The sequence below is a fragment of the Nocardia miyunensis NBRC 108239 genome, from assembly GCF_001613065.1.
GTDB lineage: Bacteria > Actinomycetota > Actinomycetes > Mycobacteriales > Mycobacteriaceae > Nocardia > Nocardia miyunensis.
In genome coordinates, this window is record NZ_BDBQ01000028.1 from 56,655 (window position 1) to 113,441 (window position 56,787).

Consider the following 56,787-nt stretch of genomic DNA (forward strand, 5'->3'; position numbering starts at 1 on the left):
CTCGCGCCACGTCCGACATGCCCCTTTTCCTCGGGATCGATGCAGGTCGCGCCGATTGTGTCGGTGGGTTCGACTAATGTTCGACCCGTGAGCGAGCTGACCAGTGAATCGGTGACATCGGAGGTATCCGGTAGCGGGATCAGCGCGGCCACCGGCGACGAGCGGCTGCAGTGGCAGGAGCTCGCCGAGCAGGTCCGCGAACACCAGTTCCGCTACTACGTGCGCGATGCGCCGATCATCTCCGACGGCGAGTTCGACGCGCTTTTCCAGCGTCTGCTGGCCCTCGAGGAGGCGCATCCGGATCTACGTGCCCCCGATTCTCCGACGCAGCTGGTCGGTGGCGGTTTCGCCACCGATTTCACCGCGGTCGACCACCTCGAGCGCATGCTCTCGCTGGACAACGTGTTCGACGCCGAGGAGATGCGCACCTGGATCAGCCGGGTGGAGGCCGAGACCGGCCCGGGCATCCACTACGTCTGCGAGGTGAAGATCGACGGCGTCGCGCTCAACCTCGTCTACGAGAACGGGCGGCTGGTGCGCGGTGCGACCCGGGGCGACGGCCGCACCGGTGAGGACGTCACGCTCAACGCCCGCACCATCGAGGACATCCCCACCGAGCTCACCCCCACGACGGAGTTCCCGGTCCCCGCGCTGCTCGAGGTGCGCGGCGAGGTGTACTTCCGGCTCGAGGACTTCGAGAATCTCAACGCCGCCATAGTCGCGGAAGGCAAAGCGCCGTACGCGAATCCGCGCAATACCGCCGCGGGTTCACTGCGGCAGAAGGATCCGGCGGTGACCGCTCGGCGGCGGCTGCGGATGATCTGCCACGGCTTCGGTCGCATGGAGGGTTTCAGCCCGGCCTCGCAGTACGAGGCGTATCAGGCGCTGGTGGCGTGGGGACTGCCGGTCTCCGCGCACACCGTGCGGGTGCGGGGCGCCGATGCGGTGCTCGAGCGCGTCGCGTACTGGGGTGAGCATCGGCACGATATCGAGCACGAGATCGACGGCCAGGTCGTCAAGATCGATGAGATCGCCCTGCAACGCAGACTCGGCTCGACCTCCCGTGCCCCGCGCTGGGCGATCGCCTACAAATATCCGCCGGAGGAAGCCACCACCAAACTTCGCGACATCCAGGTCAACGTCGGCCGCACCGGCCGGGTCACCCCGTTCGCGGTGATGGAACCGGTCTCCATCGCGGGCTCCACCGTCGCGATGGCCACCCTGCACAATGCCGCCGAGGTCGTCCGCAAGGGCGTGCTGATCGGCGATACCGTGACCATCCGCAAGGCCGGTGACGTCATCCCCGAGGTGCTCGGGCCGGTGGTCGATATGCGCGACGGGTCCGAGCGCGCGTTCGTGATGCCGACGCACTGCCCCGAATGCGCCACCGAGCTGGCGCCCGAGAAGGAGGGCGACGCCGATATCCGCTGTCCGAATCAGCGGCACTGTCCGGCGCAGCTGCGCGAGCGGGTGTTCCACATGGCCGGGCGCGGCGCGTTCGACATCGAATCCCTCGGCTACGAGGCCGCGGTCGATCTGCTCAAATCCGGTGTCATCGCCGACGAGGGCGACCTGTTCGACCTGTCCGAGGAAAAGCTGCTCACCACAACGCTTTTCGTCAACAAGGACGGCAGCCTCTCGGCCAACGGCCGCCGCCTGCTGCAGAACCTGGATTCGGCGAAGGACCGTCCGCTGTGGCGGGTTCTGGTGGCATTGTCCATCCGGCACGTCGGGCCGACCGCGGCGCGCGCCCTGGCGGCCGAACTCGGCAGTATGGAGCGTATCGAGCAGGCCTCGGGCGAGGAGCTGGCCGCGGTCGACGGCGTCGGCCCCACCATCGCGGCGGCGCTGATCGAATGGTTCACCGTCGACTGGCATCGCGCCATCGTCGAGAAATGGCGTGCCGCGGGCGTGCGCATGCAGGACGAGCGCGACGCCTCCATCGAACGCAATCTCGAGGGTCTGTCGATCGTGGTCACCGGTTCGCTGCAAGGCTTTTCGCGTGACGAGGCCAAGGAGGCCATCCTGGTGCGCGGTGGCAAGGCGGCCGGATCGGTCTCGAAGAAGACGGCCTTCGTCGTCATCGGCGACGCGCCCGGTTCCAAGGCGGCCAAGGCCGAGGAACTCGGCGTGCCTATCCTGGACGAGGACGGATTCCGCACGTTGCTCGAGAGCGGCCCCGAGGCGGTGACACCACAACCGGATGCGGATGAGAGCGAGGACGAGGAATGAGCCGGGGACAGTCCGCGGAAACCACGCCCGAACGCAGCAGAGCCGAACTCGCGCCGGAGATCGAGATCCGTCCGGTGCGGGAGGAGGAGTTCGCCGACGTCGGCGCGCTGACCGTCGGCATCTACGTCGGCGAAGGGCATATACACCCCGAAAGCCTCTATGTCGCAGAGCTTTTCGATACGGCCAAGCGTGCGCGTGCGGCGGAAGTGCTGGTCGCCTCGCGCGCGGGTGAGGTGCTCGGTTCGGTGACGATCGCGCGTCCGAAGACGCCTTTCGCCGATATCGCCCGGCCGGGCGAGCTGGAGTTCCGGATGCTCGCGGTCGATCCGCGGGCCCGCGGCGGCGGTATCGGAGCCGCCCTCGTCCGCGCGGTCATCGAGACCGCTCGTGTGGAGGATTTCGAGGCGGTGATTCTCACGACCATGCCCGGCATGGCCGACGCCCGCCGCATCTACGACCGAATCGGCTTCTCCCATGTGCCCGAACGGGATTGGGTGACCGATACGGGCACGGCACTGACGGTCATGCGTCTGGCGTTGTAGCCCTTCGCATTTCGGCGTCAGCCCAGGACGGTGGCGACGATGCCGGATAGATAACCCAGCCGGGCGATCTCGGAAGGGCGGAAGTCGGGTCCGCCGGGACGCCCGAGCATCAGCACCTTGCCGGTGTTGCCGAGTGGTGCGGCGGCCAGCTTGGTGTCCATATCCTTCCAGATCTGCGGCACCCAGTCGGCCTCGCCGTCGAGGGCGACCGGCTTCTCCAGGGGCATCCAGGGAGCCGATGCCGCCTGGGTCTCGGGTGCGCTCTGGCTGCCGACCAGCCGATACGCACCCTGCGGACCCATATCCAGGACCGTGCTCCAGCCGACGCGCAGCACCCGCGGCACCCCGTCGACGAGCACCTGTAATCGGTCGTCGCGCGCTCCGGCGACCTGGTCGATCAACTCGAGTTCGCGATGCGTGTCCAGCACCCCCGAATACGGGCGCAGGGAATCGACGCGAACGTCCTCGAGCGATTCGGCCGCGGTGATCAGCGTGTCGGGTAGCGCGCCGGGGGTGACCTCGACGACGATGTCGTCGACGGCGTAACCGGCCCCGCGGTCGACTACGTCGAGCGAGAGAATGTCCGCGCCTACCGAGCCCAAGGCGACAGCGAGAGATCCGAGACTTCCTGGGCGATCCGGAAGTTGCACGCGGAGCAGAAATGACACGTGCTTTCCTTCCTTCCTGTGCGACCGAAACTTTCGGACGGATACCCGGGCCTGGTCATGTTTACACCCGTGATGGCAGGTAATCGACTCGAATTATCCGTGGTGGGGGATTCCACTCGCATTGTGAGCCGAATCGACCGGTTCGTGCCACCTGAAGCAGGGCGGACGTTGAGCGGTCAACCAAATGTCCGCTAGGGGCCAGGTTTGAAAGCGTTCCGGCCCGATACCGCGGAGCGACGGAGCGCGGCGGAGGCCGGGATATCGGCTCCTGTGCGCGGGGCGTGCGGGCCGACTCGCTAGGCTATCGGTGTCAACCGGCGCGATCGTTTCGATGCCGGACCTGTTCAACGCTCGAACCTGCCGAAAGGGGTCCCGCGGTGCCCGCCATCTCCCGCGACGAGGTTGCACACCTCGCCCGGTTGTCCCGGCTCGCTCTGACCGACGAAGAGCTCGACCTGTATGCGGGCCAGTTGGATTCGATCCTGAGCCACGTGCAGGTGATCTCGCAGGTCGCCGCCGATGTTCCCGCCACCGCGGCGCCGAATCCGACCACGAATGTGACTCGTGCGGACGTTCCGGTGGACTGCCTGACTCCCGACGAGGCGCTCTCGGGCGCTCCGGCGATCGACGAGCAGCGGTTCCAGGTTCCGCAGATTCTGGGGGAGGGCGAATGAGCCAGGCCGATCTGACCCGGCTGTCCGCGGCCGAGCTGGCGGAGAAGATCCACGCCCGCGAGGTGTCCTCGGTGCAGGTCACCGAGGCGCATCTGCAGCGCATCGCCGAGGTGGACGGGGAGTTCAACGCCTTCCTGCACGTCGCGGGTGAGCAGGCGCTGCTGACCGCGGCCGAGGTGGATCGCGCGATCGCCGGTGGCGAGGTGGCCTCGGCGCTGGCCGGTGTACCGCTCGCGCTGAAGGACGTGTTCACCACCACCGATATGCCCACCACCTGCGGGTCGAAGATCCTCGAGGGCTGGGTGTCCCCGTACGACGCGACGGTGACGAGCAAGCTGCGCGCGGCGGGCATCCCGATCGTCGGCAAGACCAATATGGACGAATTCGCCATGGGTTCGTCGACGGAGAACTCCGCCTACGGCCCGACCCGCAACCCGTGGGACACCGAGCGGATTCCGGGCGGTTCGGGCGGTGGTTCGGCGGCCGCGCTCGCCTCGTACCAGGCCCCGCTGGCCATCGGCACCGACACCGGCGGATCGATTCGCCAGCCCGCCGCGGTGACCGCGACCGTGGGCACGAAGCCGACCTACGGCACGGTGTCGCGATACGGCCTGGTCGCATGTGCGTCGTCGCTGGACCAGGGGGGTCCGTGCGGTCGCACGGTCCTGGACACCGCGCTGCTGCACGAGGTCATCGCCGGATACGACCCGCGGGATTCGACATCGCGCAACGTCGCGGTGCCCGATGTGGTGACCGCGGCTCGCGAAGGGGCGCGGGGGGATCTGCGCGGTGTGAAGGTCGGTGTGGTCAAGGAGCTGCACTCGGACAGCTATCAGCCCGGGGTGCTGTCCTCTTTCGACGCCGCCGTCGCCACGCTGAAGGATCTCGGTGCGGACGTGCTGGAGGTGTCGTGCCCGAACTTCGAGCACGCGCTGCCCGCCTACTACCTGATCCTGCCCAGTGAGGTGTCCTCGAACCTGGCGCGTTTCGACGCGATGCGGTACGGACTGCGCGTCGGCGACGACGGTCAGCACAGCGCGGAACAGGTCATGGCCGCGACCCGCGAGGCCGGATTCGGCCCGGAGGTCAAGCGCCGCATCATGATCGGCACCTACGCGCTGTCGGCCGGATATTACGACGCGTTCTACGGCAAGGCCCTCAAGGTGCGCACCCTGATCGCTCAGGACTTCGACCGCGCCTACGAGCAGGTCGACGTCCTGGTCTCGCCGACCAGCCCGTTCACCCCCTGGAAGCTGGGGGAGAAGGTCAACGATCCGCTGGCCATGTACCTGTCCGACCTGTGCACCCTGCCGACCAACCTGGCCGGGCACTGTGCCATGTCGGTCCCCTCGGGCTTGAGTCCGGACGACAACCTCCCGGTCGGCCTGCAGATCATGGCCCCGGCCCTCGCCGACGATCGCCTGTACCGCGTGGCTGCGGCCTACGAGGCAGCGCGCGGCCCGATCGCCTGATCCCGCAAGGGGTTTCGGCGAGCTGGTGCGTGGTCCGATTGCGCTGTCCCGCAAGGGATTTCGTTCTCGCTGCTCGCGAGCGGCGGTAAAGTCGGTGGTTGGCGCCTGAGGCCGGATTCGGCCTCAGGCGGCTCGTCGTCGTCGAGCGGCCGCATCGCACAGAGTCGCTCGGCGATCGACAAGCTCGCGCGCCCGGACACGACCGGCGGCACATGCTGGTTCCTCCCTTCGGCGACACATCGATCGGCAGTGCACGGACGGCTGCTTGCGCGTATTGCTGACGTGGCAGTGCGCGGATGTCGAGGTCATCGAGTCGCCAGGGCGGACAGAGCTGTTCGGTGATCGCCCGCGACAGCGCGTTGTTCACGTGTGCGACCTCGGCATGCGTGATGATCTGTGCGGCAACGTAAATCGGCGTGTCCGATACTCCCTGCCGGGGGATTGTCCGGCCATGTCTCTCATTTTGTGGTGTTGCCGCTCGGGTTTTCGTCGGACCTCGGCGAATGGTTCGATGACGGGGTTGTGCTGCCGTTGGGCGCATCGCTGCCAGAAGTGCCGGCGGTCGGCAGACCGGCGGTGGATACGCCGAGTACAGCGGCCAGGGCCTCGATCAGCGCCTGGGAAGGGTGGCGACGGTGGCCCGTGTAGAGCATGGACAGGTATCCGGCCGAGACCGGATATCCCGCCCGCGTCATCATCCGCTGCAATCCACGCGGCCCCAGGCGCACGCCGTTGGCGCTTTCCCACCGTGCGATCGCCGCACCGAACCATTCGGTGAACACTCTCGGACACCCCCTGCGCGGCTGAGTATCAGCCTATCTGACATGTGTACCTGTCAGATTATGGCATGGCAGAGTGTTGCACGGAGAAAGTCGACCGGAAAGAAGGATTTTATCGATGGCAGGCGGATCCGGCCGTGGTACCGGCCGACGCTATTCCGGCATGTCCGCCGACGAGCGCACCCGCGTCCGTCGTGCCGCGATCCTCGATGCCGCGCTGGAACTGTTCGGCACCAATGGTTTTGCGGCAACCTCGGTCAAACAGATCTGTGTCGCGGCGGGGTTGACCGAACGCTATTTCTACGAGTCGTTCCGTGATCGCCAGGCTGCCCTCGCCGGGCTGTACGGCGCGTTGGTCACCGAGTTGCGCGGGGTGACCGAGACCGCGATCACCACGGCGGGCGGCGATATCGCGGTGGCCGCACGCGGGGGGCTGGGTGCGTTCATCGGTTATCTGACCGAGGATCCGCGCCGCGCGCGCATCGTGCTCATCGAGGTCGTCGGCGTCTCACCCGAGATCGAGGAACTGCGCCACGGAGTGTTGCGCGCATTCGCCGATCTGATCGTCGCGGTGTGGGCGGAGCAGCCGGGTGTCGACCTCTCCGACGAGCGGCCCCAGCTGACCGCGGTCGCCCTGGCGGGCGGGGTGAACAATCTGCTGGTCGACTGGATGATGACCGGCATGCGGCAGTCGCCACAGATGCTGACCCAGGTGTGCGCGACGTTGTTTCTCGCTGCCCTGGCGGGTCTGAACGACACGGCCTAGCCGGCCGGTCCTCGTCCACGGTCTCGCTCACTGCTGTGTAATACTGGCGGCCGAGTTTTGACATGAAAGCATGTCAGATTTATTCGTGGTGTGAGGAGGTCCGATGGGTTCGGCGAAGGAAGCGCCACGCCGCGTGATCGCGGTGACCGGTGCGGCCCGGGGGATCGGCCTGGCGATCGCCGAGCGCCTGAGCGCGACGGGAAACCGCATCGCGATCGGCGACCTGGATGCTGCCGCCGCGGTTGCCGTCGCCGCCCGATTGCCCGGTGAGGCAGCGGGATTCCCGCTCGACGTCACCGATTCCGCGTCGTTCCGAAGTTTCCTGGACGCGGTCGAAGCGCAATGGGGCCCGATCGACGTCCTGGTCAACAACGCCGGAGTGATGTGGGTCGGATCGTTCGACGAGGAACCCGAACAGGCGACACACCGCCAGCTCGAGGTCAACCTGCACGGCGTCATCCGCGGAGTGCGCCTGACCGCGCCCCGGATGCGAGCCCGAGGTCGCGGGCATGTCGTCACCGTTGCCTCGGCGGCCGCCAAACTGGCTCCCCCGGGCGAGGCCACCTACGCGGCGACCAAGCACGGCGTGTACGGATACCTGAGTGCCGTCCGCGCCGAATTGCGCGGCAGCGGAGTCGAATTGTCCGTGGTGATGCCGACGGTGGTCGACACCGCGCTCGCCGCGGGCACGTCCTCCGGCGCGGTCGCCATGCTCACCCCCGACGACATCGCGAAAACCGTGGCCGCCGTCATCGCCCGTCCTCGATTCGAGGTCACCGTCCCGCGATACGTCAATCCGCTGGTCCGTGTGGTCGGCCTGCTACCCGACGCCCTGCGCGCGGCGTTGTACCGCCGGATGGTGCCCGATCAGGTCGCCGCGCTCAGTGAGAATCGGTCCGCCCGTGCGCAATACGAGCGCACGGCGGTCACCGCCGAGGATCGACCGGGCGAACGGTGACCTCAGCCGCAGGTCCCCAGTGCGGTGCCCTGGTCGGCGCCGTAGCGGTGGCCGTGGCCCGGGGTGGGGGTGAGGGCGGAGAGCAGGTCGGCGCTGGTTTGGACGAAGGTGATGACCGGGATCCACGGCGGGTGTGGGGCGTCCGGGTGGGTGTCGGTGAGATCCGGTGTGTGCCAAAGTAATTCGTGTGACCACTGGACGACCGGATCGGAGGAGTTGGCCAGGATGCGTGCGGCGGCGTGGTGAACGCGGTCGGCGGGTGGGCCGGCCCACAGGGCGGCGCAGACGCGGTGGCGCTGGTCGGCGTCGTCGGTGAAGACCGAGCTTCCGGCGGTCGCGCCCAGGCTCTGACCGTAGATGTACAGGCGCGGTGGATGTTTCAGGTCGGACAGTCGTCGTTCCACGGCGGTGAAGAGGACCCGTTGCGACTGTTCCGCGGCTCGGCGGCCGAACAGGTAGCCGACCCAGCTCGGTGCGTCGGAATACTGCACGGCGACCATGGCGACGTCTCCGGCGAATCGCCGGGCCAGGCCGGTTACCGCGTGCTCGTCGACCCAGCCCGATCCGGTCGGGGCCATGACGACGAGATTCGAGCGATCCAGCCCGCCCGACCGTTCGAGTTCGCGGATCGCCAGGGCAACACGGGAATTCAGGTCGGGCGCCGAACCCAGGCTCGCGTAGACCCGCACCGATCGTCCCGCGTCGGCGGACATGAATTTGCGTCCTTGCGTTCCCAGTGCGGACCAGTCGACCGCCGATTCGCCGCTCCCCGAAAGGCTTTCGGAGATCGTCCGCGCACTGGCTGAATCCGTCGGCGCATCGGCTCGCGCGTCGGCGGTCCGCCGGTCATCGGCCATCGCGGGCATGAGCGCGATCTGGATCGCGAGCGCCGCGACAATCGTCAGCGCGACGTTCCGCGCCCGGGTAGCCCGTCGAACGATCCACCGCAGTGCGCGAGCGCACCCGATCAGCGCAACCGTCACCAGCAGAGCCGTAAGAGCGCATTCGAGCCAGTAACCGGCACCCACGTCCGGCAACCCCATGGCCGCACGCAACCGGTTCTGCCACCATTCGGCCCGCACCGCCGCCAGCGCCACCATCAGCGCGCACCCGGCCGCGACAGCGACTCGAACCCGGCGCTTCTGCGAACCAGAGCGGGTGTGCCGCAATATTATTCGCACTCCAGCGCTCACGCTGAGAAACAACGTCACGAGTACTCCGGTGAGCAGCCCCTGTGCGATCGGAGTCCGAGGAAGCAGCCCGGGGGCCAGTGAAACCATCGTCCCCAACGTCGCCGCAACCGCAGTGCCCGTGCGCGGCATCGGAAAACGCCCAGGCTCCGGGTCACCTTCGGACTCGCTACCGATTCGAACGTGAGCAGTAGATACGATCATCGAAACCCTCTGTATCCGTTGCGAATTCGCCACCCTGCGGGTGCCGCCGACAGGAATGGATCGCCTTTCCGAGCGCGATCGCCTTTGTCCGAGACGGGTAGTCGACCCCCGCTCCGGATGACGTTCTGTTCGCGCCGGATCGACCGGCCGCGCGGCGGGATCTGCCCCGTTGCTCGGGTACGGCCTGCGGCGACTGTTCGCACAACATCCCCTTGCCCCGTGAGCGCCGCCCACCGGCGAATCTGTCGATGTTCGGAATTTCCTTGTCGCCCACCGAATTCCGGATTGTCTTCAGGTGCCCTGGCAGCGACAGTTGTCAGTGCGGGGCAGTAGCGATTCGCTCGGCCGCAGCCGCATGGCGCGCACCTGGCGAGCCTGGTTGCGTATCCGGTGAAGGTGCCGACACGTCCGGAATTCATCGCGTCGTCTCGGCGCGATCGGGCGGGGTCGGGTTTCGTCGCCGCCTGCCACGCACTATCTCGGTGACGAGCAGTGCGACGGCGCTGAGTACCAGGGCGGCGGGTGCGCCGACGACGAGGAATTGGTGGCCGAGGTGTTCGCCTGCGAGCCGGATGCCGAGCAGATGCTCGGGGCGGGGTGTCGCGTAGTTCTGGCGACGGGAGTTCAGGTCCACGGCGGTTCCGGCGACGGTGGCCATCGTCCGGCACCCGGTCCGGCGCAGACCGTGGCGGTCTTCGCAGGCGGCCAGCATGCGCTGCTCGAGGACGGCATCGATCGCCTGTCGTGCCCACGTCCCCAGCGGCTGTCCGTGATCGTCGGCATAACGCAGCAGGTCGTACCCGAGATCGTGCGCCTGGCACGCGGTACGGAATTCCGCGGGCAACCGCACCGGCGAGGAGCAATCGCCGCCCGGATCCACCAGCAGCCCGTCGGCCAGCACCGGCCGATACCCACGCTCAGCGGCGAAATCCGCAGGCAGCACAACATTTCCCGGATGCGCCCCGGTCAACTCCGTCACAGCCGCCCGAGCCACGGAATTCTCCCCACCCACGGCCCCCACCGCCGCCCCGGCAACCGGCTGCGCGACGACGAACGCCACCATCACCCCGAGCGCACCGAGCCCGGCCAGCACGCGCCGCGATCTCATCGCGCGGCCCCGGGACCCGGCGATGAGTCCCGGAGCGGATGCCTGGACGCTCGATGGACGTGGTGGTTCGGTGTCCTTGTGGTCGCCATCGTTCAGCGTCCGCGTCGATCCCGAGTCGTCCCGCGAGTCCGGTACCCCGACTACGTCCGTGGTTCCGGAGCTGATGGTCAGTTCGGGAGCGGATGCCTGGTCGCTCGATCGTTGGGGTGACTCCGCGTCCGCGTGGTCGCCATCGTTCGGCGCGGTCGTCGATCCCGAGCTGCGTGGTGATGGTTCCTGCGATCTGCTGGCGGGCGTTGGGATGTATTCGTGTGAGGGCAGATCGTGGGCGCTGTCCTGTCGTGAGTTCGGTGACTTGTATCCGGATGCCCGTTGTCTGGGAGCTGGTACACGAACGCCGTGCGGCGACGTAGCGGGCGAAATCGTCGCAGTTCCAGTAGTCGACTCCGATGACGCTGGCGTGCAACGGGATTCGCGCCGAACGAACGTAGTTTCGTGGTCTCGGCCGGGTTCCGGGAACACAGATCCCGTGAGTGCGGGGCCGACGTTCTGCGGGGTTTCGGCAGGGGGCTCGCTCATGTCGTGAACGTATGAATTCGGCTGCGAATCGGGCCTCACGCTGGGGGCCTGTTCGTGGGCGGGCGTACCGGGGGAGTCGGGGGAGCGTCTCGTACCGGGGTAGGGGTGCGAATTCACTCGCGGGTATGACGGAATCGGGTGGACGGGGTTTCTAGGGTCATGGGTATGGCTCGGATGGTGCGGATGCTGGCGCGCACGGCGCGGGATCCGAAACGGATGCGGTTGTGGTTCGACGTATTCGTCGGGGTGGTGGCCGCGATCATGTTCTCGGTGGCCTGGCCGACGTTGCATCTGACGCATCAGGTGCCCGCGGCGGCGCAGCCGTTCATCGCGGGGCTGGCGGCGCTGCCACTGGTGCTGGTGCGGGTGAATCCAGCTCTGGGATGGGCGATTTCGGCGGGTTCGGCACTGCTGATCGCGCTGGCGATTCCACATCAGGCGGGTAGTCATCTGCCGTTCCAGGTCGTGCACATCCTGGTGTTCTTCCCGCTGCTGTTCGCGGTCGCGGTGCGCGCGCAGATGCAGATCGTGCTGGTCGCCTGGGTGTCCTCGGCGCTGCTGTTCGCCACGACGATGGCGGGGGCGGACGAGTCGGTCGCCTCCTCGGCCTTCGGCTGGCCGATCGCGATGACGGGTCTGGTCCTTTTCGGTCTGCTGGTGCGCTGGCTGGTGCTCTCCCGTCGCGCACTGGTCGAGCAGGAGGAGGTCAGCGAGCTCGAGCGGGCCCGCCGGACCGTGCTCGAGGAGAAGGCGCGCATCGCCCGCGATCTGCACGACGTCGTCGCGCACCACATGTCCATGGTGGTGGTGCAGGCACAGACCGCGCCCTACCGGATTTCGGACGTATCACCTTCCGCGCGTGCGGAATTCGAGTCGATCGGCGCATCGGCCCGGGACGCGCTCAACGAAGTCCGCAGCATGCTGGGCGTGCTGCGCAGCGACGGGCAGCTGCCCGATCACGCACCGCAACCCGCGGCCGCCGACGTCCTCCCACTGCTCGAGGGCGCGCGCCGGGCCGGCGTCCCGATCGACTGGACCGTCGAGGGCCCCCTGCACACCGTCTCCGACACGGTCGGCCTGGCGCTGTACCGGATCGTGCAGGAATCGCTGTCCAACGCCTCGCGTCACGCCCCGCACGCGGCCGTGCGGGCGAGTCTGATCGTCCGGACCGAGATCGTGGACCTGCTCGTCGTCAATGCCCCTGGCGAATCACCGGCCGATGGAACCCCCGGAACCGGGATCGCCGGGATGCGCGCCCGTGCGGAGGCCATCGGCGGAACCCTCACCGCCGAACCGCGCCCCGACGGCGGATTCCAAGTCTGCGCCAGATTTCCGTCGGCTCCGTCCGCCATCGCCGCACCCTTCGCCGAGTAGTAGGCCGGGGATCGGGGATGCGCGACGCTGGGACGGTCCACTACGGGCCGCGAATCCGATCGATCCGGCGTGGTCGACGCGTGCACGTCGGGATCGATCCGGAAACCGGCGAAGACCCGGCCGAAAAACGCTTCGACCAGGGGCATGGGCGGTCGTCCGGTAGACCGTCGGGTAGTGCGGCAGCGCCGGTTCGCCACGGACTCGGAGGTGGCGCGAATGTGCCCGGGAACTGGTGCGGCGTACCGATGGCGCGCATGGGAGACTCGTCACGATGCTCACCTACTTCCAAGCCATCGTGATCGGTGCGCTGCAAGGCGTCACCGAGTTGTTCCCCATCTCCAGTCTCGGTCATTCGGTGCTGGTCCCGGCGTGGATCGGCGGCAGCTGGCAAGAGTTGGTCACCCAGGGGGATGCCAAGTCGGGCACGCCCTACCTGGCATTCGTGGTCGCCCTGCACGTCGCGACGGCGATCGCGCTACTGGGGTACTACTGGCGGGACTGGCGCGACATCATCATCGGATTCGTGCAGACCCTGCGCACCCGCCGCATCGAGACCTCCACGCAGCGGCTGGCCTGGCTCATCGTCATCGCGACCATCCCGGTCGGCATCCTGGGCCTGGTTCTGGAGCATCCGCTGCGGACACTCTTCGCCACCCCGATCTACGCGAGCATCTTCCTCATGCTCAACGGCGTGGTGCTGATCGTCGGCGAGGGTCTGCGCCGCCGCAACGCGCCGTCGCTGTCGGATTACGGACGCAAATTCGCCGAGGAGGAGGCGCGGAGCTCCGGCCACGGCGATGTGCTGACCGAGGAGCATCTCGCCTCGGACGAACGTCTCGCGGCCCTGAGCGTGAAGGATGCGCTCGGCATCGGCCTGGCCCAGTCCGGTGCGCTGCTGGCCGGATTCAGCCGCTCGGGTCTGACCATGATCGGCGGTCTGCTGCGCGGACTCGACCACGAGGACACCGCGAAATTCGCCTTCCTGCTGGCCACGCCGGTGATTCTGGCCGCGGGCGTGCTCAAGCTGCCCGAACTGGCCGGTCCGCAGGGACGCGGCATCATCGGCCAAGCCGTGGTCGGCGCGATCGTCGCCGGTCTGGCCGCGTGGTTCGCGGTGCGCTTCCTGGAACGCTTCTTCAAGACCCGCACGATGCTGCCGTTCGCGGTGTACTGCATCGTCGCGGGCCTGCTGTCGATCATCCGATTCGCCTGAGGCCGTACCAGTGCCCATCACCGTGTTGATCGCCGACGACCAGGCGATGGTCCGGCAGGGCTTCGGCGCGCTGCTGGCCGCTCAGTCCGATATCAGCGTCATCGGTGACGCGGCGAATGGGCAGATCGCGGTGTCCGAAGCGAAACGCCTGCGTCCCGACGTGGTGCTGATGGATGTGCGCATGCCGGAGATGAACGGCCTGGACGCCGCCCGTGCCATCCTCGCCGCCGGATTCGATCCGCCGGTGCGGGTGCTGATGCTCACCACCTTCGATATCGACGACTACGTGTACGAGGCATTGAGCCTGGGAGCCAGCGGGTTTCTGCTCAAGGACGCTCCGGCCGAGGAACTCGTGCGCGCGGTGCGGGTCGTCGCCGACGGCCAGGCGCTGCTCGCGCCGACGGTGACCAGGCGGCTCATCGCCGACGTCACCCGCCGACGCGCCCGTCGCAACCCGTCCCCGGCACTGAACGCGCTCACCCCGCGCGAACGCGAGGTACTCGAACTCATCGCCCGCGGTATGTCCAACAACGAGATCGCCGAGTCCCTGTTCGTGGCGGAACAGACCGTGAAAACGCATGTCTCGAAGGTGTTTTCGAAGCTGGACCTGCGTGACCGCGCGCAGGCGGTGGTCCTGGCCTACGAATCGGGTCTGGTGACGCCGGGCTGAGGTTTTCCGGGCGGGAAGTTCCGAGCGGGGAGTGCGGAGTCCAGGTCGAGTAGGATGCGCGTGGCATCGACTCATACCGCCTCCCCGCGTATGCCGGGGATGAGCCCGTAGCCGGAAGGGGGTCGTAGGTGTTGCGCAGCGGTGACGTGTTCGCCGGTTTCTCCGTCGAACGCCTCCTCGGCCAGGGCGGCATGGGTTCGGTCTATCTGGCGCGGCATCCGCGACTGCAACGGCAGACCGCGCTGAAGCTGTTGAACCGAGAACTGTTCGCGGATGCGGAGATTCGCGCGCGCTTCGAGCGTGAGGCCGATCTCGTCGCGCAGCTCGATCACCCGAATATCGTGGCCGTCTACGATCGCGGCGTCGAGGACGAGCAGCTGTGGATCAGCATGCAGTACATCGACGGGGTCGACGCGGCCACGGTGAATCCGCATACGCTGCCGCCCGAGCGCGCGGTGCAGATCATCGAGGGTGTCGCTGCCGCACTGGATTACGCGCACAGCAACGGTGTGCTGCACCGGGATGTCAAGCCCGCCAACATCATGCTCGGCCGCGATACCAATGGTAAGGGCGAGCGGGTCTATCTCACCGACTTCGGCATCGCCCGGTTGCGGGAGGATTCCACCCATCTCACGCAGGCCGGAATGTTCACCGCGACTCTGGCTTATGCCTCGCCCGAGCAGATGACCGGCTCACCGCTGGACAACCATTCGGACCAGTACGCGCTGGGGTGTGCACTGTACTGGCTGCTCAGCGGGACCGGGCCGTTCGATTCGGAGGATCCGAACGAGCTGATCCACGGTCATCTGCAATTGCCGCTGCCGCCGGTGAGCGCGCGCCGGCCCGGGGTGAATCCGGCGATGGATCTGGTGCTCGCGCGGGCGATGGCCAAGCGGGCTCCCGATCGGTTCGCCAGTTGTGCGGAATTCGCCGCGGCGGCAAAGCAAGCGCTGACCGCGCCCGTTCCGGTTCCGCCGCCCGTCGCCACGGTGCCGCCCGGCGCTGTGCGTCCGGGGGTTCCGCTCGCGCCCGTCGGGGTTCCGCCTGCCGGGCAGCCGATGAATGGTCATCGGGTGCAGGCGCCCGCGTCGCCCGGCCCGCCTCCGGTGCCTCCGCCCGGTGGATTTTCGCCGAATCCCGCTGTGCCGCAACCAGTTTCGAGGCATACGTCGAATCTGCTGCTGTGGAGCGTGCTCGGTGTGGTCGCCCTGTTGATCGTGGCCGGTCTGGGATTCTTCGCGCTTTCCGGTGGTTCGCATCCCGGGCCGAATGCCAAAGCTCCCGCGACCGGGTCGGGCGCGGCCCCGACAACGCGGCCATCCGATCCGGTCACCGAGGTCGAGCAGTCCTTTCCGACCCTGCTGCCCCAGGGCGGATCGAATACCGGGGACGCCTACCAGGGCCGGGTGTCCTGTCAGCGGAGTCAGCTCGGCCAGCCCGGCAAGGTGTTGGAGAGCGACCCGGCGACGAGCGTGGTCCGGCGCACCGATCCGCTCGCCTCGGCGAACTGGCTCGGCGCATGGGAGTGCACCTCGCGCCTGACCTCGCTCAGCTACGCCATCGCGGTCTTCGACAGTCCCGCCGCCGCCCAGGCCGCCCTGGCCGCGGCCCCCACGTCGGGCGGCACCACCGGCAGCAAGGGCGACACGTCCTTCACCGTCCGCAACTGGATCGTTCCGCAGAGTATGCAGACCGAGACCGCCGAAATGCTCGTCTCCTTCGAATCCGATCCCGCACTGTCGAATACGCTGCTGTACGCGTACGACACCGGCCCGGTGGAGATGATGGCCGACACCCCCGCGCACGAAGTGCTCGCCAGGTGGTGGGATCAGACCCCGCTGTAAACGCCCGCCGGAAACTAGGCAGGTCGGACGGGGTGACGCGGCTGCGGCTCGACGTATCTTGGTGCGGTGATGTATCCAGTGCGCACTATCACCGTCGATATCGACCGATCGTTCGACAACGTCGCGGATTTCCTCGCCGAGCCGACCAACTTTCCGCGCTGGGCGACCGGTTTGTCCGCCGGTCTCGAACCGGGCTCGCCGAGCGCCGGCGCCGAGCCCGGCGAGTGGGTCGCGGCCTCGCCGCAGGGCACGGCCTTCGTCCGCTTCAGCCCGCCCAACGCGTTCGGCGTGGCCGATCACCGGGTCCGCATGCGGGACGGCTCGATCGTCGACATCCCGTTGCGCGCAATACGCAACGGCGACGGAACAACGATCGCGTTCACGCTGTTCCGCCTGCCCGATATGGATGACGAGCGTTTCGAGTCGGACAGCGACTGGGTGCGTCGCGACTTGGCTGCGTTGAAAGCGCTGCTGGAGATGTAGGCGCGGTTCTCGCTCGCCGCGACCAGCCCGGCCGTTGGTTCACACGACTTGGCGGTTTCCGAAATATCTGCAGCAGTTCAGTGTTGAACAGATCGTTTGCCGCGTTCGGATTCCGGGACCTTTGCCCGACGGCAGCGGCCCGAGATGGGAGAAGGAATGACGATCGGGAATGTGCTGAACCTGTCCGCCGATGAAGTTTTGACCACTACGCGTTCGGTGCGCAAGCGGCTGGATCTCGAGAAGCCGGTGCCGCGCGAGGTGTTGACGGAGTGTCTCGAGTTGGCGTTGCAGGCGCCGACGGGTTCGAATTCCCAACGCTGGCAGTGGGTATTCGTCGAGGACGCCGAACGGAAGCGGGCGCTGGCCGAGATCTACCGGACCAACGCGACCCCGTACCTCGACGCGCCGAAACCCGCGTTCGGCGACGAGCGCGATCTGCGGCAGCCCCACGTGGCCGACTCGGCCAGGTACCTCAACGACCATCTCCACGAGGTTCCGGTCATGTTGATCCCGTGCCTCGAGGGCCGAGTGGACAACACCCCGGGTACGTCGAGCGCGGGTTTCTGGGGTTCGTTGTTGCCCGCGGTGTGGAGTTTCATGCTGGCGCTCCGCTCGCGCGGGCTGGGTTCGGCGTGGACGACGCTGCATTTGGTCGGTGATGGCGAAAGGCAGGCCGCCGACCTTCTCGGCATCCCGTACGACCGGTACAGCCAAGGCGGGCTGTTCCCGATCGGCTACACGCAGGGCACCGACTTCCGGCCCGCGAAACGCCTCCCGGCCGACCAGCTCACCCACTGGAACAGCTGGTAGGCCACAGCGATCACGGAGCTGCCGCCATCGGCTGAGGTGCTGGAGACGATGCGGTACACATCGCCACGATCCTGTATGACGGGTTGCGTTGCGGCGCAACGAAACAGCTAACATCGGCCCAGTACTGGTGAGATGCCATGTGCCGCAGGCCATATACGCGGCCGGAACGTAATCCGGGTGCGGCTGAACAGCGGTGCGGTGTGTTCGTCCCACTCGGGCTAGGTTCGAGCCCATGAGTGAGACTCCTCGCCTTCCCGGGCCGGCCTTGGCCGATGCCGATTGGTTGGTGGCCTCCGCACTGGCGGTCGGTGCCGAGCGCGGCTTCCCGCCACTGGCGGTGGCCGTCACCGATGTGAGCGGCGCCGTGATCGTCTTGCGGCGTGCGGACGGAGGCATGCCGATGACGAGCCGCATCGCTGTGGCCAAGGCGCGCAGCGCATTACTGGCGATGCAGCCATCGGGCCGGATCCAGCTGCCGGACGCGATCGTCGGCAGTATCCAGCACCTTCACGGCGGTGACTTCATTCCGTTTGCCGGTGGCGTCCTGGTGACCGATGACGGGGTGGTCCTCGGCGCGGTGGGGGCTTCAGGGGCTCATGCCAAGGAGGACGAGGAGGCCGTGCAGACGGCCGTCGACCGGTGGCACCGATACCGGATGAACGACGTGGACGCGTAGACCAGGAGAGATATCTTCTTCTGCTGTGCCCGCGTTCGGAAGGCGGAATCGGTGTGTTTCGCTGCCGCTAAGGGGCGGTGAACCAGTGACACGACATAGATGTCGTGTAATATATTGACATGACCAACACGCAACCCACCCTGGTTTTCATTCCCTGCTTCTCCGGCGCCCCCTGGAGCGTCGATCAACTCGCCCCTTACGGTGATCTGCCGGTGCGCACCCTGCGCCTGCCCGAAGGCGTCGCCGACATGGAGGACTACGCCGATCATGTCGCCGTCGCGGTGGCCGACCTGGACGACTACGTGCTCGTCGGTGACTCCTTCGGCGCGAACATCGCCCTCGCGCTGGCCGTGCGACAGCCCGCGGGTCTGCGCGCGCTGGTGATGTCGGGCGGCTTCGCCGCCGACCCGGTCTCGTCGGCGCCATGGAAGGCGCTGATGCGCACCATGGGCAAGCTGCGTGGACCGCTGTACCGGCAGATGGTGCTGCGCGCCCACGCGCACCGGCTGGCCTCGCCCTTCGACGGCGAAGGCCAAACCCCGTGGAACGCGGCGCACAGTCGAAAGCTGTTCCTGGACAACACCCCTGCCTCCTCGTTCGGCGCGCGGGTGGTTGCGGCGCTGAACGCCGACTACGTCGCCGCCCTGCCCCGCGTGCAGGTGCCCACCCTGATCATCACCCCCGAGCATGACGAGCTCATCGGTGAAGAGGCCGCCACGATCATGCGGGAGGGCATCCCCGATTCCCGCGAAGTGGTGTTGCCGCGCACCGGTCACATGTTCCGGTTCTCCCACCCGGCCACCTACGCCGGTGTGGTGCGGACCTTCCTCGCCGAAACCGTCACCGACGCGATGCCGGGCCATGCGGCGCGCTGAACATCTGCGCTTCGCGATCCTGGCCGCTCAACGCGAAGGCAACAGACTGCTCGCCCAAGCGCTCAAACCGCACGGCATCACCCCCTCGCAGGCCGAGGTGCTGCGCCTGCTGCAACAACGAGGTCCCTTGTCGCTCAATGGAATCGGGCAATTACTGATCTGTGAGAGCGGCAACAGTCCCAGCAGACTCGTCGACCGCTTGGTGGCCCTCGGCCTGGTCGATCGCCGCACGGCCACCGAGGACCGCCGCCACGTGGAAATCAGCCTCACCCCCGAAGGCAACCGAGTCGCAACGGCGGTCCACGAGGTCGAACAAAACCTCTACGCCATGATCGACGCCGTCGCCGAGGGGCACGACACCGATGCCCTGCTCGGCTTCGTCCACAGCTTCGTCGACGACCTACCCTCCGGACAGGCACTGGCCCGACGCCTCGACGAGGAATGACAACCGCCCCGGCACTTCCAACTGGTGGGCGACACCTACCGCGCATCGGCGTGAGCGTGCGGTCGGTAGGCGCGGCGGGTCGGGCGACGGCTGACAACCGCCCCGCGCCTCCAACTCGTTGACGCCGCGCGCCTGCCGCGCATTGGCGTGAGCGCACGGTCGCTCGGTGCGCCGAGTCCGGATGACGGCTGACAATCACCCCGAACATCCAACTCGTGGGCGATACGCACCTGCTACGCATTGGCGTGAGCGTGCAGTGGGTCGGCGCGTGGAGTCGGACGACGGCTGGCAACCGACCCGGCACGTCCAACTTGTGGGCGATACGTGCCTCCCGCGTCTCGGTGTGAGCGTGGGGTCGGTCGGCGCGCCGAGTCCGGACGACGGCTGACAGTTACCCCGCACGTCCAACTTGTGGGCGATGCGCACCTGCCGCGCATTGGCGTGAGCGTGCGGTGCGTCGGCGCGCGGAGTCGGATGACGGCTGGCAACCGACTCGGCACGTCCAACTTGTGGGCGATGCGCACCTCCCGCGCATTGGCGTGAGCGTGCGGTGCGTCGGCGCGGCGAGTCGGACGACGGCTGGCAACCGCCCGCTCCCCTAACTCGGGGGCGATACGCACCTAACATTCATCCACGTGAGCGCGCGGTGGGTCGGCGCGCCGAGTCATGCGATCCAGGCCGGGGTTCCTCGTGGTCCGGGCTCCCCGGGCACCCGGGCGATGGCGTTTGCGTGACCGCACACAAGTATGCGGGCGTCGGTCCGGGCGAAGATCTGACGCTCGAGGTCTGCGGGGATCACGACGGTGTCTCCGGAACGGACGTCTTCGCGCTGACCGTCGATGGCTACCGACAGCTCGCCATCGAGCACTGTCCAGATCTGCTCGGAGTCGAAGACGTGGAGCGGACCGGAGGCGCCTGCTCTCATTTCAACTTCCCACATCGAGAGCCCGGCGGTATCGCCGACGGTCGGCGACGCGAGGGTCGTCATCACGCCGGCCGGAGTCTCGGAGCGGCGACGTTCGGTTGTGCGAATTACAGGGGACACGGCAAGCTCCGTCAAATAGACAACATGGTTGTCTAGATAGTACACCCGGTTGTCTTTTCTGTGCGAACATGTATGCATGCCTTCCGGTGAGCGTGCGGGTTTCGAGCTTCCATTCCTGCTGCTCGGGGCGTTCAGGTACCTGATCGATGAGCTGCACGGCGCGCTGGCCGAGAGCGGCCACGGCGACGCTCGCCCTCTTCATGGGTTCGCGCTTCAGGCGATCGGCCCCGAGGGCACCACGGCATCGGAGCTGGGGCGGCGGCTCGGAGTCAGCAAGCAGGCGGCCGCGAAGACGGTCGCCTCACTGGAGCGAGTTGGCTACGTCTGCCGAGAGCCGGATCCCAGGGACGCTCGCGCTGTTCGTCTGCTGCGTACTGCGCGCGGCGAGGAGATGCTGTCGTTGAGCGCCGTGTTCTTCGAGTCCTACCGCAGGCGTCTCGCCCAATCCCTCGGACGCCAGCGTCTCGCCGAGCTCGAAGACGATCTCCAACGGATGGCCGGGTCGCCCGGTGACTGGTTGCGCGGCATCCCGGGCTGGATGACATGAGCTGGTCGCGCAGTGCCCGAAGCACGTTGGTGACACCTTCGGTGCGGTGCCGATGACCCTGCTGTCGTGGGTTCGATTGGGCGGAAACGTGATGGGCGGAGCGTCGCGTCGGGGTGGAGCGGATTGTGAAATGCGCCCTCGAGCGCAATGGGGGAGCCGGGGTGGATGTGGGTTGGGTCGTGGAGTGTCTGCGGTGAGTGATTCGGGTCGACTGGAGAGCGTCGCGCCGTGCCGCGGGCAGGTTGTGAAGTGCTCGCGCTGAGCGCAATTGCCTGAATAGGCGTTCGGCCGGGCGGGTGTGTGTGACAAGCTGATCTCTCGTGATCGGCGCACAGAAGATGAGGATTCGGTGGCGGCCCGAGGCCGGGCGGCTGGTGACGTTGATGGCTGTCGCGTTCGGGATGACCGTTGTGATCACGCGGCTGTATCTGATGGCGTCGGGGTATCCGAAGATCGGTGGGAGCGTTTATCACATCGCGCATGCGCTGTTCGGTGGTCTGCTGCTGGTGATTTCATGTCTGTTGTTGCTGATGTCCTCGGGGCGGACGGCGATGACCTGGGCATCGCTGTTGTCGGGGGTGGGGCTGGGACTGTTCATCGATGAGGTGGGCAAGTTCATCACTACGGACAACAACTACTTCTTTCCGCTGGCCGCGCCGATCATCTATCTGGCTTTTCTGCTGACCGTCGCGGTGGCGCGGATGTCGGCGCGGCGTCGGACCGTGCACCCGGAGCTGGCGTTGGGAGCGATCACCGAGGAGGTCGGCCAGTTCGTCGGCAGCCGGATGAACGCCCAGCGGCGTGCGGAGTTGCTCGCCGAACTCCGTGCCATCGATCCGGATGGCTGTGGTCCCGAACATCGCGAACTCGTTGTCGCACTGAATGATTACCTGCGTGCGCTGCCCTGCGACACCGAGCCCGAGCTGGAACGGCGGCTGACCCGGATCGGGGTCTCGATCGAGAAGAGGTTCCTGCCGCTGCCGGTGTTGCGCGTCGTGCTGATCACGGTGCTGATCGCGCACGGGGTCTGGTCGCTGTTGCGGCTGGTGCTGGCCGGTGTGGTGATCGCCGGTTGGCATTCACACTGGCACGAGATCGACCGGATGCTCGACCTCACCCAGGGACACGGCTGGAAGTCACTGGTGGCCTTGGCAATTGCCGCCGTCGCCGAACTAGCGGTCGGCATCGGCTGCGCGGTCGGCGCGGCGGCATGGTTGCGCGGGGACGAGGAACTCGGTGTGCGCCTTGCCATCTGGTCCGACGTGGTGTCGCTGACCGTGGTGAATGTGCTGGCCAGTTACTTCAGTCAATTCCTCACGGTCTTCACCGCGATCGCCGAGGCGCTGCTGCTCTGGGCGCTGGTGCGTTACCGCGACCGGCGCGCCAGGCAGCTGCGGGCCGAGGCGGACGAGCGGCCCGACGATGCGGCGAACGAACCGGCCACTGCCGCATCGTGATTCCAGATTCGAATATCCGCGCGGCCCCGCGCCGACTGTCGAGCCCATCAGTGAGTTCGCGAAGCTGTTCACATGCTTCCGTGCTGTGACCCTAAACCGAATGCTCAGCTCATGCACCCGGTCCGCTCGGCGGACCGGGTGAGGTGCGGCGGAACTTCTCAGGCATCGTCATTCACCTTGGCCACGAAGGAATCCCACTCGCACGGCGTGAAGATCAGTGCCGGGCCGGTCGGGTTCTTGGAGTCGCGTACGCCGACCATGCCGCCGTCGAGGTGAGCAACTTCCACACAATCTCCGCCGGTGTTGCTTCGGCTGCTTTTGAACCACGTCGCGGTGGATAGGTCGATGCTCATGCTGCGTACTCCTCTTCGATCTGTTGCAGCAGTTCCCTGGAGTGCGGCTCGTCCAGCGCCGCTGCTTCGATAGCCGCCAGCGCCTTCTGATACAGCTCGATCTCGGCTGGCTTGTCCAGATACAGTGCCCCAGAGTAACTCTCGATGAAGACGACCGGTGGTTGGACCAGTGACGGGTTCAGATGTTTCGGGAATTCGAGCATCACGAATGATCCGGTCTGAAGCCCGAGGAAACCTTCGACCGTCAAGGGAACGATTCGCACGGATATGTTGGGTAGTTTGCTCAGCTCGTAAAGATGGTGCACTTGAGATCGCATTACCGAAGCGCCGCCGATCCGATGACGCAGTGTCGCCTCGCTGATCAACACTTCCAGTTCCAATGGATCCTTCGAATTACTCAGTCGCGCTTGGCGTATATCGAGCACTTCGAGGTGCTGCTCGAATTGCTCGCCGCTCACCGCTGGCAAGTAGTCCCGCGCCATTGCGCGTCGATAGTCAGCTGTTTGTGCAAGTCCCGGTATCAGTGTGAGTTGGAACGACGTGATTCGACTCGCCGCTGCCTCCAGGCTCATGAACAGATCTCGATTGAGGAAAATCGCACTGCTGTAGGACTGCCACCAGCCGTCCTTGCGGGACTCATCAGCCAGCCACAGGAGGTTGTCGAGGTCCTCGCCTTCGACCTCGTAGACGCGGCAGAGGGCGCGGATGGTCGGCTTCTTGACCTCCGAGGTTCGTCCGTTCTCCAAGCGCCACAGGGTTTGTCGGCCGATCTCGGCGAGTTCGGCGGCGGCGTCGCGGCTGAGGTTGGCGGCCTCTCGCAACTCGACCAGCCGTCTGGCGAGCAGCCTGCGTGGCACGGTGGTCGCTTCGATCGTCATGAGGCCCCCTTTGGCTGTGACTGTTGCATTCAGATTGATTGGAACGTTTTCTTTTGGCGACGAATGTCATTGGCTCGGCCCCAAGCTAGCACGATTCGGTGTGTACTCGATGTGTGCCGGATGGCGTGCGAATCAGCAAGCACCGGTCGAACATTCGTCTGCAAACTACGTCTTCGGAGAGTGCTGCCATGACTGTAATGACTACCACCGACAAACTCGAAACCCGACCGGATACCCGGCGCGATCGGCCGAACATCGGTGCTGCCGGGGAGCCCGCGACTATCCGTGCTGGAATTCGCCAGACGGGTATTCCCGAGCGAAAACGTCGCTCGGCGAACACGGCTGAAACATATGTGCGCGAGGTGAACCAGTGACCGGATCGACCCTCGCCCGGCGATCTCCGGGCCGCCGCCTACGCAAGCTCCGAGACGCGGCCGGGGTGCGCCAGGCCGCCGCCGCACGGGCGGCCGAGCTGTCCCCGCAATCCATCGGCCGCCTCGAATCCCCGATCATCCACGTGGAGGGCCACACCGGCTCGCTCTACCTCGAACGCGACTGCGACCTCGCCCCCTACTGCCATGCCCTCACCGATCTGAATCGCGTTGCCGTGGGCGAAGAGAACTCCAGAGCCCTGGTGACTCAGGTCGCCGTGGGATACCGGTCATGACCCGTCGCGACCTGCTCCGGATTCTCACGACTGAGATAGTCGGAGACTACCGTCATGATCCGTTTCAATGTGCGTGATCGTCGAGGACGGCGCTCGCCCAGTCCTCTGGGCGCAGAGCCTTTCGGAGGCCTGAACCACGTTGTCCTGGAAGGTGTCCGGTCCCCCTAATGGCCCGTGCTGGTGCCACCTGGGCGAGGTTCCGCGCGCGTGGACTGAGCGGATGGACGCGACTGTCGGCCTGATCGAAAGCCCGCCGATTCGTCGAGATCGACAGGACCACCAGGTCGGTGCGTCGGGAACTGTCTCCGATGAGGTCGCTGACCCCGCCGAGAGGAATCAGTAGGTGCCGTGCGAAGCGTTCGCGCGGCTCTCGGCCGGGCTGCCGGAATTCACCTCCGGGGCAGCCGACCAGTCTTCGAACACCAAGTGAGCCAATTCGTGTGCCAGAGTGCTTCGTTGGCGCATCGGCCGCCGAGTGCGAGCCACCGCGACGTACGGTCGGCCCATTTCCCCCCGCTTCATCGTCATGCCGTGCTGATCGACCTCCGTATCGAGTACTGCGACGTCGGCGCTGGTGGTTTGCTCGATCAGCGTCACCAGATCGCCGAGCGGATGGAATCCGAGATCATGGTCGGTCCGGAAGCGCTCTGCGGCTTCCCGTCCCTCGGATTCGGCGCTCATCCGACCGGGTCGATGCCCTGGTCGTCCAGGAAGGCATCCAGCTCGAGGAAATGGAGCAGTTGCTGATACATGGAGTCCATCGCGGCACCGTTCGCCGCGCGAGCGGCGCACCGCACCTGCCCGGAAACCGGCGAAGAACCCGTAAGTTCCTGCAGGAGAAAGCCTGTGGCATTCGCGATGGTGACTGATTCAGGGGAGCGATATCAGCAGGCCGAGGCAATGGGGTGACTTTGCGATCGCGCGGATTTCACATCACGGGCCGCTGACTCGCTCAGGCAAGCCAGCGGCCCGTGGAGAGGAGGGACGACTACCCGAAGAACGCCGCGGCCTCCCCATGCCTATGTGCCGGAACGAGTTTGAGTTGTTTGGTGGCTTCGGAGAGGGGGACGAGGTCTATTTCGCTGCCGTGCAGGGCGACCATCTGGCCGAATTGGCCGTCGTGGACGGCTTCGGTGGCGTGGACGCCGAAGCGGGTGGCGAGGATGCGGTCGAAGGCGGTGGGGGTGCCGCCGCGCTGGACGTGGCCCAGGACGGTGGTGCGGACCTCCTTGCCGATGCGGCGTTCGATCTCCACGCCGAGCTGGTGGGCCACGCCGGTGAAACGTTCGTGACCGTATTCGTCGATTCCACCCTGGCGCAGCGCGAACGAGCCCTCGCCGGGTTTCGCGCCCTCGGCCACGACGCAGATGAAATGCGAATCACCGCGCTGGAAGCGACGTTTGATCATCGTGCACACCTCGTCGACGTCGAAGGGCACCTCGGGGACCAGCGTCAGGTGTGCGCCCGCCGCGATGCCGGCGTTCATCGCGATCCACCCGGCGTGGCGGCCCATCACCTCCACCAGCATGACGCGCTGATGGGATTCGGCGGTGGTGTGCAGGCGGTCGATGGCGTCGGTGGCGATGGTGACGGCGGTGTCGTGGCCGAAAGTGGTGTCGGTGCAATCGATGTCGTTATCGATGGTCTTGGGCACGCCGACCACCGGGACGCCCTCGTCGGCCAGCCAGCTGCCCGCGGTGAGCGTGCCCTCGCCGCCGATCGGGATGAGCGCGTCGATGCCGTTGTCGTCCAAGGTCTGCTTGATCCGGCCCAGGCCGTCGCGCAGCACATCCGGATTGGTGCGCGCGGTGCCGAGCATGGTGCCGCCCTTGGTGAGCAGCCGGTCGGTGCGATCGTCGTTGTGGATGTGGATCTTGCGATCCTCGAGTAGTCCACGCCAGCCGTCCTGGAACCCGACGACCGCGTCCCCGTAGCGGCCGTTCGCGGTGCGGACGACGGCTCGGATCACGGCGTTGAGTCCGGGGCAGTCTCCGCCTCCGGTCAAGACTCCGATGCGCATGCCACATATCTTGCCCTATTCGCGGCCTCCGCTGCGCTGCGGCGGGTGTTCACACCCGCGCCGCCAGCTCCGCGTTCATCTTCGTCCAATCAATCGCTTTCTCCCATTTCCCGACGACGACCGTGGCCAGACAGTTCCCGGCGATATTGGTGAACACGAAGGCCGCCGAGAGGATCTTGTGGACCCCGAGGATGAGCGCCACGCTGGCCACCGGGATGGTGTGGGTGGCGGCGAGGGTCAGCGCGAGCATCGGGATCGCCGAACCCGCGACCCCCGCGCCCCCCTTCGAGGTCAACAGCAACACGAACATCAGGCTCAACTGACCGGCTACGCCGAGGTGGGTATCGGTCGCCTGCGCCAGGAAAACACTCGTCGCCGCCCAGTACAGGCACGTGCCGTCGTGGTTGAAGCTGTACGCCGTCGGCAGGACCAGACCCACCACCGAGTCGCTCACACCCAGCTTCTCGAGCTTGGCCGTCAACTGCGGAAAGACGCTTTCCGAGGAACTCGTCCCGATGACCAGCAGAAGTTCCTCCCGGAAATACCGCAACAATTTCCAGAGGCTGACACCGGCGAAGAACGAAATGGGCCACAGGATGACGACGAAGAACACCGCCACGGTGAGAAAGAAGACGAGCACCAGCGAGCCGAGCGACAACAGGGTGTGCAAGCCGTAACTGGCCACCGAGTAGGCGATCGCCGCACACGCAGCCAGCGGCGCGAGCCGCATGACCTTGCCGATGACCCAGAACAGACTCTGCTGCACGGTGTCGATGACCCCCACCAGCGGTTCGGCCTTGGCGCCGAGTGCGGCGACACCGCAGCCGAACAACGCCGAGAACACCAGCACCTGCAGAATATCGCCCTTGGCGAAGGCATCGACCGCGCTGGTCGGCACCAGACCTTCCAGGAAGGTCGACAAGCTCATGGATTTCGCGGCGTGCACGGACTTCGCGCCGCTCAACGACGCCGGATCGACGTGCATGCCGGACCCGGGGTGCAGCACGTTGACCACGACCAGACCGATCACCAGCGCGAAGGTGGTCACCACCTCGAAGTAGAGGATCGCCTTCACCGCGATCCGTCCGACCTTGCCGAAATCGCGGACCTTGGCGATTCCGAGGGTGACCGTGCAGAAGACCACCAGCCCGACCACCATCTGGATCAGATTGATGAATATCGTGCTGACCACGTTGACGTTCTTCCCGACGATCGGGACGAAGACGCCCAGAAGAACGCCGAGCACCATGCCGACGAGGACCTGAAAAGTCAGGTCCTTGTACAGCGGTTTACTGAAGGGGCTCAATGCCTTCCAGTCGAATCGCCGAGACCGTGACTGTTCGGGTTGGGACAAGTCCTCCGAAAGGGACATGCGGTACTTCTCTCTGAACAACGCCGGTGCGGCGTCAGGGATGGCACGGACCCGGCGGGCCCGTGCCGCTATCGGGGGATCGAGTTCACGCTCGGGGCGCGGGCAGCCGGTCGAGCGGAGCGAACACCTCTGCCGAGGTCAGCGGCCGGGGCAGCATGCCCTGGGCATGGCATTGTGCGGCGATGGCGTCGATCGGGCCGGTCAGCCGCGACAACCCGGAGGCGGTGACCGGGATACCCGTGGCGCGCTCGGCGGCCAGGTGCTCGGCGCGGGTCAGCATCTCCCAGACCCGGCCGACTGCCTCGGGGTGGTCCTTCAGAGTGGGCAGCGACACCGCCACGAGGTGGTTGACCGGGACGTAGCCGTGCTCGTCGTACCATCGTCGATCACGTTGCCGCGCTTGGCTTATCAGCGGGACGAACTCATCGCCGTCCGGCAGGTCGTTGCCGAAGATCGCCGCGTCGATCTCGCCGTCGCGCAGGGCGTCGGCGAGAGGTTTCGACAGGGTGCGGGAGACGAAGTCCGGATCCTCGTACTCGGGGACGTGCGCGGGATCCTGGGTCAGCCACGTCATGTCCTCGGCACGCAGGCCGTAGTCCTCGCGCAGGTGGGTGCGGATCCAGAAGCCGGTGGTCTGGGTGTAGGAACGCACACCGATGCGTCGACCGCGCAGTTCGGTGGGCTCGTCGATCGCGTCATCGGCTCGGCCGACCAGACATCCCCGCTGGAAGCGTCCGGCCACGACGACGGGCAGCAGCGCGATCGGATGACCGTAGGCGACCGCTTGCAGCGCGGTGACGACGGCCAGCTCGCAGACGTCGAAGCTCTGCTCGCGCACCATCGGCGCGAACGCCCGATGGATGGGGTCGACGTCGGCGAAGTCGAGCCGCACCGTCGGGTCGGTCATCTCGCGACTGCGAAGTATCTGTGCGACAGGGTGTTTGCCCAGCGCCGTGGTCAGGGTGACGGTCTGCTCAGACATGCTGGGCCCCCTCCTCGCGCACCCCGTAGAAGTGCGCGACGCTGCCGCCGAAGATGTTGGCGGCGTCGGCCGGATCCAGCCCGCTGAGCGCGCTGCGGGCGTCGGCGAGAAGTCCGGACAGGGCTCCCGCCGCGGCGGGGAAATTCGATCCCCACATGAGCCGCTGCGACCCGTAGGCGGCGAGCAGCGCTGCCAAGAAAGCCTCGACAGTCGATGCGCCCTCGCCCGCCGCGTGCAGCGCCCGGTGGGTCACCTTCAGATGCACCCCGGGGTATTCGGCGAGCTGGAAGAGCCCGCGTGCCTCGGCATACGGCGAGCCGTCCGACAGGATCGGCCGGGCGCAGTGGTCGAGGACGACCTTGACCCGCGGGAACTGCTCGAGGATGCGTCGCAGTGCCGGGATTCCCTCGAGCGTCATCTGCAGACAGACCGGGATGCTCTGGTCCTGAGCGCATTCCCACACCGGATAGGAGTCCTCGTGGCCCAGCCAATCCGCCTGTCCCGGCATGGTGGTGCCGGTGGTGAACAGGCGGAAGCCCGAAAGTCCCGCACTCTGCCAGTGTTTTATGCGATCTACCGCGTCGGGCGCCAGCGCGTCGAGGGAGAACACGCCGGTCAGCCGATCGGGATGGGCGCGCACCGAATCGGCCAGATACCGGTTGTCGTGGCCGTAGACCGTCGATGCCTGAACCACGACAGCCCGGTCGATCCCGGCCTCGTCGAGCGCGGCCAGCAGGCCGTCGACGTCGACCGGATGCTCGATCGACCAGGTGGATTGCCGTCCGCCGATGGGGTTCACCGGATACCGGTCCGCGTCGGTGGCGATGACATGCGTGTGTGAATCGATGATGCTCACGGTGGCTGTGCTCCTTGCGTTCTGCTGGTGGTCGATCGGGAGTTCAGCCGTGGGTACACGCGCTGCGCCGGGCGCCCGACGCGGGCAGGGCGGTCGTGTGATGGCCGTCGACGTCGACGATCAAATGCGTTCTCCTTCGCGGTCCGCGGCGCGGGCGGGGCACACCGGATATCCGAGGCCGGGCACATCTGCGCCGAGAGTCGGTCGCCCCCGTCGATGTGTGTGGTGGCACACATCGTCGGTGGGATGTGTCACCAGACACAGTCGCCGAAACGCCTCGGAGCCTATCTGTTCACATAATTGTTGACAATAGCGTTGGCGATCTTGATGCTTTAAGTGATGGACTGCGCCGGTGCGCAGGAAAGGAGGCCGAGACGCTGCGTCGCTGAGCGCGTTCGGGCCGGGTGGTCGATTCCGCTAATGCCCGTCGGCGCAGGACCCCGTCGGAAGATCGTTCAGATGCTTGGTGATCAGCGGGGCGATCTTGCTCAGCATCGTCGTGCCGTCGTCGAAGCCCCCCGAATTCGCCTGCGCGGCGATCGCGACCGCCATCTGCCCGCTCGACGTTGTCACCAGGCCGAATTGGCGGACCAGATAGTTGCCCGCCGGATCGGGACCCCAACCGCCCTTGAAGACGACGTTGTCGAGATGCCCCAGGCCCCACTGCTGACCGGGGACCACCTTGCCCATCAGATCGGTGACCGTGTTCGCGTTGGGCAGGCACGGCAGATGTGCGGCGAACCGCGTCTGGTCGGCCAGCGACCACACGGCCTGGCCGAACGCCGAATAATCCGGGCGGGACCTGTTCGAGGGGACCTTGGTGGTGCTGTCGCCGCCCTGTTTCAAGATCTTCTGCACCGCCTGCGCGGCCTGGTCGGCGGTCCCGAGCGATTGCCACAGCGAGTCGGCGGCGCTGTTGTCCGATTCGGTGACGGCCGCGGACATCGCGTAACTGGGCGTATTCCCGTTGGCGTTCAGTACGGCGAGGGTCAGCGGCACCTTCATCGTCGACCAGGCCGGGCCCGCGGTCCAATCACCCATCGACGTGACGGTGTCGCCGCCGACCGCCATGATCGCCATCCCGGCGTGCCCGCCCAGGGTCGGCAGCAGGGACGCGAAATCGGCGGCCAGCGTTCCGGGTAACGCCACCATCGGACCGGGGCTGGTGGCGCTGCTCGGGCGGGCCGGGATCGGGGCGAGAGTGGCGTTGTCGGCGGTGGTGGTGGTGGTCGAGCACGCCGCGACCGCGAGCAGGGTCAGCCCGTACACGGCTGCCCCGAGGCTCCTGCGCCACCTGATCGGCTCTCTGGGTACGTGCAACCCGGCCACCTCCACCATCGCGCGGTGGCCCGTGTCCGGGCCACCGGTCAGTCGTGGAATTCTGTGCTGTTATGTCGGTGGGGTCAAATGCACCGACTCGCGATGGCGCATATGTGAAGCTCCCGCTCAGTACACGTACACCACGGCGTTGTCGCCACCGGTGCAAGTGATCAAGCGACCAGTTGCCTCGCAGGTCATGGTGTACCTGCGGCCCGTGGTCGGGCTGACCGCGACCACCGACGTCGGCGGCTCGGTACTCGAATCGGCGGCCTTGGCGTACGCCTTGCGCACCGCCTCGGCGAATCCGCAGGTCGTCTGGGAACTGCCCGATGCCGAGCGCGTGTATTCGGTGTTCTGTCCCGACGAACTCGACGAGCACGCCGTGGATCCGGCGGGCGGAGTCGAGGTGGCCGCGGCGGTCGTGGTGTCCGTGGGCTGGGTGACCGGTGCGGCCTGCGGAGCGGTGGCGGGCGCGACCGCGGCGGTCTGCTGCGTGGCCGACGAACTGGTCGTGGGGGATTTGCCGAATACCTGCCAGCCGACCACGCCCACTCCGATGGCTACTGCCGCGCCGAGGAAGCCGAGCACCAGCGGCACCGCGACCGAGCGCTTCTTCGGTTTGCCGCCACGATCGTCGTATCCGGCTGCGGTGTCGGCGTATTCGTAGTCGTCGGGGTAGACGCCGTTCTCGTCCGGGCCGTAGCCGAGGACGGAATGCATTGTGTGGTCGTCGTATTCGCCTGGGGCGTAGCCGTTTTCGGTGTATTCGCTCTCGGTGTATTCGCTTTCGGCGTATTCACCTTCGGCGTACTCGCTTTCGGCGTACTCGCTTTCGGCGTACTCGCTTTCGGCGTAGGCGCCCTGGTCGTATTCGTCTCGGCCGTACTCGTTGTCGTCGTATTCGGCGTCGTCGTATTCGGCGTAGCCCTGGCCGGTGTGTGTGGCATCCGGGTCGTAATCGCCGTAGTCGTCCTCGTAGCCGTCGCCGGTGCGGTACCCGGTCTCGCGGTCGTAACCGTCCTGCCGCCCGTACTCCGACTCGTCCTCGTATTCCGCGTAACCCGCACCGATCACGCCCGCACCGATCACGCCCGCGGCGTGCGGCAGCAGTTCGGTGTGCGGTGTGGGATCGGGCGAATCCATTCCTCGCTGCGGCAGTTTCGGCGCTTGCGAGGTCGGCTCCGGTGACTGCGGCGGCAGATTCAACGCCTGATCGGACGATTCCGGTGCTCGCTGCGGGAGCTTCGGCGTCGGCTGGACCGGCTGTGGCGCTTGCTGCGGCAGTAGCGACATCGGCTGGACCGGCTGCGAGGCTCGCTGCGGGAGTGGCGGTGTCGATGGCGGCTCCGCTCTGGGCGGGATGTCCGTTGTCGACTGCGGCGCACGCTGAGGGAGCTTGGGCGCCTGCGGAGTCGATTCCGGCGCACGCTTCGGCAGTCCCGGTTCCTGCGACGACGCGAACCGGAATTCCTCCCGGGGCATCCGGGTCGGATCCGCGGGCGTGATCACCGGAAGGTCGCTGCTGGTATCGCGTTCCTCCGGATCGGGAGGCGCGACGATCCGCAGCGAACCGGTCGTCTCGTAACCGCGTGGGGCGGGGGCCGGTTCGTCGGGGATGTCCTGATCCGCGGAGATCGGGACCGGGCCGCGCGCCATCGCGGTGGTCGTCTCGTCGGCATTGGACGGAATGCCCGTGCCCGCGCCGGTCCGCATGACCGTGGTCGCCGAACCCGCGGCCGGGGGAATCTCCTCGCGGGGCTCGGGCCGATGCACCTCGTCGCCGCGCGGCTGGAACTGCGCCGCGATCGTCGGCCCGTCGGGCCCGAACGGCTGGAACGTGGTGGGGCGCAACACCGGTCGGGACGCGCCGGAGTCGGGGGCAACCCGCTGCGGCAACGGCGGCAGGGGACCCGCCTGCAGCGAACCGGTGTCCTGCGGCCGCGGCTGCTCGACCGGGACGGGCGGCGGCGGTGGCGGGGCGACAGCGGTTTCGCTCTCACCCGACAGGCCCACCGCGGCACGAGCGGCCCCGGCGAACTCGCCGGTCGTGGCGAAACGATCGTCCGGCGATTTCGACATGGCATGTGCGAGAACCGCATCCAGCGCCGCGGGCACGTCCGCACGTTGCAGGCTCGGGCGCGGCGGCGTCTCGGACAGATGCGCGCGAATCAGCGAACTCACGTTCTGCACCGGGAACGGCGTTGCGCCGGTGAGGCATTCGTACAGAACGCAGGCCAGCGAATAGGTGTCCGAACGGCCGTTGACCGGACCCGCGTCGAACCGCTCGGGCGCCATGTAGGTGTACGAACCCGCCGTGACGCCGACCATCGTGGTCGAGCTGTCGCCCTCGCTGCGGGCGATGCCGAAATCGGTGAGGAAGGCGAAATCGGTCGGCGTGACGAGGATATTGGCCGGTTTGACGTCGCGATGCACCAGACCCGCGCCGTGCGCCGCGTCCAGCGCGGTGGCGATCTGCTCGACGATGTGCACCGCGCGTTCGGGATCCATCTGCCCCTGTCGGCGCAGCAGGGCGCGCAGGTTGTCCCCGCGAATCAGGCGCATGTCCAGATAGAGCATGCCCTCGATCTCGCCCGCGCGGTGGATCGGGACGATGTGCGGGTCGGCGATGCGCGTCGCGGCGTGCGATTCGCGGCGGAAGCGCTCGCGATACGCCGGGTCCTGGGCCAGTTCCTCGGGCAGCAACTTCAGGGCGACAACGCGATCGTTGTGCGTGTCGTACGCCTCGTAGACCTCGCCCATGGTGCCGCGGCCGAGCATGGAGCGCAGCTCGTACGGACCGAATCGGCCGCCGGTCCGCGGCCGCGATGCGTTCACCGGTGAAACCTCCGTCCCTGGGCAGGGTGCGACACCCGTGCCCGGCTGCTTCACCGGGGTTGCCTGCCCCTCTTACGCCGACGATTCTCCAGGTGCGACTACTCCGTGGTCAAACGCGAACACGATCGCCGCGGCTCGATCCCGTAACCCGAGCTTTCCGAAAATGTGTCCGACGTGGCTCTTTACCGTGACCTCGGAGATGCCCAACTCCGTGGCTATCTCGCTGTTCACCCGCCCGCGACCGATTCGCTGCAATACCTCGTACTCGCGCGCGGTCAGCTCGTCGAGTCCGGAACGGGCCTTGACCGGAGTCGGCGCGACGGTGCGATATGCCGACAGCACTCGTCCGGTTACCGACGGATCGAGCCAGGATCCGCCGCCCGCGACCGTGCGCACCGCGCGGATCAGATCCTCGGCGGGGGAGTCCTTGAGGATGAATCCGGCCGCGCCCGCGCGCAGTGCGCCCGAGAGTAGTTGATCGTCGTCGAAGGTGGTCAGCACCAGAACCGGCGGCGCGTCGGTGCGCGAGCGCAGGATTCGGGTGGCGTCGATGCCGCCGACGCGTTTCATCCGCAGATCCATCAGCACCACGTCGGCGGGCTGTGTGGCGAGCGCGGCCGCGACCTCGTCGCCGTCGGCGCATTCGCTCACCAGGAAACCGTCGCGGCGGCGCAGGATCCGGCGCAGGCCGCCGCGCACCAGCTCCTGATCGTCGACGACGAGTACGCCGAGCGCGTTCTCGTCGCTCTGCGAAGTACCCGGAATCACATGCCCTCCTGGAGTTTGCGGGTCAGGGAGGTGATCGCATCGCGCACCGGCCGTAGATGATCATCCCCTCCGGTGACCGGACACGGCGGCTCCGGCCGGAGGTCGGTGATCGGGAATCCGGCGCGCACCTCCCACCGGCCGTCACGGGGGCCGGCGGTCAGGTTGCCGCCGATGAGGGTGGCGCGCTGACGCATGCCGGAGATGCCCATCCCGCGGCCGCGGCGGGTGGTGACCGCACTGCTGAGGGTATTGGTGACGACCACGGTGACCCGGGTGTCGGTGACCTCGATACGCAGGGTGGCGGTGGCGTCGGGGGCGTGCTTGGCGATATTGGCCAGCGATTCCCGGCTGATCCGGAACAACGCCAGGCCCGTCGTCGCCGAGACGGTCGTGATATCCCCGGACACCGAGTAGTCCACGGCCAGGCCCGCACGCACGAAATCCTCGACCAGGGCGTCGATATCGTCCACGCCGGGTTCGGGGGTCGGGCTGGACGGCCGTTGATCGAGCAGGCCCACGGTGTGCCGGATGTCGGCCATGGCCTGACGGCCCAGCCGCTCGGCGTCGGTGAGCGCGTCGATCGCCTCGTCGACGTCGCGGTCGGTCTGTAGCGAATGACGGGCCGCGGTGAGGTGCAGCAGCGTCACGCTCAGTGAATGCGCGATCACATCGTGCACCTCGCGGGCGATCCGGCGGCGTTCTTCGTCGGCGGCCTGGGCGGCGCGAATCTCCTGATTCTCGCGCTCCTTGTACAGATACAGTCGCTGGTACTGCATCATCAGCCCGACCAGCGTGCCCAGCACGACGCCGACGAGGTAGGCGGGCAGCGAGTCGATCCCGGGGCCCACGAAGTGGAACAGCAGGAGTTCCAGCAGCGCGATCACCGCGAACGGCAGGCTGATCCGTTTGCTGGCGATGGCCGCGACCTCCCCTGCGACGACCACCAGCACGAACGGTGAGGCGTCCAGCCGCACCGGCTGCAACAGGAAGATGCCCTGCGCGATCAGCCCGACGATGCACAGCGGCACCGGGCGCGGCGGGACGCCGAAGACGGTCAGGATCGGGAATGCGAAGGTGACCAGGAGCAGCGCCAGAATGGGCAGGGCGGTCGCGATGTAGTCGTGCCGCTGGATCACGCCGGTCATCGCGGCGACGAACAGGGCCAGATCGGCGCTGACGATGACCGCGGGCGGATAGTCGAACGGCAGTTCGGCCACGTGCTGCTCGAATGTGCCGCGCGGGTCGCGCCAGAAGTCCACGATCCGTTGGCGTGCGTGACGCCAGCCGACCACCGCGTACCAGGCCACCGCGGCAAGCAGAACCGCGGCGGCGGTCAGCACGATGATCCGCAGCACCTCCATGTACCAAGGCTAGCCAGCCGGTGTGACACCGGTCATCGTCCCTGGAGCGGGGGTGCGGTCCTACCGGGGTAGGAGATCAACTCACGCCCTCGGCACGACGATTCGCCGACGTCGCGGCCGTAGCGTCGATGCCACAGCGTTCGACGGGACCGATGCCGGGCGCGAGAGGGAAGGGGTGAATGCGATGACTTGGCAAGATCTGCACGCCCGTACCGAAATTCTGGAAACGGTGCTGGCCCGCGCGTCCGTCGATCCGGCGAGCCCGGGTCTGTTCCACGATCTGCCGGACATCGACCGGCTGTTCGGCGGACCCGCCGGTTTGCTGGCCGCATTGCAGTACCGCTGGGACAATCACCTGCACGTCAAACTCGATCTGGCGCTGCTGCAAGGACAGTCGGCGGCCGAGGCTTACCTCGAACTGGCCGCCGAACAACCGATGCTGCGCGCGGTTCTCGACGCCCAGGACGTGCGCCGTTGGCGCGCGGCCGAGGTGCTCGTGCGTTGATGTGCTGCACAACTGGAGACGGTGCCCGGTGAGCGGGTGGAAACGAGGAGGGGAACACCGATGTTGGAGTTGACCGACGTCGTCAAGGAATACCGAGTCGGGCAGCAGCGGGTCCGCGCTCTCGATGGCGTCAGCCTGAGCATCGCCGCGGGCGAGTTCACCTCCGTCATCGGGCCTTCGGGATCCGGAAAGTCCACGCTGCTGCACCTGCTGGGCGCACTGGACTCGCCCGATTCGGGGTCGATCACCTTCCAGGGCGAGGAGATCGGCGGCCTGGGTGATGATCGGCAGTCCGAATTCCGGAGGCACCGTGTCGGTTTCGTCTTCCAATTCTTCAATCTCCTGCCGGCGTTGACCGCCTGGGAGAACGTGGCCATTCCGAAGTTGTTGGACGGCACCGGATTACGCAAGGCCAAGCCGGGGGCGCTGGAACTGCTGGATCTGGTCGGGCTGCACGAGCGCGCCGAGCATCGTCCGGCCGAGCTGTCCGGCGGGCAGATGCAGCGCGTCGCCGTGGCGCGGGCGCTGATCATGGACCCGCCGCTGATCCTGGCCGACGAGCCGACGGGCAACCTGGATTCCAAGACCGGCGCGGCCATCCTGGAACTGTTCGGCACGATCACCGAACAGGGGAACTCGGTGGTGATGGTCACGCACGACATGGCCGCGGCGCACTACTGCGATCGCGTGATCACCCTGCGAGACGGGCGAATCGGATCGATCGCCGCCGGCGAGCACGCCCCCGAGCGACGCTCCGCGGACGGGCACCCGGCGGTTCGCGCATGATCGCCGCCGCGTGGGATCGGTTGCGGCTGTTCAATATCGGCGAACTGGTCGCACATCGCGGCCGAACACTGACCTCGATGGTCGTCATGGGCGTCTCGGCCGGTCTGCTGGTCTCGGTGCTGAGTATCTCCGGCTCGGTCACCGGTTCGGTCGACAAACTCACCCGGGCGCTGGGAGGCGCTGCGGCACTGGAGATCTCCGGTGTCACCGACGCCGGATTCGAGCAGAGTCTGCTGCCGCTCATCCGGGCGGTGCCCGGGGTGTCGGCGGCGGTGCCGATGGTGCGGTCCAGGATCGGCACGGGCGCGGACCGCACGTTGCTGATCGGGGCCGATGCCAGTGTCTCCGCGCTGGGCAGTGCGCTGGCCGGGCCGATGAGCTCGCAGGCGGTGAAACTGCTCTCGGTGCCCGATGGGGTGCTGGTCGGCGCGGGTCTCGGTCGGCACGAGGGGGAGCGGTTCACGCTCGGTTCGGCCCCGGTGACGGTGGCGGGGGTACTGGACGACCGCACGTCCGGGCAGCTCAACGGCGGGCAGATCGTCGTGGCGGCGCTGCCGGTGGCCGAGAAGATCCTCGGCCGGTCCGGTCAGCTCGATTCGATCGAGATCGTGCCAACCCCGGGAACCGATGTGGGGCAACTGCGTTCGGCGCTCACCGCGGTGGTGGACGGCCGCGCGGTGGTGGCCGATCCGAGCCTGCGCACCGCACAGGCGGGCGGGGCCATCCAGCTGGTGCGCTACTCGACCACGATGGCCTCGGCCGCGGCGCTGATCGTCTCGGGCTTCCTGATCTACAACGCGATGAGTATGGCTGTGGCGCAACGACGTCCGGTGCTGTCATTACTGCGGGCGATCGGCGGGCGGCGCGGGCCGATGGTGCGCGATCTGATCGCCGAGGCCGCACTGCTCGGCCTGCTCGGCGGCGGCATCGGCGCGGTGGTGGGAATGTTCATGGGGCGCATCGCGATTCATCAGGTGCCTTCGGCGATGATGGCCTCGGTGCAGGCGCGCATCGAATATCTGGTGCCCGGATACGCGATCCCGATCGCCATCGCGGCCTGTGTGCTGGCCAGTACGGCCGCCGCCGCGATCGCGGCGCGGCAGATCTACAAGGTGCAGCCGATCGAGGCGCTGGCGCCGGTGGGGGTATCGAAATCCGATGTGGTTAACCCGCTGTTGCGTTGGGGCGCGGTACTTCTCGGGAGTGTGATGGTCGTCGCGGCGATTCTGATCGCCCGCGCGGATATCGGCCGGTTGTCCCTGGCCGCCATCTCGCTGTCCATCAGTGCGGCGGTGGTGCTGTGCTTCGCGGCGACCGGGCCGATCGTGCGGTCCGCCGCGACGATCGCGCGAGTGTTCGGCGCGCCGGGAGCGTTGGGCGCCACCACGATCGAGCGTGCCCCGCGCCGCGTCTGGGCCACCGCGATGACCGTGATGATCGGCGTGACCGCGGTGGTCGCCATGGGCGGCGCGTCACGCAACCTGGTCGATTCGGCGACGGCCACCTTCGCCGATCTCGGTCGCCGGGACGCCTACGTCAGCACGAGCTCGCTGGCCGAGTTCCCGACCGGGCCGCTGCTGCCCGCGGATCTGAAGGCCCGGATCCGGGCGGTGCCGGGAGTGGCCGATGTGGGTTCCGCGCAGATGGCCTTCGCCACCCTCGGCGGGGGTCAGGTGATGTTGCAGGCGTACGAGCGCGGTCTCGCGGCCGGTCCGGTCGCCGGGTTGAATTCCGTTGTGCTGGAACGGATGGCGCGTGGTGAGGGCATCGTCGTCTCGGCGGATGTGGCCCGGCGGCTGCGGGTGCGCGAGGGTTCGAAGCTGGACCTGCCGACGCCCACGGGCATCCACGAAGTCCATGTGCTGCAAGTGATTCCGTACTTCTCGGCGATCACCGGGACGGTGCTGCTGGATCTGGACGTACTGCGGCAGTGGTACGAACGGCCCGGGGAGACCATTCTGGGAATCAGCTACGCCCCCGGCGTGAACCCCGCGACCGAACTCGATCTGCTGCGCCGGGCCGTGCCGCGGGGACTGTCGGTGGACTCCGGCGCGGGTGCGGTGGCGGCGGTGTCCGGGGGCGTGAAACAGGGGACCTCGCTGTCCGGATCGATCCTGTGGATCGTGGTGCTGGTCGCGACGATCGCCCTGCTGAACACGCTGATGCTCTCGGTTCTGGAAAGGCGTCGTGAACTGGGCGTACTGCGGGCGATGGGCACGAGCCGCCGGTTCCTGCTGCGCACGGTGCTCACCGAGGCGGCCGGAATCGGCCTGACCGGCGCGGTGCTCGGGCTGGCGATCGGCGCCGCGGTCCAGTACCTTGCCGACATCGCGTTCGGCCGGGCCATGACCATCCCCGTGGCCTATTCCCCGAGCCCGATGTTGCTCGTCTACGCCTCGGCCGCACTGGTTCTGGCGCTGCTGGGTTCGATCCCGCCCGCGGTGCGCGCGGCCCGGATGCCGATCGTCGAAGCCATCGCGGCAGATTGATCGGACACAGGAGGGGAGCCCTCACCCGAGCTCGGGTCGGGTGAGGGTCCTAATTTTCGCCGCCGGGCACGTCCGGGGTGCGGTAGGAGTTCGGACCACCCGGCCTGGGTGAGTGTGTGGGCTTTCTCCGCACTCTTTCCAGGTAGTCGCACCCGGTATGGCCATCGGAGCGGGTGCGTTCTTCTGGACGGGGTGCGGCGGCTCGACGGTGTCGGGGGTTTCCTTAGAATCATGGCATGACTGCACCCACGGTGGACTTGATGGACTATGCCGATGTCGTCGACCGGTTCGAGCCGGTGCTGGGCATGGAGGTGCACGTCGAGCTGGGCACCGCGACCAAGATGTTCTGCGGCTGCCCGACGGCGTTCGGCGCCGAGCCGAACACCCAGGTATGCCCGGTGTGCCTGGGGCTGCCCGGCTCGCTGCCGGTGGTCAACGAGAAGGCCGTCGAGTCGGCCATCCGCATCGGCCTCGCGCTGAACTGCTCGATCACCCCGTGGGGCCGGTTCGCGCGCAAGAACTACTTCTATCCCGACCAGCCCAAGAACTACCAGATCAGCCAGTACGACGAGCCGATCGCCACCGACGGCCACCTGGACGTCGTGCTCGACGACGGCTCCACCTTCCGGGTCGAGATCGAGCGCGCCCACATGGAGGAGGACACAGGCAAGTCCCTGCACGTGGGCGGCGCCACCGGCCGCATCCACGGCGCGAGCCACTCGCTGCTGGACTACAACCGCGCGGGCGTTCCGCTGATCGAGATCGTCACCAAGCCGGTCACCGGTGCGGGGGAGCGCGCGCCCGAGGTGGCCCGCGCCTACGTCACCGCACTGCGCGAGGTGCTCAAATCCCTCGGCGTCTCGGACGTGAAGATGGAGCAGGGCTCGCTGCGCTGCGATGCGAACGTCTCGCTGATGCCCAAGGGCGCCAAGGAGTTCGGCACCCGCACCGAGACCAAGAACGTGAACTCGCTCAAGAGCGTCGAGGTCGCGGTGCGGTTCGAGATGCGGCGGCAAGGCGCGATACTCGCCGAGGGCGGGTCGATCCTCATGGAGACCAGGCACTTCCACGAGACCGACGGCACCACCTCGCCCGGCCGCATCAAGGAGACCGCCGAGGACTACCGCTACTTCCCCGAGCCCGACCTCGAGCCCGTCGCCCCCGACGCGGCCTGGGTCGAGGAACTGCGCGGCACCATCCCGGAGTACCCGTGGCTGCGTCGCGCCCGCATCCAGGCCGAGTGGGGTCTGTCCGACGAGGTGTTCCGCGATCTGATCAACGCCGATGCGCTCGATCCGATCATCGCGACCGTCGACGCGGGCTCCTCGGTCGACGCGGCTCGCGCCTGGTGGGTCAACTACCTCACCGAGCAGGCCAAGGAACGCGAGGTGACGCTCGAGGAGCTGCCCATCACCCCGCAGCAGGTCGCCGAGGTCGTCGCCCTGGTCGAGGCCAAGACCATCAACAGCAAGGTCGCCAAGCAGGTCGTCGACTTCGTGCTGGCCGGGGAGGGCGAGCCGGGTGCGATCGTCGAGGCCAAGGGCCTGGGCATGGTGTCCGACGATTCGGCTCTGCAGACCGAGGTCGACAAGGCCCTGGCGGCCAACCCGGACATCGCCGAGAAGATCCGTTCGGGCAAGGTGCAGGCCGCGGGCAAGGTCGTCGGCGATGTCATGAAGGCCACTCGCGGCCAGGCCGACGCCGCCCGCGTGCGCGAGCTGGTGCTGGCGGCCTGCGGCGTCGCCGGATAGTCCGGCGGATTCGAACGATCGGCGGCGCATCGGAGCCGGTGCGCCGCCGGCCGCCGGCTAGTCCGGCGAGCCGTTGCCCGAGCCGCCCTTCGGCGGCGGAATCCGCACGACGCGGTCGTCCAGCGGTCCGGCCGCGGACGGCTTGTTGACCGTGTCCACCCAGACGTAGCCGTCCGGGGCCAGGGACGCGCCGTTCAACTGGCCGTACTTGTTCTGCGCGACCAGGGTCGGTTGCGTGGTGATGGCGTGGGTGTTCTGATCGGCGGTGGCGAACGCCAGCGCCTTGCCCCCGGCCAGCGAGACCGCGACGCCGTCCACGGCGGCCGCGCATCCGCCCACTCCCGGCCGGTCGGGCCAGGTCCACCCGGTGCTCACGGTGCCGTTGGTGTCCACGCGCTGGAGCCGGTCCTCGGTCGCGGTGCGGTCGGTGAACCAGATGGTGTCCTTGTGATCCGGGCAAACGCCACCGGCCGTGGCGATACCCGAGGCGAGGATCTTCGGATTCGCGCTGCCGGGCACCGGGTTGTCGATCGTGAAGACCTTGCCCGCCAGCGAATTCGGATTCCCAGCCGCGCCGGGATCGCCCGCGTTACCGGTCTCCACCACCATCTTGGTGTCCGAGACGAAGTCGATGGCGCCGCGATTTCCAGTGGCGCCCTTGGGAATTCCGGTCAGGATCGGCTTCGGCGCGCCGTCCGCGCCGATGCGCACGATGCGGTTGTCACTCGCGGTGGTGACGTACGCGTACATCAGCCCGTCCTCGTCGTACGTCGGCGACAATGCGACAGCGGTGAGACCGCCGTCACCGCTGGCGTCCACATCGAGTTTGGCCACCTCGCTCGGCTTCGGCGGCACCTGGCTGGGATCCACGTTGACAACCTTCACCACCTGTCCGGTCAGGCGCTCGGTCACCAGGGCCTGCTGCCCGTCGGGCAGGACCGCGAGCCCGCCGGTGGTGTCCAGGCAGGACACCACGACGCTCGGATCCGGGTCGACGCACGGCCCGGCGGCGCGTTTGGGCGTGGACGGCTTGGTCGAGGGCGTGGTGGTCGGTCCCGATCCCTCGGGGTTGATGCTGGGTGCGGGGGTGAACGGTTTGGCGGCGGAATCGTCGAAACTGGCGCATCCGGCCAGCAGACCGGCGGTGACGGCCAAGCTCACAGCGATACGGCCCGCGACAACCACACTCATGGGTCAGACGTTACGGAAATACCGCGGCGCACGCTCGCAGGGGGTGACCCGACCGGCCCGCGTGGCGCGGACACGCCGCGCGGAGACGAAGCGCGGATCCCGGCGTCGACATAGTCTGCACGGGTGACCGACAAGCCGTATGCATCATCCGAGTCGAACACTCCCGGGCGTCTCGGGGAACCGGCGCGCAGCCCCTACGATGGGCCCACCGGTGAGTTCCCGACGGTGAAAGCCACACCCGGCTCGGATGTCCCGCGCACCGAGGACGAACTCGGCCTCGATCCCGACGTTCCCGCGGCGGGCGGCTCGTCCGCCGAACCGTATACCACCGGCCAGTACGAATCGGTCGGAATCGGCCGGTACGAAGCGGCCGGGAGTCAACTGCCCGGCGCGGACCGCGACGTGCCGGAGAGCGATCCGACCGCCCCGACCTATTCCTTCGCCACCATCCCGCCCGCCCCGAGCGGTGACGGCACTCCACGTAAACGTCTGGCCCGCACCGACACTCGTCGTGGCACCCAGGATCTGGGCCTGCTGGTCCTGCGCCTGGTCATCGGCCTGACCTTCCTCTACCACGGCCTGCAGAAGCTGGCCGGATGGCCCAGCGGCCCGGGTTTGAACGGCACCCACGAGATGCTCTCCTCCGGCGGCTGGAAGCACGTCGAGCTGTCCGCCTCGATGCTCACCGTCGCCGAGGTCGGCGGCGGCATCCTGATCATCCTGGGCCTGGCGACCCCGCTGGCCGCGGGCGCTGTCCTGGCCTCGATCAGCGACGCGTGGCTCTGGAAACAGGGCATGTCCTCCGGATTCGAGTACAAGACAGTCGAGTTGGAGTCGATCCTCGCGGGCCTGGCCGCCGCCCTCATCCTCACCGGCCCCGGCCGCCTGTCCTTCGACCGCAGCCGAGGCTGGGCCACCCGCCCCCGCTACGGCTCCTTCGCAGCTCTCGTCCTCGCGCTGATAGCCGCCGCGGCCGCCTGGTTCTACCTGCACGGCGGCAATCCCTTCCACGGCATACACCGCTGACTCACACTGCCGCGCAAAGCAATGCGGACCCGCGCACTCGAGCGGGTCCGCATTCGTGCGTGGTGCCGGATGAGCGCGCTCGGCGGGCGCATGGACCGGTCATAGCAGCGCCGCTAGTCTCTTTTGTATGAGCACACCGCACAATGCCTCGGAGCGCGTGGTCACGGTGGAGGAGTTCCTCGCAGGCCCTCCGGATGCATTCGGTGAGATTCACGACGGGTTGCTGATCGAGTCCATGGCGCAATCGCCGGAGCACGACATCGTCGTGCGCCGGTTGGTCAACGAGCTCGAATACGCCATCGATCCGTCCGGACCATGCCGTCAGGTGCACAGCGACACTCCGGTCCGTCTGGCTGACGCCGAAGGGGGCGATCCCTCGCGGCGTCTGCGAGCGCGGTACCCCGACGCCCTGCTCCGAGATTGTTCGGATGGCGGATACGACCTCCAGACGGTGGCCGGCCAGACGTTGCTGATCGTGGAGGTTACGTCGGACAGCACAGTAGATGCCGATATCGGCATCAAGCGGGAACTGTACGCCCGCGCCGGAATCCCCGTCTACCTGGTCGTGCACTTCGACAAGAACTGGCAACAGATAACCGAGATCGAGGAGAACCGACTCGACTGGTCGGGGCGGCGCTACGTGGTCCGGCACACCCACACCGATGCTCTCGTACTCACCGATCCGGTTGAACTCGCCGTGACGTTCAAGGAGTTGCAGAGCACCCTGCCGCGCAGGCGATGAATCCGGGACACCGGGCGACAGGTTCGGTGATCTGCGCCGGTAACTACTGCCCGAAGCTGACCGCGGTGGCGCAGACCTGGCGTACCGCCCGACGAACTCTTTAGTCCATGGGCATTGGAATGGGTTGCGCACCAACGGTTTCCAGTACCGCGTCGACCACGGCGAGTGCGTCCGGACAGGCCCAGCCGGGCCGGAGGAAGGTGCCGAACTCGGGGATCGCCGGCGACTGGTGGTCGGCGGTGAGCTTTGTGTCCGTAGCCGGGAGCTGGGTCATCGATCCCTAACGGTCCACTCATTTTCGCCTGGTCGTCGGCATGGCAGGTTTACAATTCCGGCATTCACCGAAATATTCACGAAATGTTTATATTCAACAATAGCGAAACAATTCGGGAAGGAGACCCTCTCATGACGACGATCAAGGCGGCCATCACCCAGGCCACCTGGACCGGGGACAGGGAATCGATGCTGGTCAAGCATGAGAAGTTCGTCGAAGCGGCAGCTGCCGAGGGTGTGCAGGTGATCTGCTTCCAGGAATTGTTCTACGGGCCCTACTTCGGAAATGTTCAGGACAAGAAGTACTACGAGTACGCCGAATCGGTGCCCGGTCCCACCACCGCGCGATTCGCCGAACTGGCCCGTAGGCACAATATGGTCGTCATTCTGCCGGTTTACGAGCAGGAGCAGCCCGGGGTGCTGTACAACGCGGCCGCGGTGATCGACGCGGACGGCAGCTATCTGGGCAAGTACCGCAAACACCACATCCCGAACCTGCCGGGCTTCTGGGAGAAGTTCTATTTCCGGCCCGGCAACCTCGGCTATCCGGTGTTCGACACCGCGGTCGGCCGGATCGGGGTCTACATCTGTTACGACCGCCACTTTCCCGAGGGCTGGCGGGCGTTGGGGCTGGCGGGTGCGGAGTTGGTGTTCAACCCCTCGGCGACCAAACCCGGTCTGTCCAACCGGCTCTGGGAGCTCGAGCAGCCCGCGGCCGCGGCGGCCAATCAGTACTACATCGCGGCCAACAACCGGATCGGCACGGAGAGTGAGGAATTCGGCGATTCAGCGGTGACCTTCTACGGCAGTTCGTATTTCGTGGATCCGCGCGGCAACTACGTCGGCGCGGTCGCCTCCACCGGGACCGAGGAACTCGTGATCCGCGAACTGGACCTGGACGTGGTGCGTGAGGTGCGCGGGGACTGGCAGTTCTACCGGGACCGGCGCCCGGATTCGTACGAGTCCATCGTCGCGCCCTGATCCGTTCCCGGAAGGAGTTACCCGGTATGCCAACCACTTTCATCACCGGCGGTACCGTCGTCTCGTCGACCGGCCGGATCGCCGCGGACATTCTCGTCGACGGTGAGCGGATCGCCGCGCTGCTCGAACCGGGCAGCACCGTGCTGGGCTCGGACCTCGCCCGCAGCGCGGACACGGTCATCGACGCCAGCGGTAAATACGTCGTCCCCGGCGGCATCGACGCGCACACGCACATGTCGATGCCGTTCGGGGGTACCACCGCCTCGGACGATTTCGAGACCGGCACCCGCGCCGCGGCGTGGGGCGGCACCACCACGATCATCGACTTCGCGGTGCAGAAGTTCGGGGAGCGGTTGCAGGACTGCCTGGCCACCTGGCACGAGATGGCCGCCGGGCAGTGCGCGATCGACTACGGGTTTCATCAGATCGTCGGGGATGTGAACGCGGCGTCGCTGAAGGCGCTGCGTGAGCTGCCCGGCGAGGGCATCACCAGTTACAAGTTGTTCATGGCCTATCCGGGCGTGTTCTACAGCGACGACGCGCAGATCCTGCGCGCGATGCAGACCGGCGCGGAGACCGGTCTGATGACGATGATGCACGCCGAGAACGGCCCGGCCATCGACGTGCTTGTGAGCCAACTGCTCGAGCAGGGTAAGACCGATCCGTACTACCACGGCGTCGCGCGGGTCTGGCAGCTAGAGGAGGAGGCCACCCACCGGGCGATCATGCTGGCCGATCTGACCGGCGCCCCGCTGTATGTCGTGCACGTCTCGGCGAAACAGGCCGTGGCGCAGGTGGCGGCGGCGCGGGATCGGGGCCGCAACGTGTTCGGCGAGACCTGCCCGCAGTATCTGTACCTGTCGCTCGAGGAGCAGTTGGGCGCGCCGGGTTTCGAGGGCGCCAAGTGGGTGTGCTCGACACCGCTGCGCTCGCGCGCGGAGCATCATCAGGATCATATGTGGCAGGCGTTGCGTACCAACGATATTCAGATGGTGGCCACGGACCACTGCCCGTTCTGTATGAAGGGGCAGAAGGATATGGGTGTCGGGGATTTCTCCAAGATTCCCAACGGCATCGGCTCGGTCGAGCACCGGATGGACCTGATGTATCAGGGCGTGGTCGAGGGCCGGATCAGCCTCGAGCGGTGGGTCGAGATCACCTCCACCACACCGGCGCGCATGTTCGGGCTGTATGGCCGCAAGGGCGTACTCGCGCCGGGCGCGGACGCCGACGTGGTGATCTACGACCCGAACGGCCACACCTCCATCGGCCTGGGCAAGACCCATCACATGAACATGGACCACTCCGCCTGGGAGGGGTTCGAGATCGACGGCCACGTCGACACGGTGCTCTCGCGCGGCAAGGTCGTCGTCGACGCGGGGGAGTACCTCGGCCGCAAGGGCGACGGACGCTTCGTGCGCCGGGATCCCTGTCAGTACCTGATCTAGGGAGACGGCAATGCAATTCGGAGCGGTACTGCAGTGCGACCCCCCGGCGGCGCGCACGGTGCATCTGGCGAAACTGGCCGAGGCGTACGGCTTCAGCCATGTGTGGACCTTCGATTCGCACATCCTGTGGCAAGAGCCGTACGTGCTGCACAGCCGAATCCTGAACGAGACCAAGCGAATTACGGTCGGGCCGATGGTGACCAATCCGGCCACCCGGGACTGGGCGGTGACCGCGTCCACCTTCGCCACCCTCAACGAGGCGTACGGCAACCGCACGATATGCGGTATCGGGCGCGGTGATTCGGCCGTGCGGGTCGGCGGCGGACGTCCCACCACACTCGAGACGCTGCGCGAATCGATCCATGTGATCCGCGAGCTGGCCAACTCCCGGGCCGTCGAATACGGTGGGCGCACACTGCAACTCCCGTGGAGCGTCGGCTCGCGGCTGGAGGTGTGGGTCGCGGCCTACGGTCCGAAGGCTCTGACGCTCGCGGGCGAGGTCGCCGACGGATTCATCCTGCAACTGGCCGATCCGGACATCGCCGAGTGGATGATCCGCACCGTCCGGGAGGCCGCCGCCGCGGCCGGACGCGATCCGGGCGCGGTGAAGATCTGTGTGGCCGCGCCGGCCTACATCGGGACGGACTACGCGCACATGCGCGAGCAGTGCCGCTGGTTCGGCGGCATGGTCGGCAATCACGTCGCCGACATCGTCGCCCGCTACGGCGCGAACGGACAGGTCCCTACCGCACTTACCGACTACATCGCCGGGCGGCAGGGCTACGACTACAACCTGCACGGCCGCGCGGGAAATACCCACGCGGACTTCGTCACCGACGAGGTCGTCGACCGGTTCTGCATTCTGGGCACACCCGCGGAACACCTCGCCAAGCTGCACCGGCTCGCCGAACTCGGCGTCGATCAGTTCGCCGGATACCTGCAACACGACAACAACGAGGAGACCATGCGCGTGTACGGCAACGTCGTCATCCCGCAGCTCACTCCCGCCGTGGTTGCATCGCGGGTGAAATCGTGACCGTAACTGAGAGCGATATCGACTGGCAGACATGCGATCTCGGCCAGATCCACGTCTTCTCCCGGCGGTTCACGCCGCTGATGATCGATGACGTCCGCCACATCGACCGCGAGCAGATCGGCGCTGGACCGGCCGGCACAGGATATTTCGCTGTCAGCCAGGTGCGCGATGTGCTGATTTTCCTGGCCGACAACAGGATTCACGTGGTGCAGCCGAACATGGCGACATCCCGTGAGGTGGGGAACGTGGTGGGCGTGACTCGCGAGGTATTCGACCCGCGAGCCGACGACCTCGAGATCGAGTGAGGAACTTTCATGACGGACACACAACCGGCGCCGGTGGCCGAACGTTCGGCGCTGGTCAATGCGGACCTGAAGCCCACCACCTCGGAAACCGACGCCTGGCGCACCTGGGACCTGTTCTGCCTGTGGATGACCTCGGCGCACAGCATCGGCAGCTACGGATTCGCCGTGGGCATGCTCGCCCTCGGTCTGACCGGGTGGCAGACCATGGTGGCGCTGTTCGTCGGCGTGCTGGTGCTGTGGGGCGGCAGCAATCTGATCGGCGTGGCCGGACAGCGGGTCGGGGTGCCGTTCCCGGTTTTCGCCCGCGGCGCCTTCGGGATATTCGGCGCGAATATTCCCGCGCTGCTGCGGGCGCTGGTGGCGGTGTTCTGGTACGGCATTCAGACGTATCTGGCCTCCACCGCGCTGATCGTGCTGCTGCTGCGGGTCGCACCCGGGCTGAAATCGCTGACGCAGCACAGTTTCATCGGCCTGTCGGAGCTGGGCTGGATCTCGTTCCTGGTGCTGTGGGCGGTGCAATTGCTGATCATCACCTACGGCATGGAGGTGGTGCGCCGAGTCTCGGATTTCGCGGGGCCGGTGGTGTGGATCGGCATGCTGGCGCTCGCGATCTGGATTCTCGGAAAGGCCGGTTGGAGTATCGATTTCGGGTCTCGCGCGGGTGCTGCGCTGTCGAGCGGCAAGACCGTGGCGGCGTTCGTCGGGGTCGCGTTCCTGATGGTGGCGTTCATGGCCGGGCCGCTGGTGAACTACGCCGATTTCGCGCGCTTCTCGCCCAGTAGGCAGGCCATCGTGCGCGGCAACGCGTGGGGGATTCCGTTCAACGAGACCGCCTTCGTGGTGATCTCGATCGTCATCTCGCTGGCCACGCTGAAGGTGTACGGCAAGGTGCTGACCGATCCGGTGGAACTGGTCGCTCACATCCACAGCAATACGATCGTCGTCATCGCCGCGGCGGTGTTCGCCATCGCGACGGTAGGCATCAACGTTGTGCTGAACTTCGTCTCCCCGTCCTACGACATCTCCAACACCGCACCGAAATACATCTCGTTCCGCACCGGCGGCATCATCACCGCCGTGCTGTCGATCCTGGTCCTGCCCTGGAAGCTGTGGGCGAACCAGAATTTCATCGTCTACTTCCTCGGCGGCGTCGGCGCCCTGATGGGCCCGGTGTTCGGCATCCTGATCGTCGACTACTACCTCATCCGCCGCCAGCGGACCGTGGTAACCGACCTGTATTCCGAAGCGCCCCAAGGCACTTACCACTACACCCGCGGCTTCAACCCCCGCGCCCTGACCGCCCTGGTGATCTCGGGTGTGGTCGGAGTACTGGTTGCCCTGATCCCGCACTCCCAGTATATAACCGCCCTGTCCTGGCCTGTCGGCGTCATTCTCGGCGGCGGACTGATGTACGCCCTGAGCATCGGAAAGCGTTCCGCGAAAAAGTAATTAGATTCCAGTCGCCGATAAAGAGGAGATGCGGCATGCCGCGGACTGCACTTCTGTAAGATACGCAGTAGAAGCCTCACTGCTCCGGTTTGGGTGGCCAAGTCTCATCATCATATTCAGCGGTGGGTTCGAGGTAGTATGACCGCGACGGATCGAACGGAATATCTATACCTGCACGATGAGAGATTGCACTGATTTGATCGGCATTCAATCTGTATACGTATACAAGGTCCTCGAGAGGAATGCCGAGCAGCTCACATGCAAAGTTATATCCGATTGGCGTCACATCGATCTCGCTGACCAGCTGTTCAGATGCCTTGTCGTAGGCGGTGACTTCGAACCTCATGGCTCAACCTTTCTCGTCTTGTCGGCTGGTTTGGTCTGAACTCCTGTGTCAGGATCGTACTCACCAAGGTGTTTGCCGTTTTTGCTGTACATTTCTACCGTTTTATGTTGATAATCCCACTCGTATATCCTTCCCTTTGGATCCTTCCACCGCGGTCGAAGTTTACCTCCGCCCTGGACCGGAGTTTTCATGTCCACCTTTTTGGCATCGGGGAATGCTTTCAGGGCCTTGGGGGCTGGTTTGCGCTCGACTGGGCCTCGTCCTCCAGGGCTCTTGCGGGCCATCGGCGACACCATATTGCCCTGAACGTCGCGAGCCGAGTCCGTAATGCCGCCCGCCGCTAGGCCCACACCCGCCGCGATAACTCCTGCTGAAGCGATGTTGGTCGGAACGCCGAGCGCCGCTCCCAGACCCGTAGCATCAAGTCCCGTTCCCAGGATCTCGCCGCCGCCACCCAATGTCGTCAGAGCGAAACCGGCGACCGTCGTGGCGATATCAGTTCCCATACGCAATGGATCGTGCTGGATCGCATTACCGTAAGAAGCGACCACATTGACCAGCTCCGCTGCCACATTGTAGAGAACGATTCCCACATATCGCGCGGCATCGGAAGCAATTTTTTCGACCTTCTCCGCCTCGGAGGCGATAATGCTGCCGAGCGCATCGGCTTCGGATCCGAAATTGTCGAGTATCGTGCGGATTTCATCCGCTACGCCGCTGTGATCACCTTCGATCAGGTGAATCACACCCGAAATCAATGAGGACGGGTGTGTGACCTTTGCTGTGAGCTGCGCCAACGCCTCGTCGACATCGTCCAAGTGCTGTGCGTGCTGCTCGAGCTGCGCCGCAAGATTCGTGCAGGAGCTTGCCGTATTTGTCAACCAGGCAGCGATAGAGGTAATCGAATCACAGATATCCCCTCCCTCGGGAATATTCTGTGCGGCGACGTTCGCTTTGGGGGCGCCGAGACTTGCCGAGTTGCTACTGCATGTCGCTCCCATCGAACGCCATGCCGTGGCAGCGGTGCGCAATTTGCTTTGGTCGCCATTCGGGCAAACCATGCCGGCGAGCAATTCTGCGGTTCGCGCGAATATAGACTCACCTACGCCGCCCTCGCTCGAAGGGGGATACTTGACCTGGATCTGCGGGGTTTCAGCTGGGAATGGAATCGGGCAACTCTCGCTAGTGCCCATATCGGATGCCGCATTGGCGTTGCCGTGATTTGCTCCGCACGCCTTGACGGCGTCACCGATACGTGCCGTGCCATTCACAATATTCGTCAACGCCAGCATGAGTGCGTTCGTCGTCTTGTTGACGGATTTCGCCAGCACGACGCCGGACGGATCGTTGCCGCACATGCCGCCACAAGTCGACAGACTCGTCTGAAGAGCTGTCAGCTGGGTAGAGACTCCGCTGGACACCGTATTCAGGGAAGAGCCTGCACTGGTGAGTGCATCAGGCGATACATCGACCGGCGGGCTCATATATCGAACATTCCCTTATTGCCTTTCAATGCGGTGCCGTAATTGCCGTGAGCGGTCCGGGCGGCGGTCTCGATGGAATTCAGGCCGTCTCGAATCTCCGTGGCCGCCGCGCTCCATTCCTGGTGTGCTGACGAATACGCTGATGAGGCTTCACCCGACCACGATTGCGTCAATTGATCAGCACACTTGTCTAATTCCGAAAGGTGCTCGGTTAGGAGTTCGGCGAATGCTTTGATTCTAACGGTCACCTGATCCAGATGATCCAGGTCGACGGAGAAGTCGGCGCTACTCATGGCAAGTCCAATGAACTTATCGAAGATGCGAAATTCGTGTCGGTCTGCGAGAAGTTGTCTGCGGTGATCCCGAGCTTTGTGGCCAGCTCGAACAACGCATCCCACGTGTCCGCCGCCCCAGCGTGTAGCTCGCTCCACCCTGCCTGATAGGAACTCGACGCAGTACCTGTCCAACTGGTGCCCAGATTCCGCACCTCGGTGTTGAGCGTTGCCGCGGCGGACCGAAGTTCCGAGGCCAGGCGATACGCCATACGGCCGAATTCCCTCACATCTTCCGGAACGACATCGAAAGCGCTGCCAGCGGTTCCCTCTGATTGTGCCATGATGATTCTCCCCCTCGATATCGCTGTGGCAGAATATCTTTCAGCTCTTGTGAGCATACTCGCCTCGAGAAGCTCGAGGCGTCCTTCGATCAGAGGGCCGGATCAGGGCGACGATCCTACCCGGCGGTGTCGGATTAGTATGCCGCACAAAACCATTCGGACCCGCTCACGATGAGCGGGTCCGAATTCACAGCGAAAGGGCTACTACGGCACGCGACGGACAGCGCCCTTGTCGGCCGACGTCGCCAACGCGGCGTAGGCGCGCAGCGCGGTGGTGATCGGGCGATCGCGGGCGACCGGCTGCCAAGGACGTTCGCGCGCATCCATTTTCGCGCGACGTTCGGCGAGCACCTCGTCGGAGACGAGCAGTTCCAGCGCGCGGGTGTGCACGTCGACGCGGATGCGGTCGCCGTCCTCGATCAGGCCGATGGTGCCGCCGCTGGCCGCCTCGGGGGAGATGTGGCCGATCGACAGGCCCGAGGTGCCGCCGGAGAAGCGGCCGTCGGTGATCAGCGCGCAGACTTTGCCCAGGCCCAGGCCCTTCAGGAACGAGGTGGGATGCAGCATTTCCTGCATGCCGGGACCGCCCGCGGGGCCCTCGTACCGGATGACGACGACGTCGCCGGGGGTGATCTTCTTGCCGAGGATGGCCGAGACCGCGTCCTCCTGGGATTCGAGCACCACGGCCGGACCCTCGAAGGTGAACAGGTCCTCATCGATGCCCGCGGTCTTGAGGATCGCGCCGTCGGGGGCGATATTGCCCTTGAGCACGCACAGCCCGCCCTCGACCGTGTACGCGTGCGCGAGATCGCGGATGCAGCCGCCCTCGGCGTCGGTGTCCAGCGAGGACCAGCGGTTGTTCGTGGAGAACGGCACCGTCGTGCGCACCCCGCCGGGCGCGGCGTGGAACAGCTCGAGCGCCTCGTCGGACGCCTTGCCCGAGCGGATGTCCCAGGTGTCCAGCCATTCGTCGAAGCTGCGGGTGTGCACGGTGGAGACGTCGGTCTCCAGCAGTCCCGCGCGACGCAACTCACCGAGGATGGCGGGGATGCCACCGGCGCGGTGCACGTCTTCCATGTGGTAATCGGAGTTGGGGGAGACCTTCGACAGGCATGGCACGCGACGCGAGATCTCGTCGATGGTGCCCAGATCGAAGTCGATCTCACCCTCCTGTGCGGCGGCGAGGGTGTGCAGCACCGTGTTGGTGGAACCGCCCATGGCCACGTCCAGGGCCATCGCGTTGCGGAAAGCCTTGGCGTTGGCGATGTTTCGCGGCAGGACCGAGGCGTCGTCCTCGCGGTACCAGCGGTTGGCGGCCTCGACGACGGCGGTCCCGGCCCGCTCGAACAGCGCGCGACGGGCGGCGTGGGTGGCCAGCGTGGAGCCGTTGCCCGGCAGGGCCAGGCCCAGCGCCTCGGTCAGGCAGTTCATCGAGTTGGCGGTGAACATGCCCGAACAGGAACCGCAGGTCGGGCAGGCGCTGCGCTCGACCTCGGACAGGCCCTCGTCGTCCACGGCGCTCGACGCGCTCGCGGAGATGGCGGTGATCAGGTCGGTCGGCGCCTGCGCGACACCGCCGACGACCACCGCCTTACCGGCCTCCATCGGACCGCCGGAGACGAACACCGTCGGGACGTTCAGGCGCATCGCGGCATTGAGCATGCCGGGGGTGATCTTGTCGCAGTTGGAGATGCACACCAGCGCGTCGGCGGTGTGCGCGTTGACCATGTACTCCACCGAATCGGCGATGATCTCGCGGCTGGGCAGCGAGTAGAGCATGCCGCCGTGACCCATCGCGATGCCGTCGTCCACGGCGATGGTGTGGAATTCGCGCGGTACGCCGCCCGCGGCCCGGACCGCGTCCGCCACGATCTCGCCGACGTCCTTCAGATGCACGTGGCCGGGAACGAACTGGGTGTACGAGTTCGCGATAGCGACGATCGGCTTACCGAAATCGGAGTCGGTGAGGCCGGTGGCCCGCCACAGCGCGCGTGCGCCTGCGGCATTGCGGCCGGCCGTGGTGGTACGTGAACGAAGCGGTGGCATAGGTGTCGGGTCCTCGAATCTCGTCGCGGGGGCTGTTCGGCGACTGGTGACTGCCTGGACGGCCCTTTTACGGTACTCCCGAGTGAGGAGGATGTGATGCGCCGGTGGGCGACTTCGCGGCCCGCGACATTGTTGTATCGCGATCGACCGATTTCTGTACTAGCACACAACCGGCGGCCGATATTCCCGCGACATCAGCGGACGTGTCGGGTCCGCTCGGACTCGGCGGTGACCTCGGTCGTGTGGGTGATCTCGGTCTCGTCGCCGGTCTTCTCGGCCGCCTCGTCCTGTTCCCTCGCGGCCTCGGCGCGGGCCTTGGCCTCGGCCTCCTCGGCCGCCGCGAACGGGTCCGGGATGCGCCCTCCGCTGGCCTCGATCAGGATGCGCAACCGGTCGTACCCGACCGCGGGCAGCGGCACCTCCGCCCCGTCGGACAGATGCGCGCGCACATAACCACGCTTCGGAATGCTCACGCCCTGCACCTGTGACCAGTCGATATGCCGGGAACCGAAGAACGTCCGCAGATCCAGCCCGGATGCGGACACCTTCGTGCGCGTGCGCTCGATCCAGATCGCGACGGCGATCGGAATCACGAACAGCACCCACAGCACCTGGGGCCAGCCGAAGAAGGCGAATGCCACACAGAACAGCAGTACGAACACGGCGAGATGACCTAGGCGCGGGTTTCTGATCACCCGACCCGTATCGGCTGCCTGGTCGGTGGTGTGGGACGATCGAGCAGGTGGCACGGACTGATGCGACGAGGACACACCCCCATCCTCGCATCACGGCAATCGGACACAGATTCAGCCCTGTCTCACATGATGGGACACCCATGTCAAGGAATTTGACTCAACGCCTCACGCCCACATACCGTCGAGCGCGTGAATCGAATCGAGCTCCTCGTAATCGGCCGGCGCGTCCAGCGCTGAGACTGATTACTTCAGCTCGTAGCTGCGACGCGCCACCCTCGATCAGCCATCGGCTGTCGGGGGCTTTTTTGTGTTCAGGCCAGTTCCGCTAGAGATGACAAGCAGTAAAGGATCAAGACGGTGAGCGCACCTACCGCACGCCCCGGGCCCTCGGCCCGCAGGCCCGCGCCCTCGGCCAATCAGCCGACATCCGCGACTACTGCCGCACCGAATCGCCGCCAGGTCCCGCCCGAGCGGGTCACCGGCGCGCAGTCGGTCGTCCGCTCCCTCGAGGAGCTCGGCGTCGAGACGGTCTTCGGTATTCCAGGCGGTGCGGTACTGCCTCTCTACGACCCGCTCTTCGATTCCACCAAGGTCCGTCACGTGCTGGTCCGGCACGAGCAGGGCGCGGGTCACGCCGCGACCGGATACGCCCAGGCCACCGGCAAGGTCGGTGTGTGCATGGCGACATCCGGTCCGGGCGCGACCAACCTCGTGACCCCGATCGCCGACGCGCAGATGGACTCGGTGCCGCTGGTCGCGATCACCGGTCAGGTGGGTCGCGGGCTGATCGGCACCGACGCCTTCCAGGAGGCGGACATCTCCGGTATCACCATGCCGGTCACCAAGCACAACTTCCTGGTCAACGATGCGCTCGACATCCCGCGGATGATCGCCGAGGCATTCCACCTCGCCTCGACGGGCCGTCCCGGCGCGGTGCTGGTCGACATCCCCAAGGACGTGCTGCAAGCGCAGACCCTGTTCAGCTGGCCGCCGGAGATGCGGTTGCCCGGCTACCGCCCGGTGACCAAACCGCACGGTAAGCAGGTGCGCGAGGCCGCCCGGATGATCCTGGACTCGAAGTCCCCGGTGCTGTACGTCGGCGGCGGCGTGATCAAGGCCGAGGCCTCGGCGGAACTGCTGGAACTGGCCGAGCTGACCGGCATCCCGGTCGTCACGACGCTGATGGCGCGCGGCGCGTTCCCGGACAGCCACCGGCTCAACATGGGTATGCCCGGAATGCACGGAACCGTGGGAGCCGTTGCGGCACTGCAGAAGTCGGATCTGCTGATCACGCTCGGCGCGCGTTTCGACGACCGCGTCACCGGCCAGCTCGATTCGTTCGCCCCGAACGCCAAGGTGATCCACGCCGATATCGACCCCGCGGAGATCGGCAAGAACCGGCACGCGGACGTGCCGATCGTGGGCGACTGCCGCGAGGTGATCACCGAGCTGATCGAGACGCTCAAGGCCGATCCCGCGCACTCGACCGCGAAAAACACCGCGCTGCTCGAGCTTTCGGAGTGGTGGAGCTACCTCGACGGTATCCGCGAGGCCTATCCGCTGGGCTGGACCCCGTCCTCCGACGGTTCGCTGTC

54 protein-coding genes (1 of these 54 cut by a window edge) are annotated in these 56,787 nt (G+C 66.6%); 30 read left to right on the forward strand and 24 right to left on the reverse strand.

The window, feature by feature from the left end; translation table 11 throughout:
- Positions 1 to 111 precede the first annotated feature (111 nt).
- Both ligA and NM2_RS11435 read left to right on the forward strand, forming a co-directional pair.
- Positions 112 to 2,232, forward strand: coding sequence for an NAD-dependent DNA ligase LigA (gene ligA, locus NM2_RS11430; protein WP_067667553.1), 2,121 nt, complete (start codon positions 112 to 114; stop codon positions 2,230 to 2,232).
- Complete coding sequence (locus NM2_RS11435) at positions 2,229 to 2,774, forward strand: GNAT family N-acetyltransferase (protein ID WP_084530771.1); 546 nt, start codon at positions 2,229 to 2,231, stop codon at positions 2,772 to 2,774. The genes ligA and NM2_RS11435 overlap by 4 nt, the downstream gene beginning before the upstream one ends.
- A 17-nt stretch (positions 2,775 to 2,791) precedes the next feature.
- On the opposite strand, the gene NM2_RS11440 is transcribed toward NM2_RS11435, so the two are convergent.
- Positions 2,792 to 3,442 (reverse strand): ACT domain-containing protein, encoded by a 651-nt coding sequence (locus NM2_RS11440; RefSeq protein ID WP_067667432.1) that lies wholly within the window; start codon positions 3,440 to 3,442, stop codon positions 2,792 to 2,794.
- Positions 3,443 to 3,819: 377 nt separating this feature from the next.
- Between NM2_RS11440 and gatC the strand changes: the two genes are divergently transcribed.
- Both gatC and gatA read left to right on the forward strand, forming a co-directional pair.
- Positions 3,820 to 4,116, forward strand: a complete 297-nt coding sequence (gene gatC, locus NM2_RS11445; RefSeq protein ID WP_067667434.1) for an Asp-tRNA(Asn)/Glu-tRNA(Gln) amidotransferase subunit GatC — start codon at positions 3,820 to 3,822, stop codon at positions 4,114 to 4,116.
- Positions 4,113 to 5,588, forward strand: a complete 1,476-nt coding sequence (gene gatA / locus NM2_RS11450; protein WP_067667436.1) for an Asp-tRNA(Asn)/Glu-tRNA(Gln) amidotransferase subunit GatA — start codon at positions 4,113 to 4,115, stop codon at positions 5,586 to 5,588. Before gatC ends, gatA begins: the two co-directional genes overlap by 4 nt.
- 458 nt (positions 5,589 to 6,046) lie before the next feature.
- Here the strand turns inward: gatA and NM2_RS11455 are convergent, their stop codons facing one another.
- Positions 6,047 to 6,370 (reverse strand): transcriptional regulator, encoded by a 324-nt coding sequence (locus NM2_RS11455; RefSeq protein WP_067667438.1) that lies wholly within the window; start codon positions 6,368 to 6,370, stop codon positions 6,047 to 6,049.
- 115 nt (positions 6,371 to 6,485) lie between these two features.
- On the opposite strand from NM2_RS11455, the gene NM2_RS11460 reads away from it, so the two are divergent.
- The gene (locus NM2_RS11460; protein ID WP_067667440.1) at positions 6,486 to 7,133 is read left to right on the forward strand and encodes a TetR/AcrR family transcriptional regulator; all 648 of its coding nucleotides are present in this window, start codon (positions 6,486 to 6,488) and stop codon (positions 7,131 to 7,133) included.
- 103 nt (positions 7,134 to 7,236) lie between these two features.
- On the forward strand, positions 7,237 to 8,091 hold the full coding sequence (locus NM2_RS11465) for an SDR family oxidoreductase (RefSeq protein WP_067667442.1): 855 nt from the start codon (positions 7,237 to 7,239) through the stop codon (positions 8,089 to 8,091).
- 2 nt (positions 8,092 to 8,093) lie between these two features.
- On the opposite strand, the gene NM2_RS11470 is transcribed toward NM2_RS11465, so the two are convergent.
- Both NM2_RS11470 and NM2_RS11475 read right to left on the reverse strand, forming a co-directional pair.
- Entirely contained in the window at positions 8,094 to 9,371 is a 1,278-nt protein-coding gene (locus NM2_RS11470) for an alpha/beta-hydrolase family protein (protein ID WP_245717960.1), read from the reverse strand.
- A 529-nt stretch (positions 9,372 to 9,900) separates the two neighbouring features.
- Positions 9,901 to 10,593: a hypothetical protein gene (locus NM2_RS11475; RefSeq protein ID WP_067667446.1), complete on the reverse strand. Its 693-nt coding sequence runs from the start codon at positions 10,591 to 10,593 to the stop codon at positions 9,901 to 9,903.
- 744 nt (positions 10,594 to 11,337) lie between these two features.
- Here NM2_RS11475 and NM2_RS11480 point away from each other — a divergent pair.
- The 9 genes from NM2_RS11480 (at position 11,338) to NM2_RS11520 (ending at position 19,562) form a co-directional block, all read left to right on the forward strand.
- Positions 11,338 to 12,546: a sensor histidine kinase gene (locus NM2_RS11480; protein ID WP_067667448.1), complete on the forward strand. Its 1,209-nt coding sequence runs from the start codon at positions 11,338 to 11,340 to the stop codon at positions 12,544 to 12,546.
- Between the two features lie 271 nt (positions 12,547 to 12,817).
- Entirely contained in the window at positions 12,818 to 13,759 is a 942-nt protein-coding gene (locus NM2_RS11485) for an undecaprenyl-diphosphate phosphatase (protein WP_067667450.1), read from the forward strand.
- A 10-nt stretch (positions 13,760 to 13,769) separates the two neighbouring features.
- The gene (locus tag NM2_RS11490; protein ID WP_067667452.1) at positions 13,770 to 14,429 is read left to right on the forward strand and encodes a response regulator; all 660 of its coding nucleotides are present in this window, start codon (positions 13,770 to 13,772) and stop codon (positions 14,427 to 14,429) included.
- Between the two features lie 128 nt (positions 14,430 to 14,557).
- Entirely contained in the window at positions 14,558 to 16,273 is a 1,716-nt protein-coding gene (locus tag NM2_RS47385; protein ID WP_084530774.1) for a serine/threonine-protein kinase, read from the forward strand.
- A 69-nt stretch (positions 16,274 to 16,342) separates the two neighbouring features.
- Positions 16,343 to 16,756: an SRPBCC family protein gene (locus NM2_RS11500; RefSeq protein ID WP_218025897.1), complete on the forward strand. Its 414-nt coding sequence runs from the start codon at positions 16,343 to 16,345 to the stop codon at positions 16,754 to 16,756.
- A gap of 156 nt (positions 16,757 to 16,912) precedes the next feature.
- A complete protein-coding gene (locus tag NM2_RS11505) occupies positions 16,913 to 17,566 on the forward strand; it encodes a nitroreductase family protein (RefSeq protein WP_067667458.1) in 654 nt (217 codons plus the stop codon).
- A 232-nt stretch (positions 17,567 to 17,798) separates the two neighbouring features.
- Positions 17,799 to 18,242 carry a GlcG/HbpS family heme-binding protein gene (locus NM2_RS11510; RefSeq protein WP_157121038.1) on the forward strand — a complete coding sequence of 148 codons (444 nt, stop codon included), beginning with the start codon at positions 17,799 to 17,801 and terminating at the stop codon, positions 18,240 to 18,242.
- Positions 18,243 to 18,361: 119 nt separating this feature from the next.
- Positions 18,362 to 19,117 carry an alpha/beta fold hydrolase gene (locus NM2_RS11515; protein WP_067667462.1) on the forward strand — a complete coding sequence of 252 codons (756 nt, stop codon included), beginning with the start codon at positions 18,362 to 18,364 and terminating at the stop codon, positions 19,115 to 19,117.
- Entirely contained in the window at positions 19,104 to 19,562 is a 459-nt protein-coding gene (locus NM2_RS11520) for a MarR family winged helix-turn-helix transcriptional regulator (protein WP_084530776.1), read from the forward strand. Before NM2_RS11515 ends, NM2_RS11520 begins: the two co-directional genes overlap by 14 nt.
- Before the next feature lie 664 nt (positions 19,563 to 20,226).
- Here NM2_RS11520 and NM2_RS11525 read toward each other — a convergent pair.
- The gene (locus tag NM2_RS11525) at positions 20,227 to 20,607 is read right to left on the reverse strand and encodes a cupin domain-containing protein (protein ID WP_169816159.1); all 381 of its coding nucleotides are present in this window, start codon (positions 20,605 to 20,607) and stop codon (positions 20,227 to 20,229) included.
- A gap of 76 nt (positions 20,608 to 20,683) precedes the next feature.
- On the opposite strand from NM2_RS11525, the gene NM2_RS11530 reads away from it, so the two are divergent.
- Positions 20,684 to 21,154 carry a MarR family winged helix-turn-helix transcriptional regulator gene (locus NM2_RS11530; RefSeq protein ID WP_067667465.1) on the forward strand — a complete coding sequence of 157 codons (471 nt, stop codon included), beginning with the start codon at positions 20,684 to 20,686 and terminating at the stop codon, positions 21,152 to 21,154.
- Positions 21,155 to 21,492: 338 nt separating this feature from the next.
- The gene (locus tag NM2_RS11535) at positions 21,493 to 22,611 is read left to right on the forward strand and encodes a hypothetical protein (RefSeq protein WP_157121039.1); all 1,119 of its coding nucleotides are present in this window, start codon (positions 21,493 to 21,495) and stop codon (positions 22,609 to 22,611) included.
- Positions 22,612 to 22,769: 158 nt separating this feature from the next.
- On the opposite strand, the gene NM2_RS11540 is transcribed toward NM2_RS11535, so the two are convergent.
- The gene (locus NM2_RS11540; RefSeq protein ID WP_067667469.1) at positions 22,770 to 22,964 is read right to left on the reverse strand and encodes a DUF397 domain-containing protein; all 195 of its coding nucleotides are present in this window, start codon (positions 22,962 to 22,964) and stop codon (positions 22,770 to 22,772) included.
- Positions 22,961 to 23,842 (reverse strand): helix-turn-helix domain-containing protein, encoded by an 882-nt coding sequence (locus NM2_RS11545; protein WP_084530780.1) that lies wholly within the window; start codon positions 23,840 to 23,842, stop codon positions 22,961 to 22,963. The genes NM2_RS11540 and NM2_RS11545 overlap by 4 nt, the downstream gene beginning before the upstream one ends.
- Positions 23,843 to 24,212: 370 nt before the next feature.
- On the opposite strand from NM2_RS11545, the gene NM2_RS11550 reads away from it, so the two are divergent.
- Positions 24,213 to 24,509 (forward strand): helix-turn-helix domain-containing protein, encoded by a 297-nt coding sequence (locus NM2_RS11550; protein ID WP_169816160.1) that lies wholly within the window; start codon positions 24,213 to 24,215, stop codon positions 24,507 to 24,509.
- Positions 24,510 to 24,845: 336 nt separating this feature from the next.
- Here NM2_RS11550 and NM2_RS11555 read toward each other — a convergent pair whose 3' ends face one another.
- From NM2_RS11555 to NM2_RS11600, 9 genes are all read right to left on the reverse strand, one after another.
- A complete protein-coding gene (locus tag NM2_RS11555) occupies positions 24,846 to 25,190 on the reverse strand; it encodes an ImmA/IrrE family metallo-endopeptidase (RefSeq protein WP_067667471.1) in 345 nt (114 codons plus the stop codon).
- Positions 25,191 to 25,497: 307 nt separating this feature from the next.
- Positions 25,498 to 26,529, reverse strand: a complete 1,032-nt coding sequence (locus tag NM2_RS11565) for an ATP-dependent 6-phosphofructokinase (RefSeq protein ID WP_067667473.1) — start codon at positions 26,527 to 26,529, stop codon at positions 25,498 to 25,500.
- A 49-nt stretch (positions 26,530 to 26,578) separates the two neighbouring features.
- Positions 26,579 to 27,901, reverse strand: a complete 1,323-nt coding sequence (locus NM2_RS11570) for a cation:dicarboxylate symporter family transporter (protein WP_084530787.1) — start codon at positions 27,899 to 27,901, stop codon at positions 26,579 to 26,581.
- Between the two features lie 85 nt (positions 27,902 to 27,986).
- Positions 27,987 to 28,883: a substrate-binding domain-containing protein gene (locus NM2_RS11575; RefSeq protein WP_067667476.1), complete on the reverse strand. Its 897-nt coding sequence runs from the start codon at positions 28,881 to 28,883 to the stop codon at positions 27,987 to 27,989.
- Positions 28,876 to 29,739, reverse strand: a complete 864-nt coding sequence (locus NM2_RS11580) for an amidohydrolase family protein (protein WP_067667477.1) — start codon at positions 29,737 to 29,739, stop codon at positions 28,876 to 28,878. Before NM2_RS11580 ends, NM2_RS11575 begins: the two co-directional genes overlap by 8 nt.
- A gap of 417 nt (positions 29,740 to 30,156) precedes the next feature.
- On the reverse strand, positions 30,157 to 31,059 hold the full coding sequence (locus NM2_RS11585; RefSeq protein ID WP_245717961.1) for a serine hydrolase: 903 nt from the start codon (positions 31,057 to 31,059) through the stop codon (positions 30,157 to 30,159).
- Between the two features lie 126 nt (positions 31,060 to 31,185).
- On the reverse strand, positions 31,186 to 33,894 hold the full coding sequence (locus NM2_RS51510; protein ID WP_067667482.1) for a serine/threonine-protein kinase: 2,709 nt from the start codon (positions 33,892 to 33,894) through the stop codon (positions 31,186 to 31,188).
- Positions 33,895 to 33,966: 72 nt separating this feature from the next.
- The gene (locus NM2_RS11595; RefSeq protein WP_067667565.1) at positions 33,967 to 34,659 is read right to left on the reverse strand and encodes a response regulator transcription factor; all 693 of its coding nucleotides are present in this window, start codon (positions 34,657 to 34,659) and stop codon (positions 33,967 to 33,969) included.
- Positions 34,659 to 36,023, reverse strand: coding sequence for a sensor histidine kinase (locus NM2_RS11600; protein ID WP_067667485.1), 1,365 nt, complete (start codon positions 36,021 to 36,023; stop codon positions 34,659 to 34,661). The genes NM2_RS11595 and NM2_RS11600 overlap by 1 nt, the downstream gene beginning before the upstream one ends.
- A 184-nt stretch (positions 36,024 to 36,207) precedes the next feature.
- Between NM2_RS11600 and NM2_RS11605 the strand changes: the two genes are divergently transcribed.
- The 4 genes from NM2_RS11605 (at position 36,208) to gatB (ending at position 41,554) form a co-directional block, all read left to right on the forward strand.
- Entirely contained in the window at positions 36,208 to 36,528 is a 321-nt protein-coding gene (locus NM2_RS11605) for a hypothetical protein (RefSeq protein ID WP_067667566.1), read from the forward strand.
- A gap of 60 nt (positions 36,529 to 36,588) precedes the next feature.
- Positions 36,589 to 37,314 (forward strand): ABC transporter ATP-binding protein, encoded by a 726-nt coding sequence (locus NM2_RS11610; RefSeq protein WP_067667486.1) that lies wholly within the window; start codon positions 36,589 to 36,591, stop codon positions 37,312 to 37,314.
- Positions 37,311 to 39,803 (forward strand): ABC transporter permease, encoded by a 2,493-nt coding sequence (locus NM2_RS11615; protein ID WP_067667489.1) that lies wholly within the window; start codon positions 37,311 to 37,313, stop codon positions 39,801 to 39,803. The genes NM2_RS11610 and NM2_RS11615 overlap by 4 nt, the downstream gene beginning before the upstream one ends.
- Before the next feature lie 236 nt (positions 39,804 to 40,039).
- Complete coding sequence (gene gatB / locus NM2_RS11620) at positions 40,040 to 41,554, forward strand: Asp-tRNA(Asn)/Glu-tRNA(Gln) amidotransferase subunit GatB (RefSeq protein ID WP_067667491.1); 1,515 nt, start codon at positions 40,040 to 40,042, stop codon at positions 41,552 to 41,554.
- A 57-nt stretch (positions 41,555 to 41,611) separates the two neighbouring features.
- Here the strand turns inward: gatB and NM2_RS11625 are convergent, their stop codons facing one another.
- Positions 41,612 to 42,745, reverse strand: a complete 1,134-nt coding sequence (locus NM2_RS11625) for a PQQ-dependent sugar dehydrogenase (RefSeq protein ID WP_067667493.1) — start codon at positions 42,743 to 42,745, stop codon at positions 41,612 to 41,614.
- A 123-nt stretch (positions 42,746 to 42,868) separates the two neighbouring features.
- Here NM2_RS11625 and NM2_RS11630 point away from each other — a divergent pair, with 123 nt between their 5' ends.
- Entirely contained in the window at positions 42,869 to 43,771 is a 903-nt protein-coding gene (locus NM2_RS11630; RefSeq protein ID WP_067667495.1) for a DoxX family protein, read from the forward strand.
- Between the two features lie 127 nt (positions 43,772 to 43,898).
- Positions 43,899 to 44,513, forward strand: coding sequence for a Uma2 family endonuclease (locus NM2_RS11635; protein WP_067667497.1), 615 nt, complete (start codon positions 43,899 to 43,901; stop codon positions 44,511 to 44,513).
- A 100-nt stretch (positions 44,514 to 44,613) separates the two neighbouring features.
- Here NM2_RS11635 and NM2_RS48930 read toward each other — a convergent pair whose 3' ends face one another.
- Entirely contained in the window at positions 44,614 to 44,787 is a 174-nt protein-coding gene (locus tag NM2_RS48930) for a hypothetical protein (protein WP_157121040.1), read from the reverse strand.
- A 131-nt stretch (positions 44,788 to 44,918) separates the two neighbouring features.
- Here NM2_RS48930 and NM2_RS11640 point away from each other — a divergent pair, with 131 nt between their 5' ends.
- The 5 genes from NM2_RS11640 to NM2_RS11660 are packed head-to-tail and all read left to right on the forward strand — an operon-like array spanning position 44,919 to position 50,005.
- The gene (locus NM2_RS11640; protein WP_067667502.1) at positions 44,919 to 45,767 is read left to right on the forward strand and encodes a nitrilase-related carbon-nitrogen hydrolase; all 849 of its coding nucleotides are present in this window, start codon (positions 44,919 to 44,921) and stop codon (positions 45,765 to 45,767) included.
- 26 nt (positions 45,768 to 45,793) lie between these two features.
- Positions 45,794 to 47,215 carry a dihydropyrimidinase gene (hydA, locus tag NM2_RS11645; RefSeq protein WP_067667504.1) on the forward strand — a complete coding sequence of 474 codons (1,422 nt, stop codon included), beginning with the start codon at positions 45,794 to 45,796 and terminating at the stop codon, positions 47,213 to 47,215.
- A 10-nt stretch (positions 47,216 to 47,225) separates the two neighbouring features.
- The gene (locus tag NM2_RS11650) at positions 47,226 to 48,251 is read left to right on the forward strand and encodes a TIGR03842 family LLM class F420-dependent oxidoreductase (RefSeq protein WP_067667506.1); all 1,026 of its coding nucleotides are present in this window, start codon (positions 47,226 to 47,228) and stop codon (positions 48,249 to 48,251) included.
- Positions 48,248 to 48,556 carry a hypothetical protein gene (locus NM2_RS11655; protein ID WP_067667508.1) on the forward strand — a complete coding sequence of 103 codons (309 nt, stop codon included), beginning with the start codon at positions 48,248 to 48,250 and terminating at the stop codon, positions 48,554 to 48,556. Before NM2_RS11650 ends, NM2_RS11655 begins: the two co-directional genes overlap by 4 nt.
- A 9-nt stretch (positions 48,557 to 48,565) precedes the next feature.
- Positions 48,566 to 50,005: an NCS1 family nucleobase:cation symporter-1 gene (locus tag NM2_RS11660; protein ID WP_067667510.1), complete on the forward strand. Its 1,440-nt coding sequence runs from the start codon at positions 48,566 to 48,568 to the stop codon at positions 50,003 to 50,005.
- A 76-nt stretch (positions 50,006 to 50,081) separates the two neighbouring features.
- Here NM2_RS11660 and NM2_RS48935 read toward each other — a convergent pair whose 3' ends face one another.
- From NM2_RS48935 to NM2_RS11690, 6 genes are all read right to left on the reverse strand, one after another.
- Positions 50,082 to 50,351, reverse strand: coding sequence for a DUF7683 domain-containing protein (locus NM2_RS48935; protein ID WP_157121041.1), 270 nt, complete (start codon positions 50,349 to 50,351; stop codon positions 50,082 to 50,084).
- Positions 50,348 to 51,835, reverse strand: a complete 1,488-nt coding sequence (locus tag NM2_RS47400; RefSeq protein ID WP_218025895.1) for a colicin E3/pyocin S6 family cytotoxin — start codon at positions 51,833 to 51,835, stop codon at positions 50,348 to 50,350. The genes NM2_RS48935 and NM2_RS47400 overlap by 4 nt, the downstream gene beginning before the upstream one ends.
- Positions 51,832 to 52,128 carry a WXG100 family type VII secretion target gene (locus tag NM2_RS11675; RefSeq protein WP_067667517.1) on the reverse strand — a complete coding sequence of 99 codons (297 nt, stop codon included), beginning with the start codon at positions 52,126 to 52,128 and terminating at the stop codon, positions 51,832 to 51,834. Before NM2_RS11675 ends, NM2_RS47400 begins: the two co-directional genes overlap by 4 nt.
- Positions 52,125 to 52,451: a WXG100 family type VII secretion target gene (locus NM2_RS11680; protein WP_067667519.1), complete on the reverse strand. Its 327-nt coding sequence runs from the start codon at positions 52,449 to 52,451 to the stop codon at positions 52,125 to 52,127. The genes NM2_RS11675 and NM2_RS11680 overlap by 4 nt, the downstream gene beginning before the upstream one ends.
- A gap of 204 nt (positions 52,452 to 52,655) precedes the next feature.
- Positions 52,656 to 54,497: a dihydroxy-acid dehydratase gene (ilvD, locus tag NM2_RS11685; protein WP_067667521.1), complete on the reverse strand. Its 1,842-nt coding sequence runs from the start codon at positions 54,495 to 54,497 to the stop codon at positions 52,656 to 52,658.
- A gap of 194 nt (positions 54,498 to 54,691) precedes the next feature.
- A complete protein-coding gene (locus tag NM2_RS11690) occupies positions 54,692 to 55,159 on the reverse strand; it encodes a PH domain-containing protein (protein ID WP_245717962.1) in 468 nt (155 codons plus the stop codon).
- A gap of 390 nt (positions 55,160 to 55,549) precedes the next feature.
- Here NM2_RS11690 and NM2_RS11695 point away from each other — a divergent pair, with 390 nt between their 5' ends.
- Positions 55,550 to 56,787, forward strand: partial view of an acetolactate synthase large subunit gene (locus NM2_RS11695; RefSeq protein ID WP_067667525.1) — the 5' portion only. 712 nt of this gene lie beyond the right edge of the window; 1,238 of the gene's 1,950 nt are visible here — the first part of the coding sequence; the start codon lies at positions 55,550 to 55,552; the stop codon falls past the right edge of the window.

What these genes read in the sequence shown, in the direction of transcription:
- NM2_RS11435 (WP_084530771.1), top strand. Translation starts at nt 2,229, where the DNA reads ATGAGCCGGGGACAGTCCGCGGAAACCACGCCCGAACGCAGCAGAGCC.
- gatA (WP_067667436.1), top strand. Translation starts at nt 4,113, where the DNA reads ATGAGCCAGGCCGATCTGACCCGGCTGTCCGCGGCCGAGCTGGCGGAG.
- NM2_RS11460 (WP_067667440.1), top strand. Translation starts at nt 6,486, where the DNA reads ATGGCAGGCGGATCCGGCCGTGGTACCGGCCGACGCTATTCCGGCATG.
- NM2_RS11465 (WP_067667442.1), top strand. Translation starts at nt 7,237, where the DNA reads ATGGGTTCGGCGAAGGAAGCGCCACGCCGCGTGATCGCGGTGACCGGT.
- NM2_RS11470 (WP_245717960.1), bottom strand. Translation starts at nt 9,371, where the DNA reads ATGGTTTCACTGGCCCCCGGGCTGCTTCCTCGGACTCCGATCGCACAG.
- NM2_RS11475 (WP_067667446.1), bottom strand. Translation starts at nt 10,593, where the DNA reads ATGAGATCGCGGCGCGTGCTGGCCGGGCTCGGTGCGCTCGGGGTGATG.
- NM2_RS11480 (WP_067667448.1), top strand. Translation starts at nt 11,338, where the DNA reads ATGGCTCGGATGGTGCGGATGCTGGCGCGCACGGCGCGGGATCCGAAA.
- NM2_RS11485 (WP_067667450.1), top strand. Translation starts at nt 12,818, where the DNA reads ATGCTCACCTACTTCCAAGCCATCGTGATCGGTGCGCTGCAAGGCGTC.
- NM2_RS11500 (WP_218025897.1), top strand. Translation starts at nt 16,343, where the DNA reads ATGTATCCAGTGCGCACTATCACCGTCGATATCGACCGATCGTTCGAC.
- NM2_RS11505 (WP_067667458.1), top strand. Translation starts at nt 16,913, where the DNA reads ATGACGATCGGGAATGTGCTGAACCTGTCCGCCGATGAAGTTTTGACC.
- NM2_RS11510 (WP_157121038.1), top strand. Translation starts at nt 17,799, where the DNA reads ATGAGTGAGACTCCTCGCCTTCCCGGGCCGGCCTTGGCCGATGCCGAT.
- NM2_RS11515 (WP_067667462.1), top strand. Translation starts at nt 18,362, where the DNA reads ATGACCAACACGCAACCCACCCTGGTTTTCATTCCCTGCTTCTCCGGC.
- NM2_RS11520 (WP_084530776.1), top strand. Translation starts at nt 19,104, where the DNA reads ATGCGGCGCGCTGAACATCTGCGCTTCGCGATCCTGGCCGCTCAACGC.
- NM2_RS11530 (WP_067667465.1), top strand. Translation starts at nt 20,684, where the DNA reads ATGCCTTCCGGTGAGCGTGCGGGTTTCGAGCTTCCATTCCTGCTGCTC.
- NM2_RS11535 (WP_157121039.1), top strand. Translation starts at nt 21,493, where the DNA reads ATGAGGATTCGGTGGCGGCCCGAGGCCGGGCGGCTGGTGACGTTGATG.
- NM2_RS11540 (WP_067667469.1), bottom strand. Translation starts at nt 22,964, where the DNA reads ATGAGCATCGACCTATCCACCGCGACGTGGTTCAAAAGCAGCCGAAGC.
- NM2_RS11545 (WP_084530780.1), bottom strand. Translation starts at nt 23,842, where the DNA reads ATGACGATCGAAGCGACCACCGTGCCACGCAGGCTGCTCGCCAGACGG.
- NM2_RS11555 (WP_067667471.1), bottom strand. Translation starts at nt 25,190, where the DNA reads ATGAGCGCCGAATCCGAGGGACGGGAAGCCGCAGAGCGCTTCCGGACC.
- NM2_RS11565 (WP_067667473.1), bottom strand. Translation starts at nt 26,529, where the DNA reads ATGCGCATCGGAGTCTTGACCGGAGGCGGAGACTGCCCCGGACTCAAC.
- NM2_RS11570 (WP_084530787.1), bottom strand. Translation starts at nt 27,901, where the DNA reads ATGTCCCTTTCGGAGGACTTGTCCCAACCCGAACAGTCACGGTCTCGG.
- NM2_RS11575 (WP_067667476.1), bottom strand. Translation starts at nt 28,883, where the DNA reads ATGTCTGAGCAGACCGTCACCCTGACCACGGCGCTGGGCAAACACCCT.
- NM2_RS11600 (WP_067667485.1), bottom strand. Translation starts at nt 36,023, where the DNA reads ATGGAGGTGCTGCGGATCATCGTGCTGACCGCCGCCGCGGTTCTGCTT.
- NM2_RS11605 (WP_067667566.1), top strand. Translation starts at nt 36,208, where the DNA reads ATGACTTGGCAAGATCTGCACGCCCGTACCGAAATTCTGGAAACGGTG.
- NM2_RS11610 (WP_067667486.1), top strand. Translation starts at nt 36,589, where the DNA reads ATGTTGGAGTTGACCGACGTCGTCAAGGAATACCGAGTCGGGCAGCAG.
- NM2_RS11615 (WP_067667489.1), top strand. Translation starts at nt 37,311, where the DNA reads ATGATCGCCGCCGCGTGGGATCGGTTGCGGCTGTTCAATATCGGCGAA.
- gatB (WP_067667491.1), top strand. Translation starts at nt 40,040, where the DNA reads ATGACTGCACCCACGGTGGACTTGATGGACTATGCCGATGTCGTCGAC.
- NM2_RS11625 (WP_067667493.1), bottom strand. Translation starts at nt 42,745, where the DNA reads ATGAGTGTGGTTGTCGCGGGCCGTATCGCTGTGAGCTTGGCCGTCACC.
- NM2_RS11635 (WP_067667497.1), top strand. Translation starts at nt 43,899, where the DNA reads ATGAGCACACCGCACAATGCCTCGGAGCGCGTGGTCACGGTGGAGGAG.
- NM2_RS48930 (WP_157121040.1), bottom strand. Translation starts at nt 44,787, where the DNA reads ATGACCCAGCTCCCGGCTACGGACACAAAGCTCACCGCCGACCACCAG.
- NM2_RS11640 (WP_067667502.1), top strand. Translation starts at nt 44,919, where the DNA reads ATGACGACGATCAAGGCGGCCATCACCCAGGCCACCTGGACCGGGGAC.
- hydA (WP_067667504.1), top strand. Translation starts at nt 45,794, where the DNA reads ATGCCAACCACTTTCATCACCGGCGGTACCGTCGTCTCGTCGACCGGC.
- NM2_RS11650 (WP_067667506.1), top strand. Translation starts at nt 47,226, where the DNA reads ATGCAATTCGGAGCGGTACTGCAGTGCGACCCCCCGGCGGCGCGCACG.
- NM2_RS11660 (WP_067667510.1), top strand. Translation starts at nt 48,566, where the DNA reads ATGACGGACACACAACCGGCGCCGGTGGCCGAACGTTCGGCGCTGGTC.
- NM2_RS48935 (WP_157121041.1), bottom strand. Translation starts at nt 50,351, where the DNA reads ATGAGGTTCGAAGTCACCGCCTACGACAAGGCATCTGAACAGCTGGTC.
- NM2_RS47400 (WP_218025895.1), bottom strand. Translation starts at nt 51,835, where the DNA reads ATGAGCCCGCCGGTCGATGTATCGCCTGATGCACTCACCAGTGCAGGC.
- NM2_RS11675 (WP_067667517.1), bottom strand. Translation starts at nt 52,128, where the DNA reads ATGAGTAGCGCCGACTTCTCCGTCGACCTGGATCATCTGGATCAGGTG.
- NM2_RS11680 (WP_067667519.1), bottom strand. Translation starts at nt 52,451, where the DNA reads ATGGCACAATCAGAGGGAACCGCTGGCAGCGCTTTCGATGTCGTTCCG.
- ilvD (WP_067667521.1), bottom strand. Translation starts at nt 54,497, where the DNA reads ATGCCACCGCTTCGTTCACGTACCACCACGGCCGGCCGCAATGCCGCA.